This is a genomic window from Fodinicola feengrottensis (assembly GCF_039530045.1).
GTDB classification, from domain to species: domain Bacteria; phylum Actinomycetota; class Actinomycetes; order Mycobacteriales; family HKI-0501; genus Fodinicola; species Fodinicola feengrottensis.
Genome location: NZ_BAAANY010000003.1, coordinates 56,992 through 114,662, shown reverse-complemented (window position 1 = coordinate 114,662; position 57,671 = coordinate 56,992). Strand labels below are relative to the sequence as shown.

The following is a 57,671-nucleotide window of genomic DNA, read 5'->3' as shown; positions in this document are numbered from 1 at the left end:
CCAGACGTACTGCCCCGAAAACGGCGGCAAGGTTCCCTCCAACTAGCAGTCCAAGGAAATCTGGTCAGCGCGCGTTTTCGGCGCCGGTTTGACAGTGCGGTAGACCATTTGTCGGTTCCGTCAAATAAGGTGATTCTTTGGTCGATTTCGAACCGCGGAGGGATGCTGGACGTGGTCACTGGAAGAAGCTCGCATCCCTCGACGAAGTGCCTGAGGAAAACGATGAGCATTTCCGACCCGTCAGCGGCTGGCGCGGGCGTACGAGTCGGCCTGCTGGGGCCGCTGGAAGTGAGTGTGGACGGCGTCGACCTGGAGCTGCCCTCCGGTCGGTTGGGGCCGCTGCTGGCCGCGCTGGCGCTGTCCGCCGGCCAGCCGGTGCCGGTGGACCGGCTGGCCGGCTGGCTCTGGGGCCCGGACGTGCCGGCCCACACCGGCGGCAGCCTCGCGAGCCTGGTCTCGCGGCTGCGCACCGCGCTGCGATCAGAGGCCATTCGGGCGGCCTCCAACGGATATCTGCTGGAAGTGCGGCCGGACCAGGTCGACGTGTGGCTGTTTCGCCGGCTCGTACAGGAGGCCGAACAGCTGACCGACCTCCAGGTGCGGCGAGACCGGCTGTCCGCCGCGCTGCGGCTGTGGCGCGGTCAGCCACTGACCGGCCTGCGGCCCGAACACCTCGCCAACGACGTGGGCCTCGGGCTGCTCGAGGAGCGGCTGGACGCGCTGGAGCGGCGAGTCGATATCGACCTCGCGCTCGGCGAACACCAGGGCCTGATCGTCGAGCTGCGAGAGGCGACCAGCCAGTATCCGCTGCGTGAGTCGCTGTGGCTGCGGCTGATGACCGTGCTGTCGCGTTCCGGGCGGGCCGCCGAGGCGCTGGACTGCTATGCGAGCGTACGAACGCGGCTCCGCGACGAACTCGGCGCCGACCCCGGTGAGCAGCTGCAACAGCAGTATCAGCGGCTGTTGGCCAGCGCGCCGGAGCCGGTTCCGGCGGCAGCTCCAGCGGTGATACCGGCTATCTTGGCGCGCTGGCCGGTGGCCCGCCAGTTGCCCGCTCCGCCACGGCTGTTCAGCGGCCGTGGCGCGGAGCTGGCCCGGTTGACCGAGGCGCTGGACAGCGATCGGGACGGGACCGCGATCCTGGCCATCGAGGGCATCGGCGGGATCGGCAAGACCTGGCTGGCGCTGCGCTGGGCGTACGAGCGGCTGGAGCGCTTTCCAGACGGTCAGCTCTTCGTCAACCTGCGCGGCTTCGACCCGGCGGTGCCGCCGCTGGACGCCTCGACCGCACTGCGCAGCTTCCTGATGGCACTGGGCGTGTCCAGTACGGCCATCCCGGCGGACGAGGCCGCCCAGGCCGGACTGTTCCGCAGTTTGCTGGCCGACAAGCGGATGCTGATCGTGCTGGACAACGCCCGCGACTCCGAGCAGGTGCTGCCGCTGCTGCCAGGCAGCCCGACCTGCACCGTGCTGGTCACCAGCCGGCGGCTGCTGGGTGGTCTTTCGGTCGCGCACGGATTGTCGGTGGTCAGCCTGGAAACGCTGGACGAGGACGCGGCGATCCGGCTGCTCGCGGACCATCTCGGTGAGCGGCGGATCGCCGGTGAGCCGGCCGCCGCCGCCGAGCTCGTCCAGCGATGCGCTGGCCTGCCGCTGGCGCTCGCGATCGCGGCGGCCCGGGCCGCCGCCAACGACTTCCCGCTGGCCCGGCTGGCCGGCGAGCTGCGGGACGCGTCGGCCCGGCTGGACGCGCTGGAGATCGGCGAGCTGAGCACCGACCTGCGGGCGGTCTTCCAGACCTCGATGGCCGCGCTCAGCCCCGGCGCGTACGACGTGTTCCGCTGGCTGGCGCAGGCGCCCGGACCGGACATCAGCCTGGCCGCGGCCGCGTCGCTGACGGCGCGTACGACCGAGTCACCGCGCGCCGAGCTGCGCGAACTGGAGGCCGCGCACCTGGTCAGTCAACCGGTGCCGGACCGCTATCGGATGCACGACCTGGTCCGGCTCTACGCCGCCGAACAGGCCGCCATCACGCAACCGGAGGTCGAGCGCGACGAGGGGCTGCGCCGCCTGGTCGACTTCTACCTGCACACCGCGTACGCCGGCGAACGGCTGCTCGATACCGTGCGCCCGCCGATCGCGCTGAGCCCGGCGGTGGCCGGCTGCCGGCCGCTGCCGATGCCCGACCTGGCCACCGCGCTGACCTGGCTGACCAGCGAATATGCCTGCCTGCTAGCAACCTTGCGGCGGTCCGCCGAGCGGGCTTGGGATGCTCGTACGTGGCAGCTGGCCTGGTCGCTGGGCACCTTCCAGCACCGCCGCGGCAGCCTGACGGACAGCCTCGCCAGCTGGCAGCTGGGGCTGCACGCCGCGGAGCGGCTCGGCGATCCCGCCGTCGAGTCGCAGGCGCATCGGCGGATCGGCCTGGCCTGGGCCCGGTCCGGGGCGCCGGCCAAGGCTCGGTCGCACCTGCGGCGGGCGCTGTCGCTCGCCGAACGCGCTGGCGACACGGTCGGCCGGGCCCACACGCACGCGACCTTCGCCTGGGTGCTGGCTCGGCAGGACGAGGACGTGCCGGCGCTGCTGCATGCTCGCGAGGCGCTTGTCCTGCTCCGGGAGGTCGGCAATCCGGTGATGACGGCCGAAGCGCTGAATCTGGTGGGGTGGTACAGCGCTCAGCTCGGCCGCTACGAAGAGGCTCGCCGGCATTGCGAAGCCGCGCTGAGCGGGTACGAGCGGCATCAGGACCGGGCCGGTTCGGCGTACACCTGCGACAGTCTCGGCTACATCGCGCTGCACACAGAGCGTTATGCCGACGCTGTCAGCTACTACGGACGCGCGATCGCGCTCTTCCGCGTCCTCGGCCACACATACCTGGAACCCGCCGCGTTGGACAGTCTCGGCGACGCCCACGCGGCGCTCGGCGAACCAAGGCAGGCGCAACAGGCGTGGGAACAGGCCCTGACCATGTACGAGGAGCAGCACCGCGGTCCGGAGGCCAGCGCCACCCGCCACCGGATCCTCGGGCTCGCCCAACCCACCGGCGCCGACCGGCGATAACACCGGCAACTTCGCCGATTCGGCCGGACGGACTCCCGCTTTAGCGTCGTGACCAGCGACGATACTGAGGGAGACGATCATGGGAACGATGCAGGGGCGGGTCGCGCTGGTCACCGGTGCGAGCCGTGGGATCGGAGCCGCGACCGCCCAGGCGCTGGCTGACGAGGGCGCGCGGGTCGTGCTGGCGGCGCGCGACGAGCGCGCGTTGCAGGCCGTGGCCGACCAGATCACCGCGCGCGGTGGGAGCGCCATCGTGGTGCCAACAGACGTGAGCGACCCGGACTCGGTCTGCCAGCTGGTGGCGCGCACGCTCGGCGCGTACGGGCGGCTGGACGTTGCCGTCAACAACGCGGCCGGCGGCGGGCACCGGCCGACCCCGCTCGCGGAGGTGGCGATCGCCGACTTCGACAGCGCGATCCAGGTCAGCCTGCGCGGGGTGTTCCTCGCGATGAAGTACGAGATCCCGGCGATGGTGCGCGGCGGCGGCGGCGCCATCGTCAACATGTCTTCGACCGCGGCGCACTGGGCCGTCGGCGGGCTCGCCGGTTACGTCACGGCCAAGTCCGGGCTGACCGGGCTGACCCGTACGGCCGCGCTCGACTACGCGGCGAGCGGCATCCGGGTGAACGCGCTGACGCCTGGGCCCGTACGCACCGAAAACCTCGACCGGGCCGGGCCGCGGACTCGCGAGAAGGTGGCGGCTTCGGTGCCGATGCGGCGGCTCGGGCAGCCGGCCGAGGTCGCCGCGGCGGTGGTGTGGCTGTGCGGCCCCGGCGCCGCATTCATCACCGGCACCAGCCTGTCTGTCGACGGCGGATTGCTGGCCGGGATGCCGCCGTACGAGCAGGAGCGGTGATGCCTTTCGCGACGGCGACGCTCGCGGTGGCCGCGTTCGGGATGATCGCGATCGCCAGTGTCGGCGGCTATCAGGCGATTTACGTTTTCCCGACGTACTTTTCGGCGCCGCCTGCCTCTCTTCGCCGATACCAGGCGGACACCTCGTGGAAGTTCTGGCTCCCGCTGCACGCGATCACTTTCGTCGCGCTCGTCCTCGCGACGATCGGAAATCTTGGCACTGGCCGCGCTGGTTTCGTCCTCGCCGCCGTCGTTTGCTACCTGGCTGCCTGGATCGCCACTCTTATCTGGTTCATTCCCGGTGTTGTCGCCTTTAACAAAGTCGACGTCGACGGTCCTGATTCGCCGGAACTGAAGGAAAAAGGTCGCCGTTGGCTGCGCGATTCGACCGCTCGGCTGGTGCTTTTGCTGGCTGCCGCCGTACTGCTGGTCATCGCGCTGCCTGGTTAGCTGTTTGGGCTGCCGGTAGGAAAACCGGCAGCCCAAACTGGGTTCGAAGCGCAGGACACTAGTGAACGATGACAGCGGTCGCGCTGATTGTCTGGGTGTGTAGTATCGCGATGCCGGTCACGGTCACTTTCTCGCCTACCCGCAGCCGGGCGTGCCGGCCGGTCGGGGTAGCGATCCTGGTTTTGTTCGTGACGACAACGTGTACGAGCCCGCGAGTGGTGCGCAGGGTCACCATCTCACGGTTCCGGCCGATCTTGATGCCGACGATGACCCCGTTGATCGATGCCGTATGCGGTTTCGGTTTGGTGGGCGCACTGGCGTACGACGGCGAAACCACGGCCGCGGAACTGGCCGTCGCCGTTACGCCGGTGAAACCCGCCACGCCTACCGCCACCGCGGCGATGGCTCCGAGAGTGGCCACATGTCGTTTCATTGAGGCGAAACTCCTTTCGGGAAATGGTTCGATCAGCGGCCTTGGAGGCCGCTCGCCGACCATACGGCAAAACCTACAAACGCGACATATGCGACACGCATCGAAATCCGGCCGGAGATTAAACAATTACTGAAGGAATCGTCGACGGTAAAACTTTGGACCATGTTTCCTGGTGATAGCTGGGTTTTCCTGACCGTACGGTTGCCGGTTGGATCGTTTTCGCTAAAGTGTCGATTCACCGGGAACCAGTTACGGGCATCAGTCGTCAGAGAGACATGGCATTTGGCTACCGCCTTCGGCAGAGACCGGGACATGGTGAGCTTCCGGACAACAAAGGAGTTGGGCGGAGTTGACGATCTATGGAACGCCCCGCGGTGGCCGGCCCTCGGGTGGGGGTAAGAAGCGGCTGCCGCGATGGGCGCGGGTGTGTCTTGTGGTCGGCATCGTCGTCGTGGTGGTCGGTGGCGGCGCGGCCTATGCGGTCAACGCGATCGCTGACCACTACGCCAATCAGGTGCACAAGAACAACTTCCTCGCTGGCGTGCCTCAGGACGAGCGAGCCAGCGCCCCACCATCGGGCGCGCCGATCGCCGGGCCGATGAACATTCTGGTGCTTGGCTCGGACAACGCGGACAACGCGCGGGCGAAGAGTCAGGGAGTGGACGGGCAACGGTCCGATTCGATCATCCTGTTCCACATCGACACCACATTCGACCACGTCTACGCTTTCTCGATTGAGCGCGATTCGTACGTAAGCGTCCCCGCCGCCGGATCATGGGACGGCGGAAAAACCAAAATCAACGCCGCCCTGCAGTACGGTGGTCCCGCGCTCACCGTACGTACCGTCCAGGACCTGCTCGGCATCAAGATCAACCACGTCGTGGTGGTCAGTTTCAGCGCTTTGATCAAGGCGGTCGACGCGGTCGGTGGAGTGGACGTCTACGTCGACAAGACGACGTACGACGACCAGTTTCACCTGACCTGGACCAAAGGCTGGCATCACCTGACTGGCCAACAGGCCGAGTTCTACGTACGACAGCGGCACGGCCTCGCCGACGGCGACTATGACCGGATGAAGCGCCAGCAGCAGCTGATCCACGCCTTGGTGAAACAGGCCGGCACGGCTGGCGTCCTCAGTAATCCGTACAAACTCAGCGACCTTCTGCAAGCCGTGACGTCCTCACTGACCGTCGACACAGGAATGCCGGTGAAAGACCTCGCCTTCGCCGCTCGTGGCCTGACGATGAACTCGATCACTTTCTCCACACTGCCCACCAATGGAACCCTGGTGATGGGCGGCGTGGACTACGAGCGGGTGAATCCGGACGCGACGGCCGCGTTGGGGACCGCCCTGAACAGTGACAACTTCGCCAGCTACCTCAAGCGGTATCCAGCCAACGACGCGTCCCACGGACTGTAAGTTCGCCGTGGTGGGGGGGCCCTAGTGCTGACGCCAGCAGCGATGGGCCAGCTCGGCGAGTTGGCGGGCGGTGCCGTGGAAAGTGTCCAGGTCGACCTTGTTGGTCGCGCTGGTCGGCACGCCGTCGACGGCGCCGATGGTGTATTGCCAGAAGGTGTAGTCGGGGAATCCTGGAGCCAGCCGCGGCGGGGTCCGACTGTAGTCGACCGTCCACAGTCGATAGTGGCCGAGCGCGGTGGTGCCGCCCAGGCAGCTGTTCACGAACGACTGCTGGGTGTAGATCATCGGCCGGACGCCGGACAGCAGTTGGACCGTACGAAGGAAAGTCAGCACGTTGTCGACGGTGGTGCCGGGTGGGCAGCCGCCGTTGGCGGCCCATTCCACGTCGGCGACCGGGGGCAACTCACCGGGGGCAAAGCCGCTGTAGCCGGCCGAATGGAAAGTCTTGACGAAGAATTCCGCCTGTTCCTTCGGGTCGAACTCGCCGCGGTAGAAATGGTACGGCGCCACGTCGAGCCCGGCGGCGGCCGCTTCGTGAATGTCGGTGGCGAAGGCGGGGTTCAGGTAGGCCGTACGCTCGGTCGCCTTGATGAAAGCGAAAGACTTGCCGGCCGCGGCCACCTTCGTCCAGTCGATGGGCGCTTCGCCCGGATGGTCCCAGTGCGAGACATCCAGGCCCATCGGTCCGTCGCCCGGATCGGTCGCGGCCGGCGCCAGCTCAGAACGCGCCTCCGGGCCGAGCACCTGGTGGTGGCTGTCGGTGTCGGACGGTGAGTCCGCGAACACCGGTGGTGCGACCGTGAAGGTCGCCAGCACCGCTGCCGCGACCGCGATGGCCGATCGAATCCGCACGGTGCCGCCTTTCTCGTCAAAGAGGTGGGGACAGCCTTCCCGCTGTCCCCGTCCCGGAATCTACGCAACGAGATCGACTCGCACCGGAAAATGACCGAGTCTTCCCGAAAGGGCGACCGCGCGGTCAGCCGTGGCCCACGTCATCGCGGTTCGCCAGCACCGCCAGCTGGTACGAGGTGCCGCAGATAGGCCGTACGCTCGGTTGCCTTGATGAAAGCGAAAGACCGACCGCTCGCGACTGTGAGCCAGGTTACAGAGCTGCCGCCCGTACGCCCCGGCGGAAAAGCGTGTCCCGCGCTTCCCGCAGCGCGATCGCCATCGCGCCATGCAATGCGGCTTGTTCTCTCAGCATCGACGTTTCTATCCGGGCGGTCAGTGGCAGCAACGCGGCGGTGGTTTCCCTGACTGGCCGCAGCAAAGCCGGGTTGGACCCGATTCCGCCGCCGAGCACGACCACCGCCGGGTCAAGCATCGCGCACACCGACGCAATCGCGGTGCCCACCTTGAGCGCCTCGGACTGCACGATCTCCCGGGCGGCCGGCTCTGTTTCGGTGCGGGAGAACAACTCTTCGACCGTACGCGGCTGCTCGCCTATCCAGTCCTCCCGCGCCTGCGCCGCCGCCATCACGCCGGCCGCTCCGACCTCGTCCTCGAACGCGCCATGCATGCGGTGCCGGTGATCGAAAGGATCGCCGGTGAAGGGCAGATAGCAGATCTCGCCGGCGGCCCCATGCGCGCCGCGCACCAGCTCGTCGGACAGCACGATGCCCATTCCGACGCCGGCGCCGATGGAAATGAACACGAAATCGCTGACCCCGGTGGCCAGCCCGCGCCATTTCTCGCCGATCGCGGAAAGATTGATGTTGTTGTCCACCAAAAGCGGCACTTCGTAGCGGTCCCGAATCAGGGCCAGCGGATCGTACGCGCCATCGGGACTGATGTTGTATGCCAACGAAGTCACCCGCCTGGTGACCGGATCGACGACCCCTGGAGTGGAAACGCCGAGCGCCAGCAGTTGGCCGTGGGTGGCGCCGGCCGTACGCACCGCGTCGCGGACCATGTCGTAAACCTGCCGGGCCACCGCGCGGGTGCTGTTGGTGTCGGTCCGCTGTTCCAGCTCGGCGAGTTTCTCGCCGTAGATGTCGACCGCGCCGACCCGGATGTTGCTGCCGCCGATGTCGACGCCGACCACGAACCCGGCCGCGTCGTCCACGGCGTACGACACCGGAGACCGGCCCGGCTTGCCGGCGCGTACGCCCATCGGCCGGACCAGCCGCGCCTGCATCAGCCGGCGCACCGCCTCGGACACCGTGGGTTTGGACAGGCCGGTGTGCTCGGCGATCTCCGGCCGGGTGATCGGCCCGTCCCGGAAGATCGCCTCCAGCACCGCCTGATCGCTCAGCTCGCGGAGCAGATTGAGCTGCGATCGGCCGGGCGTGCCGGGCTGCTGGTCTGGTTGAGACATGCCGTGTTACCCCCTTTCGACAGGAAGGTTACCGATCAAATTGGCACTGCGCACCCCCTTGACCATACGTACTGTGCGCTAATACAGTCCTCATTTATTCGGAGCCTTAACGAATGGGGCCGACCCGCACCGGGCCGGCCAGGCGTGGAGGACGGCATGGCAGCGCGGCCCGAGAACTTGTTTGACGCGACCCGGCTCAGCCGGCGCGGGTTTCTGACCGCCGCGGTCGGCGTTGGTGCCGGGGCCGCGCTCGCGGCCTGCGGTGGCGGCGGCTCGGGCAGCGGCACGACGACGATCCGGGCGCTGCACCAGCAGCAGGCCGGTTACAGCGCGTCCGACATCCAGGGCATGACCACCGCGTTCATGAAGGCGAACCCGACCATCAAGGTGGAGAACACCCTGGTCGCGTACGAGGCGCTGCACGACAAGATCGTCGCGGCCGCGCCGGCCGGCACGTACGACGTGGTGCTGATGGACTGCATCTGGCCGGCCGAGTTCGCCAAAAAGCACGTGGTCGCGGACATCAGCGACAAAGTGAAGGCGCTGTCCGGGCTGAGCGGGATTTTCCCTGGAGCCATTCAAACGGCTCAGTACGAGGGCAAGTATTACGGCATGCCGTGGCTGCTGGACACCAAATACCTGTTCTACAACACCGAAATGCTGCAGAAGGCCGGCATCAAGCCGGAGCAGCTGGCCACCTGGGACGGCGTCAAGTCCGCCGCGCAGGCATTGAAGGCCAAGAACATCGTCAAATACCCGCTCATCGGCAGTTGGGCGCAGGCTGAGGCGGTCGTCTGTGACTACGCCGCTCTGGTTGGCGCCTTTGGCGGCAGTTTCCTCGATGCCGCTGGAAAACCTGCCTTCACGTCCGGCGGGGGGCTGCAGGCACTGCAGTTCATGCGTGACCTGATTTCCAGTGGCCTGGCCAATCCGGCCTCCGCCGAGTCGATCGAGGACGACGTCGTCAAGACGTTCTCGCAGGGCAATGCGGCGATCGCCCTCAACTGGACTTTCATGTACGGGCAGGCAAACGATCCGAAGGCGAGCAAGGTCGCCGGCAAGGTCGGCATGCTGCGCACGCCGGCCGGTCCCGGCGGCAAGGCGCCTGGCGTCAACGGCGCGTCCGCGCTCGCGATCACTTCCGGCAGTCAGCATCAGGACGCCGCCTGGGAGTACGTGAAATACCTGACCAGCCAGAGCGTGCAGGATAAGTTCGCGACCAGCTCGCTGCCGATTTGGAAAGCTTCGTACGACGAGCCCGCGGTGCAGAAGGCCGGCACGCCGGCGGTCGTCTCGGTCGCCAAAACCCAGCTGCAGGACATGATTCTTCGGCCGCAGGTGCCGAACTACAACGCGGCCTCGCAGCAGTTGCAGGTCGACATCCAGAAGGCGCTGCTGGGCCACCAGGACCCGGCCGCCGCCCTGACCGAAGCCGCCCATGCCTTCACGGCTTCGAACTGAACCGCCGGTGGGCGGCGCGGTGGCTGCGCCTGCGCCGTCCGCCGGTACCCAGAAACGTTCCTGGCTGGTTCGTACGAGAGAGCCACGGTTCGCCGCGGCCCTGCTGATTCCCAGTGTCATCGTCGTTTTCGGCATCGTGCTCTACCCGATCCTGCGGACCCTTTACACCTCGTTCTTCACTGTGGACACCCCTTTTCCGGGCACTTATCCGTTTGTCGGACTGGAAAACTACGGCAAGATCATCACCGATCCGGCGGTCTGGGCGGCGATCGGCCGGACCGCCTATTTCACGTTGCTGTCCACCGCGCTGGAAATCGGCCTGGGCATCGGGTTGGCGTTGCTGCTGAACGCCAAACTGCGATTGCGGTGGCTTTTCCGGGCCATCGTGGTGTTGCCGTGGGCACTGCCGACGGTCGTCAACGCGCAGATGTGGCGGTTCATTCTCAACTCGCAGTACGGCGCGCTCAACGCCCTTTTGACGCAGCTGCACATCATCGGCTCGTACCAGTCCTGGCTGGGCAGCCCCTTCCTGGCGCTGAACATGGTCACCATGGCGGACGTCTGGAAGAACACGTCCCTGGTGGCCTTCTTTTTGCTGGCTGGCCTGCAGACAATTTCCAGCGACCTGCACGAGGCGGCCGTCGTCGACGGCGCGTCACCGTGGCAGCGGTTCTGGCGGATCACTATGCCACTGCTCAAATCGTCGATCCTGGTCGTGCTGGTGTTGCGTACGATCGAGGCCTTCAAGGTCTTCGACATCATCTACATCATGACCCGCGGTGGTCCGGCCAACGGCACCCAGAGCATCGCCTATTTCACATACGTACGAGCCTTCTCCGACGAGAACTTCGGCTATGGCTCGGCGCTGGCTTACCTGATCGTGATCGTCATCCTTGTCCTGGCGGCGTTCTACATCCGCGCCCTACGCAGCTCGGCGGCCAACGAGATATGAGTGTCTTAACGCCCTCGCGGCGATATAGTGTTTTTGTCCACGTGATGGCGATCGCCGTCTGCGTGGTCATTCTGGCGCCCTTTGGCTGGCTGTTGATCGCCAGCATCGCCAACGACAACGACCTGCTCGCGGTCCCGCTGCACTGGATTCCGCAGCACCCGACCTTCGATCGCTACGTGCAGATTTTCACCGCACAGGGAGACAACGTCTTCGCGGGCTTTCGGTCGTCGTTCTTCAACAGTCTGATCGTGGCCACCTCGACCGTGCTGATTTCCACCACGGTCGGGGTTTTCGGCGCGTACGCCTTCGCCCGGCTGCGATTTCGCGGCCGGCGCGCGGTGCTGATGTTCTTCCTCTCCACGTACATGGTGCCGCCGATCGCCCTGGTGATCCCGATGTATCTGGTGATGGTGCAGCTGCACCTGCTGGACACCGTCTTTGGACTGATCGTCGTCTACAGCTCCTTCGCCACCCCGTTTGTCCTTTGGATCATGGGAAACTACTTCCAGTCGATCCCGTTCGAGCTGGAGGAGGCGGCCCGGATCGACGGTTGCAGCCGGATGGGTGCGCTGTTCCGGGTCATCCTGCCGCTGGCCCGGCCGGGCTTGCTGGCGATGATGCTCTTCGCCTTCCTGATCGCGTGGGACGAGTTCCTCTACGCGCTGATCTTCACCTCAACGGCGGCGTCCAAGACCATCCCAGTGGCGATTTCCGAATTCACCGGGCGATACACCACAAACTTCGGCCTGCAGGCGGCCGGTGGCGTGCTCGCGGCGCTGCCGCCGGTGATCATCGCGGCGATTTTCCAGAGGCAGATCGTCGGCGGACTGTCCGGCGGGGCGGTGAAGGGATGACCGTCAGCGTTATCGGCGCGGTTCAGCTGGATGTGATCACCGCCCCGGTGGGGGAGTTACCGGCGCCGGGGGCCGCCCAGTTCGTTGACACGATGGCGATGCGGGTCGGCGGCGCCGGCGCGAATGCCGCCCTCGCGATGGTCGAGCTCGGGCTGGACACCCGACTTTTCGGCTGTGTGGGGGAAGATTTCGTCGGTCGTTGGCTGTTGGAGGAGATCGGCGGGCTGGCCGCCGATACGGTGGTGGTGCCCGGCCAGTCCACCGGCGTCACGATCGCCTGCGAGAAGCCCGGCCGGGATCGTTCTTTCCTGACTTTGCTCGGAGTCTGCGCGACCTACGACTTCTCGATGATCCCGGCGGACGCGCTGACATCGTCAAGCGTGCTCGTGTGCGACTACTTCTGTGCGCCCGCCCTGCGTGGTGAACCTACCCGGAAGCTGTTGGAAGGAGCCAAAGCCGGCGGGGCGCAGACGTTTTTCGACACCGCCTGGGATCCGGACGGATTCGGCCCGCAGGCCCGCGCCGAGGTGCATGAGCTGCTGCCACTGGTCGACGTATTTGTCCCCAATGAGAGTGAAGCGTGCGCGCTGGTCGACGACCGCGACCCGTATAGTGCCGCTCGTACGCTGCAGGAAATCTCCGGCGGGTGGGTGGTCGTCAAACTCGGCGCCGACGGCTGCCACGCGGCCGGACCGGACGGTGTCACCTTTGCCGAAGCAGCACCGAAAGTGGTGGTCGCCGACACCACGGGGGCCGGCGACACTTTCAATGCTGGATTGGTGGGAGCCCTCGCGCATGGCGAGTCACTCCCGGCCGCAATGCGCGCGGCCACCAGGTTCGCCTCGACGGTAGTGTCCCGCCCGTCCGGCGAGCGTTATGTCTCCCGCTAAACCCAGTCGTTACTTGAGTTGACAGTTATCAAGGAGGAGCAATGTCAGCACGTAGGCCCCGCTTGGTGGCCGTACTGGCAAGCGTCTTACTCGCCGCGGGCATGCTGCCCGCCACCGCGTGGGCCGGCCCGGCCGACACCCTGCACGGCACGGCTCAGGGCACGACCGACCTGACCAAGGGCTGGGCGGTGCAAACCTCCGCGGTGGCCACCGCGACCGGTGACAAGATCTCCGACCCGGGCTACTCCACCGCTGGCTGGCTGCCGATTTCGCGGCCGGAGACCGAGATGGCCGCGTTGCTGGAGAACGGCCGCTATCCGAATGTCTTCTATTCCAACAATCTCGCCTCGGTGCCAACCGCGCAGTTCACCGTCAACTGGTGGTATAGGAACCAGCTGACCGTGCACCCGCGGCCGGGCCAGCACACGTATCTCATCATGAACGGCATCTCCGGCCGGGCGAACTTGTGGCTCAACGGCACCAAACTCGCCGACGAGGCGCAACTTCAGGGCGCGTACTCGCGGATAGAGTACGACATCACGTCGTACGTCCATGATGGCGCGAACGCGATCGCGCTGGACATCTACAAAAACGACGCGAACAAGTATCTGACGTCCAACACGGTGGACTGGAACCCGAAGGCACCGGACGGCCAGACCGGTCTGCAGTTCGCACCGCAGTTGGCGCAGGACGGCGCTATTTCGCTGCGAGACACGCATGTCCTGCAGAACAATGCCAAAGACCTCAGTACGTCCGACCTGACGGTCAAGGCGGATCTGCGGAACAACACCACGACAGACCAGTCGGCGACTTTCGCCGGCTGCATTTCTCGTGGTGCGACACGGATTCCGTTCAGCAAGACCGTCACGGTGCCGGCCGGCAAAACAGTCACGGTGTCGGTGAGCCGGCAGGATGCCCCCGGCCTGCACGTGGTGCATCCGGCGATCTGGTGGCCAGCGCAAATGGGCGACCAGCCGCTTTATCACTTGTCCGCCACCGCGGTCGTTCAGGGCCAGCGCTCGGACGCCTACACCGATGACTTCGGCATCCGTACGGTCACGTCGTACCTGACCAAAGTGGTGCCCGGAAAGACCCTGCTGCCGTCCGGCTCGCGGCAGTTCGTCATCAACGGCGTGCCGCTGGTGATCCGTGGCGGCGGTTGGTCGCCAGACATGTTTCTGCGCTACTCCTCGAAAAACATCGCCGACCAGCTCGCGTACATCCGCAACCTTGGGCTGAACACCCTGCGGTTCGAGGGAAACTTCCCGCCGGACGACATGTTCCAGCAGATGGACCGCGCCGGCATCCTGGCGCTGACTGGCTGGCAGTGCTGCAATCGTTGGGAGGATCTTTCCAAGACCTGGGACGCGAACATGAAGGCCAACGCGGCCAACCAAGCGTCGAACGTGGCCGCGGAACTGCGGGACCACCCCAGCGTTTTCACGTTCTACCAGGGCAGCGACAACGAGCCGGACCCGGCGAAGGAGTCGATCTACCTGACCGCCTTCACCGCCGCCGACTGGCAGACCCCGCAGGTTTCCTCGGCGGAGTACAAATCCTCCGCGCAGCTGGGAAGCTCCGGTTCCAAGGAAGGCCCGTACAACTACGTGCCGCCGAACTACTGGTGGGCCACCGGCTCCAAAACCGCGCCGACCAACGACGACACCTTCACCAACGCGGGCAGCGCCTACGGCCTCGACACTGAGACCAGCGCCGGAAACACCATCCCCACCACCAGTTCCCTCAACCGCTTCCTGCCCACCGCGGACCAGAACAAGATCTGGGACCTCAGCTCGACCGCCGGCAGCGGGAGCGGACCGGACATCTATCACGTCTATACGTACAACAACTACACAAAGGCCGGCCGGCTCGGCCAGTACAACACCCCGCTCTACAACCGGTACGGTCCATGGACCGACCTCGCCTCGTACCAGAAAGAAGCGCAGGTCGGCGAGTACGAGGTCACTCGGGCCCAGTTCGAGGCATATCTCGGACATTCCAAGGATGCCGCGAACCCGAGCACCGGGGTCATTTACTGGATGATGAACAAGGCGTGGCCGTCCCTGCAGTGGAGCATCTATGGCGACGACTTCGACCAGTCCGGCGTCTATTTCGGAGCCAAGAAGTCTGGTGAGCCGGTGCACATCATGTATTCGTACGACGACGGCTCGATTCAGGTCGCCAACCTGACGAACGTCAAGCAGCCCGGTTTGAAGGCCACCGCGAAGTTCATCGACCTCAACGGGAAAATCGCCGGCACCAGCCAGGCGTCGGTTCCGTCGCTTTCCAGCCAGGACGTCAAAACCGTGCTGTCGACGAAGGCGCCGGCCGGGATTTCCAAGACGTACTTCCTGGAGCTCACCCTCTCCCGCGGTGCGAGCGTCGTCAGCCGAAACGTCTACTGGCTGTCCACCAAGGCGGACAGCATCGACTGGAACAAGACGCTGGGCGAAGGTTTCGGGGCCACGTACAACGCGAACGGCTATGCGGACCTGACCGGGCTGCAGAGCCTCGGAAAGGCCACCGTGCAGGCGACCTCGCACACGACCGTTCGCGATGGCCACGCGGTGACCACCGTGACCGTCCGCAACGTGAGTGGCCAGAAAACTCCGGCTTTCTTCACCCGGGCCGATGTTCTGCGTGGCACCCTCGGCGGCCAGCCGCTTTCCGGTGACAACCAGGTGCTCCCGATTCAGTGGAGCGACAACGACATCACCCTCTGGCCCGGCCAGAGCCAGACTCTGACGGCCACTTATCGGCTGTCGGACCTGAAGGGCGCGAGCCCAGTGGTGAGCCTGTCCGGTTGGAACGTGGCGAGCCAGACGGTGTCCGCTCGGTAGCAATCGCTCGTACGGTCGCCCGCGTCGCAGATTACTCTGCGGCGCGGCCGATCTTTTGTTGTGGTTTGGCGAGCGGGAACCGTTGTGATAGAGCAGGCAATCCGGCCGTCGAACGTCACCTTCGCGGTGGGGGGTGTTGCCGGGCTCGGTCGATGAAGGCGGCGAACCCATCCAAGTGGCGCTGCAGGCCGAATTCGAAGAGGGCGGCGAGGTCCGCGCTCTCGCCGCGACCGATGCGCATTTTGCTGAGAGTGGGGAAGTTTCCGTTGGAGATGACCTCCCGGGCGAGGGAGTCGTACGCGGCCCAGCGTTTTTCGCTGGTGATGCCGGAGTTCTGTTCGATTTCAAGCTCCATCCCGCGGCCTAGGGCGACGCCGCCGACGAAGCCGTTCAGGCTTCCTACCGCGCGGAGCATTTCCAGGTGGGTCAGACCGAGGTTGTCCAGTCCGGCGAGTTGCCATTCGACCTGGGCCATGGCACTGGGCAGCACCGGTGGCCTCGCCAGGGAGGTCATGGCCGGCGCGGCCACCCAGGGGTGGCGTCCGTACGTACGCCAGTGCAGGCGGGCGACGGTTTCCAGGCGGGCTCGCCAGCCGGCTGGGGCTGGGTCGGGGAGCGACTCGACAGCGAAGACCGCTTCGGCCATCAGCCGGACGAGCTCCTCTTTGCTGGGAACGTAGTGATAAAGGGTCATCGCCCCGACATCCATCGCGGCCGCGACGCGGCGCATGGACAGGGCGGCGAGGCCCTCGGCGTCGGCCATCGTGATGGCGGCGGTGACGATCGTGTCCTTGCTGAGTGCGGTCGGGTCCGCCTTTCGGGGCTTTTTCGCATGCAAAGCGCGGACAACCGTGCCGATACCCGGTCGAGCCTCCACCAGATCCTGCTGCCGGAGGGTGGTGAGCACCTTGGTGGCGGTGGCCATCGCGACCTGCCAGTCGCGGGCGATCTGCCGGGTCGACGGCACTCGTTCGCCGGGAGCCAGCGCGCCGGATTCGATCCGGCCGCGGATCTCGTCGGCGATCAGTTGATAGCGCGGATCGGGCATCGCCACCGTCTTCCCTCCTAGTGCACTAGTGCACCTGAGGTGAAACTTAGCAGATCTCTACGGTCGTGCGCCTCTATGTCTGGTGACCATCCCTCCTGCGCCGGTGCGCTAGTGCACTAGCTCGGAGGTGGGGGCCACTATGATGCTTTAGTCGGTACAGTAGAGTAATACTTTCGTCTCTGGGAGGTGTGGCCGTCAATTGGTACGCTGTACGAACACTTCGCCGTACGGCGTATGAGTGACATACGAGGGAAGGACCAGTCATGGCAACATCCACCGGACAGGCAGTGGCCGCCGAGACCGCGCGGCGGCCCGCAACGCCTTGGTGGCGTCGGCCGTGGGTGGTGCCGTTGATGTTGATCGCGCTGCTCTTCTTGGCGTTTTCCTTGCCGCCGTACACAACACTCAATCCCCAGCTGTCCAGAGTGCCGTCGTCCTTCCCGCTGCACTACCCGTTCCTGGTGGCCCACATCGGGTTCGCGTCGGTCGCGATGCTGACCGCCTGCCTGCAAATCTGGCCGTGGTTTCGCCAGCGGTATCCGATCGTGCACCGCAGAATTGGTCGCGTGTACGTCTTCGCCGGGGTGCTGCCGGCCGGGGTGTGCGGTCTGATCATCGGCGCGGCGAGCCCGTACGGGCCGCCGGCGGCGGCCAGTGACGTGATGCTTGCGGTGCTGTGGCTGACATTTACCGCGGTGGGGTTCCGGATGGCCCGCAAGCGCCGGTTCGCCGACCACCGACGGTGGATGATTCGCAGTTTCGCGCTGACTTTCTCGATTATCACGAACCGGATCTGGGGCATCATCTTCGCGATCGCCTTGCCATCGCCCTCACCAGCCGAGATCGCTCCGCTGGGAGCCTGGCTGGGCTGGACGACAATGTTGTTGCTGGCCGAATGGTGGCTGGTCGAGCGCGGTGTCGGCAAGCGCCGGGCCCGTCGTGCGGCGGCCGCCGCGTCCTGAGGCATCCCGGCCGCGGATCAGATTCGGTACGCCTGCAGAGACTCCGGTGCGAACAGCTCGGCCGGCTCGAAGAGGCGACCGGCCAGTCCCTGCTCGTACGAATAGCGCAGGAAGGTGCGCAGCGTCGTGTCGTTCGCTTTCAGTCCGTACGGCCAAAAATCCCGGCCCATCACCGACTGGGTCTGCTCGACCGCGGCATACAGCCAGGGCAGCATATAGCGGTTTGCCGCGGTCTCGCCAAGTTTTTGCTGGACGTTGTGCTTGGCGTCGACGAAAGCCTGGAAGAGCGAGCGGGCCAGCCAGCGATGACTCTGGTAGAGATCACGCCGAAGCACGATCACATGCATGATCGGGAAGATGCCGGTCCGGGTGAAGTATTCCTCCTCGGCTGCTCGCGGGTCCGCGAGCAGCCGGCGGATCGAGATGTCACCGTCCAACATGGACTGTGGGGTTCGCGGGCTGTAGATCGCGTCAAGTTCCCCGCTCAGCAACAGATCGGTGAGCGTTTGGTCCGCCGGCACCGGTTCCACGTCGACGCCGGCTGGCAAACTCAGCTGGATTTTCTCCACCCGGCCACTCTGCTGCAGGCCTCCGGTGCGATAGCGCACCGACTCGACCGGCACCTGGTGGAACTCGGCCAGGATGCCGCGAATCCACACCGCGGCGGTGACCTGGTATTCCGGGATGCCAACGGTTTTGCCGGCCAGCTCCGACAGCTCACGTAACGGGCTCTGCGCTCGTACGTAGATGCCGTTGTGCCGGAAGGCACGGGACGGGAAAATCGGGATGGCCACAAACGGAGAATCGTTGCCGGACAACGACAGCACGTAGGACGAGAGTGACATCTCGGCCGCGTCGAACTCCTGGTAGCGGGCCATCCGGAAGAAGGTTTCCTCGACCGGCAGGGCCAGATAGGTCAGGTCGACGCCCTCCGGCCGGATCCGGCCGTCGGCCAGCGCCTGAGTACGGTCGTAGTCCCAGCACGCAATCGTGATCGGCACCCGTACGCTCATGCTGCCTCCCGTTCCTGCCGGCCCGCCGCGGCGTGCTGGTCTGTCGATCCTGCGACAACTCCGATATATACGTATCGGCCGTAGTATGTGCAGCAGCATCCGCGCCGTGCGGACGACGAAGGGAGGTGCGTGCCGTGTCGCTTCGGCACGCCTTGCTTGCCCTGCTGGAAGCCGAGCCGATGAGCGGCTACAGCCTGGCCAAGTTCTTCGACCAGTCGGTGGCTTACGTCTGGCACGCACCGCATTCGCAGATCTATCCGGAGCTGCGGCGAATGGAGCAGGCCGGGATGATCACCGGGCGCTCCGAGGCGCGCGGCACTTTCGCCACCAAGCGGATCTATTCGTTGACCGATGACGGCCGCGCGGAGTTGGCGCGGTGGGTCGAGGAACTCTCTCCGCTGCCGCGCGAAAGAGACGCCGCCTACCTGAAGAGCAGCTATTTTGAATACGGTGACTATGCCAGCGCGCGCAAGCATTTCGAGGCTCACCGGGCTCATCACGAAGAGCAGCGGCGGCGCTGGGAGGCGCACGTCAAGCAGCTGGAGAACCGGGACACCGACCTGCTCCGGATTCGGCTCGCGCAGGCGCCGGAACACCTGCGAAAGCAAGTCGTGGCTTACAAAGTGCACGTCTACCACGGGCTGATCGAGCGGGCCAAACAGGAAGTCCGCTGGGCGCTCGCGGGCCTTCGGATGGTGGACGAGCTGGAAGCCGAGACGGTCGCGGCGCGACCCGCACCGGCTGGTACGCCCCGCAAAGCGGTGGAGCGGACGAAATCGGCGGGCCCGCCGACCCGGGTCAGCCGGCGGCATGAGCCGCCGCGCCGCTGATCCTGGACCTGACGGCCAGTGAGCCGCCGATGGCGAGCGCGAGCAGGCTGGCGCCGCAGCAAACCCAGAAGCTGACCAGAAAACCGGTCTCGGTGGGAGCGCCGCCGGCGCCGCCGAAGGCGCTCAGCAGCAGGCCGACGATGTCGCTGCCGAAGGAGTTTCCCACCGCGTACGCGACAATGGAGATCCCCAGCGCGACCCCGGACTCGGACGCCGGCACCGCGCCGACAATGAGGATCTGGGTGGTGGCGAGCGCGATCGCGGTGCCCATCGAATAAACGCCCTGTGCGGTCAAAACGGCGATCGGGGCGCCGGCGAGCACCGCGAAGGCCACAAATGACAGGGCATTGAGGCCGACGCCCACACACGCGGACACCGCCATGCTGCCGCGCCTGGTCAGCCGCTGGAGCAACATTATCCCCACGATGGCGCCGATTGTCTGCGGGACCGCGAACCACGCGGTCTGCAGGATCGTGAATCCGTAGCCGAAACCGGCCACCGCCGGCTGGGTCTGCGCCAGCCTGGTGACCGCGGAGAGCGAGCCGTAGACACCGAAGGCGATGAGGAATGTCATGAGATACGGCACTCTCACGTGCGGCTTCAGAATGTCGCTCAGCCGGATCAGCGGATTCTTCGCCCGCCCGGCCGAAACCAGCCAGAGCAGCAACAACACGACCCCGGCCACCAGCAATGCGACCACTCGCGGCGATCCCCAGCCCCAGGTGGGTCCTTTGCTGAGGCCGAGCAGAATGCCGACCAGCGAGAGCGCCAGCAGTACCGCGCCGGTCAGGTCCAGCCGGCCGGCCGCCCGATGCCGGGAATCTCGTACGAGCCAACCGGTCGCAGCCATCCCGATGACGACCGTGATAATTCCGATGACGAAAAAGGACCGCCAGGCGGTGGGGTGAATGCCGACCAGCGCGCCCAACAGGATGCCGCCGCCGATCCCGACCCCGTTGCCGGCGTGGATCGCGCCGATCGTGAGCTGCGCGCGCTTTTTCGGCATGGTGTCGCTGGCAATCGCCTCCGGGAGCGCCAGCATCGGGAACTGCGCTCCCATTAACACCCTGCCGAGGATCAGCAGCGGGAAGCTGGTCGCGAAACAGTCGATCAGGCAGCCGGCGAGCACCAGCGCGAGAGACACCATAATCATTGGTTTCTTGCCGTAAAGATCGGCGAGCCGGCTGATCACCGCCAGCGCCACCGCGCCGGCCAACAGCGACGAGGTCACCAGCCAGGAGGTATCGGCGACACCGAGGTGCAGTTGTTTGCCAATGGTGGGTAACAACGGCACTATTCCGACTTGCAGGAGTTGCAGCGTGAAGCCGAGATAGGTGAGGGTGACCACCGCCGCGCGACCGTTCACCGCCGTGCCCCGGGTGTCGCCAGCCGGATCGACCGCTGCTTCCGTCATCTGTCTTGCCCTTCCGGAGCCGATCTGTGCCACCAGATATCCGTACGGCATGACCCAAACACAGCAAGGCTGGCACTGTGTGGGGTTTACCGGAAGTTTAACCCGCCCTGCTCCGGGAAGCGGTTGTTTATGTCAGCACATACGTATATCTTGGTATCTGCGCCGGACCGGGCCCCCGACCGGCCCGGCGCACTTTCGTTCCCCTGTCGGGAACTTCCCTGTTCAGTAGGCACTCTCTGTCGCTGGCCTGCGCGTTGACCGCCGACGCGCGCGGGACGATCAGCTGGGACGCGACTTGGTCGCGTCCTTCTTTGTGCCCGAGGGCAGCGAAATCTCGCCCGCGTGACGAGACATTGTCGCTGGTGGCGTGGATGTCGCCCGGGACGCGGCGAATATCGGGATGTCGGCGTTGGAACGTGCTTTCGGGTCCGTACGAGGGAGCGGCCGAAGCGGTTGGGTGGGATCTGGATCCATCTCCGCAAGGTGCCCCAAAAATGGAACAGGACCCATCGGGCGTGGCGGTGGTCATAGGCGGCCGCCTTGACAGTGCCGAAACGGCTGTGGTTGCCTGCGAAGGTTCGTCGATGACCAGGGAGGAAGCCGGTGCGACTCCGGCGCGGTCCCGCCACTGTCAGCCGGGTGCGAGCCCGGTGAGCCAGGAACTCCGGTCGTCGATCCCTTCGTCCTGGGGCGCGGACACCCCGAGGAAGGTTTCGCGATGGCCGCGTCCCGGTGGACGCTCCCGGTCGGCCTGCTCGCGGGGACCCTGTTGGACCTGGCCCTCGCCGATCCCCGGCGCGGCCATCCGGTAGCCGCGTTTGGGCAGGTCGCGGCCGCACTGGAGCGGCGAGTGTGGGCGGACAGCCGGCGCAGCGGAGCCGTCTACGGTGGGGCCTTGGTGAGCGCTGCGGGGCTCACTGGCGTCGTCCTCGCGCGTACGGCCCGCACACCGCTGCCGGCGATCGCGATGACCGCGGCCGGCACCTGGGCAGTGTTGGGTGGCACGTCGTTGGCGCGTGAGGGCGCCCGGATGCGGGCCCTGCTGGCCGCCGACGACCTGGCTGGTGCGCGTACGCGCCTTAGCCACCTCTGCGGTCGGGACGCGGCCGGTCTCGGGGTGGCCGAGCTCAGTCGGGCGACGGTCGAGTCGATCGCGGAGAACACCTCCGACGCGGTGGTGGCGCCGCTGTTCTGGGGTGCGGTGGCGGGGGTGCCGGGGCTGCTGGCTTATCGAGCGATTAACACGCTGGACGCGATGATTGGTCACCATAACGAGCGATATGAGCGTTTCGGTTGGGCCGTTGCGAAACTCGACGATCTGGTGAACTGGGTGCCGGCCCGGTTGACCGGGTTTTTGGCCGCTGCCCTCGCGGGTTCCGTTGACGGCAGCCCGCGTGCCGCGGTGACCGCGATGATCCGGGACGGCGGCCGGCACCCGAGCCCAAACGCGGGCCAGTGCGAAGCGGCTTTCGCGGGTGCCTTGGGCGTCCGGCTCGGGGGCGTGAACCGGTACGGCGACCGGGTGGAAATTCGTGGTGTGCTGGGAGATGGGCGCGAACCGACGGTCCAGGACATTGGCCGGGCAGTGCGGCTGTCCCGTCTGGTGGGAGTCGCCGCTGCCATTCTTTTCGCGATGGCCCGCAAGGTCGCGACGTGAGTGGCGCTCTGCTGGTCGCCGGGACCACCTCAGACGCGGGCAAGAGCATCGTCACGGCCGGACTGTGTCGATGGTTGGCCCGCCAGGGCGTGAAAGTCGCGCCTTTCAAAGCCCAGAACATGTCGCTGAATTCCATGGTCACCCGCGATGGCGCCGAAATCGGCCGGGCGCAGGCCGCGCAGGCGGCGGCCGCCCGGATCGAACCGGAAGCGGTGATGAACCCGGTTCTGCTCAAACCCGGCAGCGATCGGCATAGTCAGGTGATCCTGCTCGGCCATCCGATCGCCGAGGTCAGCGCGCTTTCGTACCGGCAGCTAAAAACCCGCCTCCGGGAAGCGGCGCTGGAGTCGCTTAGCGACCTGCGTTCGCGTTACGACGTGGTGATCTGTGAAGGCGCCGGCTCGCCCGCCGAGATCAACCTGCGGGACACCGACATCGCGAACATGGGCTTGGCGCGCGCCGCGGGGCTGCCTGTCCTGGTGGTGGGAGATATCGACCGGGGTGGCGTTTTCGCTGCCATGTTTGGCACTCTGGCGCTGCTGGAGCCGGCGGACCAGGCGTTGCTGGCTGGTTTCGTGGTCAACAAGTTCCGCGGTGACGCTCGGCTGCTCGGACCGGGTCTGGACTCGCTGCGCCGGTTGACTGGGCGGCCGGTGCTCGGTGTGCTGCCGTGGGTACCCGGCCTTTGGCTGGACGCCGAGGATTCGCTCGCCCTGACTGCCGAGCGGCCAGCGGTGGCGCCGCCGGTCGGCGAGGATGTGCTGCGCGTCGCGGTGGTCCGCTTTCCGCGCGTCTCGAATTTCACCGACGTGGACCCGCTGGTCGCCGAGCCGGGCGTGGTGCTGCGGTTTGTCACCCGGCCGGAGGAACTTTCCGATGCGGATCTGGTGATCCTGCCAGGCACCCGTGCCACCGTCGCGGATCTGGCCTGGCTAAGGGAAAACGGGCTCGCCGATGCGATCGTACGACGGGCCGCCCAGCGACGGCCGGTCCTCGGGATCTGCGGTGGCTACCAGATGTTGGCGGGCTCGATCGACGACGAGGTGGAAAGCCGGCAGGGAATCGTGCCCGGCCTCGGCCTGCTGCCCACCACTGTCCACTTTGGACCAGAAAAGGTGCTCGGCCGTCCTTCGGGGCAGGCGTACGGGCAACCGGTGCACGCGTACGAGATTCGGCACGGCCGGGTTTCGGTGGCAGGCGGCGAGGCTTTCCTTGATGGGTGTTCAGCCGGCACGGTCTGCGGGACCAGTTGGCACGGCGTCTTGGAAAACGACGGTTTCCGGCGAGCCTTCCTGGCCGAGACCGCCGCGCAGGCCGGCCGGCGCTTTGTACCAGGTGAGGTTTGTTTCGCCGATATACGCCAACGATGGCTCGATCTGGTGGGCGATCTGATTGCCGACCACCTGGACACCGCCGCGGTGATGCGGCTGATCTCGGACGGCCCACCGGCTGGTCTGCCGTTCGTACCACCGGGACCACCCGCATGAGGAGCGCAGTGACTGCCCCCATTTTCCCGCTCAGCGCCGTCGTCGGCATGGACGACCTACGGTTGGCGTTGGTGCTCAACGCGGTCTCCCCCGCGATCGGTGGAGTGTTGGTACGCGGCGAAAAAGGCACCGCCAAGTCCACCGCCGTGCGGGCTCTCGCCGCGGTGTTGCCCGCGGTGGAGGTGGTCAGCGGCTGCCGTTTCAGCTGTGACCCGGCCGATATCGACCCGGACTGTCCGGACGGCCCACACGATTTCGCCGGTCCGCGGGAAAGCCGGCCGGCCAGACTGGTCGAGTTGCCGGTCGGCGCAAGCGAGGACAGGCTGGTGGGAGCACTTGACATCGAGCGTGCGCTGGCCGAGGGCGTGAAGGCGTACGAGCCGGGGCTGCTGGCCGCCGCCCATCGCGGCCTGCTCTATGTCGATGAGGTGAACCTGCTCGGCGACCATCTGGTGGACCTTTTGTTGGACGCGGCCGCACTTGGCATGTCCTATGTGGAGCGTGAAGGTGTCTCGATCCGGCACCGCTCGCGGTTCTTGCTGGTCGGCACGATGAATCCGGAGGAGGGTGAGCTCCGGCCGCAGCTGCTCGACCGGTTCGGGCTGACCGTCGAGGTGGCCGCCCCGCGAGAGGTGGACGCCCGCGCCGAAGTAGTTCGCCGACGACTGTCGTTCGATGCTGATCCAACTTCTTTCGCTGCCGGGTTTTCGGCCGCCGAAAGCGAATTGGCGTCTCGCATTCTGACCGCTCGGGAACTTCTCGCTCAGGTGGCACTTCCGGACGCGGTCCTGCGCCAGATCGCATCGGTGTGTGCCTCATTCGAAGTCGACGGGCTGCGAGCGGACATCGTCATCGCTCGTACGGCCGTCGCACACACCGCCTGGGAAGGGCGGAGCGTGGTCGATGGAGATGACGTACGAATGGCCGCCCGGTTGGCGTTGCCGCACCGGCGCCGGCGAAATCCGTTCGACGCTCCCGGTCTGGATGAGGAGCAACTCGACAACGCGCTCGATGATCATTCGAACGACGATGATCCCCACGATGACGGTCCGGGTGGGGCGCCGGCACCGCAGGACAGTCCCGCGCCGGCAGACTCCAGCTCCCCGACTGATTCCGGCTCTGCGCCCGAGCGGCCGATGCCAGCGCCGGGCGAGTCTTTTGCCGCCCCTACCGACACTTTCCGGACCCGCCGGCTGGAGGTGCCAGGGGTGGGCAGCGGCGCCGCCGGTCGACGTTCCCGGGCGAAGACGGATGTCGGCCGGGTGACCGGATCCAGCCGGCCGACCGGCAAAGCCGGCCGTCTGCACCTCGTCTCGACGATGATTGCCGCCGCACCGCAGCAAAAAGCTCGCGGCCGTACGAGTGCCGGCTTGATTCTGCGCCGCCAGGATCTGCGCCTTGCCCGCCGAGAGGGGCGCGAGTCCAACCTCGTCCTGTTTGTGGTGGACGCCAGCGGCTCGATGGCTGCCCGGTCCCGGATGGGTGCGGTCAAGGGGGCGGTGCTTTCGTTGCTGCTAGACGCGTACCAGCGCCGGGACAAGGTCGGTCTGGTGACTTTTCGCGGTGACAGCGCTGAACTCGCGCTGCCGCCCACGTCCTCCGTGGACACCGCGGCCGCACGTCTGACTGTTTTGCGGACCGGCGGGCGTACGCCGCTGGCCGCCGGTTTGTTGCGGGCACGGGAAGTCCTGCGGGTCGAGCGCCTGCGTGATCCCCGGCGGCGGGCGTTGATGGTGGTCGTCACCGACGGCCGGGCGACCCGGCGCGGTGGTGGCGACCTCGAAGACGCCTATCGTACGGCCGCATTGTTGGCCGCCGAGGGGACCGCGGCCGTGGTGGTCGACTGCGAAAGTGGGCCAGTTCGGCTGGGATTGGCTGGGAAACTCGCCATGGCGCTGGGCGGACCGGCGGTGCGGTTGGAGGAACTGGCCGCGGACACCCTCGCGGCTTCGGTTCGTACGTTCACTGGAGCAGCCTGATGCCACAGGGAAAACCGACCGATGTGCCCGAAGACGGCCTCACCACTCGACAACGCCGAAACCGGCCGCTGCTGATCGTCCACACCGGACCGATGCGGGGCAAGTCCACCGCGGCCTTCGGCATGGCGTTGCGGGCGTGGAACCAGGGATGGTCGATCGGGGTCTTCCAGTTTGTCAAGAGCGCCAAATGGAAGGTCGGCGAAGAAGCGGCTTTTCGAGCGCTGGGAAGGCTGCATGAGCAGACTGGCGAGGGCGGCGCGGTCGGCTGGCACAAGATGGGCGAGGGCTGGTCGTGGATTCAACGACCTGGGAGGCAGGACGACCACGCGGCCAGTGCGGCCGAGGGCTGGGCACAGATCAAACGCGATCTGGCCGCCCAGACGTACGACTTCTATGTGCTGGACGAGTTCACCTATCCGATGAAATGGGGCTGGGTCGAAGTCGACGAGGTGGTGACCACCTTGCGGGAGCGGCCCGGTCACCAGCATGTCGTGATCACCGGCCGGGACGCGGCCGGGCCGCTGATCGACACGGCCGACATGGTCGTCGAGATGACCAAGGTAAAACACCCGATGGACAGTGGGCAGAAGGGGCAGCGGGGGATCGAATGGTGAGCATTCCCCGGCTGGTGGTCGCCGCGCCCGCTTCGGGGCATGGCAAGACAACCGTGGCTACTGGCCTGATGGCGGCTCTGTCATCGCGTGGTTTTACCGTGTCGCCGCACAAGATCGGGCCGGACTACATCGACCCGGGTTACCACGCGCTGGCCGCCGGGCGCCCCGGCCGGAACCTGGATCCAGTGTTGTGCGGCGAAAACCTGATCGAACCGCTTTTCTTGCATGGCGCCGCCGGCGCGGATATCGCTGTCATCGAGGGCGTAATGGGCCTCTACGACGGCCGCGGGACCACCGCTTTTGGCTCAACCGCACATGTGTCGGCGCTTTTGGACGCTCCTGTGCTTTTTGTCGTCGACGCGGCAGCGCAGGGCCGGTCGGTGGCCGCTCTGGTCGCTGGATTTCGCTCGTACGACCGGAAACTGCGCATCGGTGGAGTCGTCTTGAATCGGGTCGGCTCAGACCGGCACGAAGAGATATTGAGAGCCGCGTTGGAAGAACTGGACATGCCGGTGCTCGGCGCGCTGCGCCGGGACGACGCGGTGGCGGCACCCTCGCGGCACCTTGGTCTGGTCCCGGCCGCCGAGCGCGCCGACGCGGCGGTGTCCACTGTGGACCGACTGGGTGCCGCGATCGCCGCGGCGGTGGATCTGGAAGCGGTGGTCGCGTTGGCTCGTACGGCTGGACCTCTTGGCGGCAGCCCGTGGGTGCCGACACCGCACTCCTCGCCTACCCGGCCGGTGGTGGCGATCGCGGCGGGTCCGGCTTTCACCTTCTCGTACGCGGAAACCGCCGAGTTGCTCGCTGCCGCCGGTGCCGAGGTGGTCCCTTTCGACCCACTGCACGACTCGCACCTTCCTGAGCGTACGGCCGCGGTGGTGATCGGCGGTGGCTTTCCGGAGATGCACGCCCAAGCGTTGTCCGCTAACGAGATATTGCGCAAGGAGGTCGCGGCGCTGGCTGCCGCCGGCGGCCCAATCGCGGCCGAATGCGCGGGATTGCTTTATCTGGCCCGGGAACTTGACGGTCACCCGATGTGCGCGGTGCTGGACGCGGCCGGCCAGATGACACCAAAACTGTCGCTCGGCTACCGAGATGCGAGCGCGCCGGCCGATTCCGTGCTGCTCGCGGCCGGCACCGCGGTGACCGGTCACGAGTTTCACCGTACGGTGGTGGAACCTCGGTCCGGACCGGTGGCAGCCTGGTCGATGGACGGTGCCGCCGAAGGCTTCGCCGGTGGTTCTGTGCACGCCTCCTACTTGCACTTGCATTGGGCCGGAAAGCCCGAGATCGCCCAGCGTTTCGTGGCGGCGGCCCGATGACCGCCGTGGTGGTTGGCCTCGGATGCCGGCCGGGTGTCAGCCGGGACGAGATTGTCGGGCTGATCGCAGCCGCACTGGCCGAGGCCGGCCTGTCGGCCACCGCGGTGGCCCAAATGTCCACAGTGGACTCGCGAGTCGCCGAGCCGGGCGTGGTGGCCGCCGCGGCTGGCCTGGGCATCGCACTGGTCAGCTATCCGGCCGAGCAGTTGGACGTCGTCGAGGTGCCGCATCCCAGCCCGCTGGTCCGGCACGCGGTTGGCACGGCCAGCGTGGCCGAGGCCGCCGCGCTGGCCGGCGGTGGCGAACTTCTCTTGCCCAAAAGGAAATCCGCGTTGGCCACGGTCGCCCTCGCCAGCCTCCCAGCGCAGGTCGATCTCACGCATCACGGTGATGCCGAGGTCGCAGACGGGCTGGTTGACCTGGCGGTGAACGTACGCGCGGATGCTCCGCCGGCGTGGTTGCGGTCCGTTCTGGTCTCCGCGCTGGACGATATTTCCAGCTATCCAAGGACATCCGAAGCGCGCGCCGCGGTGGCCGCACGACATGGGCGAAGGCCTGAGCAGGTGCTGCTGACAGCCGGCGCGGCGGAGGCTTTCGTGCTGCTGGCCCGTACCACCACGGCCCGCCGGATCGTGGTGGTACACCCCCAGTTCACCGAGCCGGAAGCGGCCCTGCGGGCGGCCGGCCATCAAGTAGAGCGGGTGATTCTGGATCCCTCGCGCGGATTCCGGCTCGATCCGGCGGCGATCCCGGATGACGCTGACCTGGTGGTGATAGGCAACCCGACGAATCCCACCTCTGTCCTGCATCCGGCGGATTCGCTGCTGCGGCTGGCCAAGCCGGGTCGAATGCTGGTGGTCGACGAGGCTTTCGCGGACACCGTGCCGGGCGAGCCGGAGTCAGTGGCCGGGCTTGGGCTGCCAGGATTGGTGGTTGTCCGTAGCCTGACCAAAACGTGGGGTCTTGCCGGGTTGCGGGTCGGCTATCTGCTGGCGCCGGCCGAAGTGGTGTCCACTGTGGAGCAAGCTCAGCCGCGGTGGTCGGTTTCCACCCTGGCGGCCGCGGCGGCCGTCGCCTGTTCGACTCCGCAGGCTCTCGCTGAGGCGAACCAGGCCGCGGTTTTGTTGGCCGATCACCGCTCGTACCTGCTCGAGAAGTTGCTGGCGCTGCCAGGGATAACGGTGCCGGTCGAGCCCGTCTCTTCCTTTGTGTTGGCGCGGGTTGCCGGCGGTTTGCGGGTATGGGAGCGATTGCGCGAGCGTGGGTTCGCGGTCCGTCGCGGCGACACTTTTCCCGGTCTTGGCAAGGATTGGCTGCGGATCGCCGTTCGCGATCCAGCCACGACCGATGCTTTTGTGAACATTCTGGCGGAGGTGCTGTGAGCTCGGTGCTGGACGAAACCCTGGCCGCGATTCGGCCGGTCGACCCGGCCGCGGTGCGGGCGGCCCAGGAGCGCCACGGCAGGTTGACCAAACCGCCGGGTTCGTTGGGAGCGTTGGAAGATCTGTCCGTACGGTTGGCGGGCCTCGCGGGAGTGTGTCCGCCGCCGCTGCCGGAGCCGGCCGCGGTCGCTGTTTTCGCTGGTGACCATGGCGTTCACGCCCAGCGGGTGTCGCCGTGGCCGCAGGAGGTGACCGCGCAGATGGTGGCCAATTTCCTGGCTGGCGGGGCGGTGGTGAACGCGATGGCCCGGCAGGTGGGCGCAGACGTTGTCGTCGTGGACGTCGGTGTCGCGGCCGAGGTGCCAGCCGGACCTGGTCTGGTGTCCCGAAATGTGCGGCGGGGCACCGCTGACCTGACCGCGGGCCCAGCGATGGCGCGCGCGGATGCCTTACGCGCGATGGAAATTGGCATCGAAGTCGCAAATGACCTGATAGCGGCCGGAAATCGCTGCCTGCTGACCGGTGATATGGGGATCGCCAACACCACCGCGTCGGCGGCCCTGATCGCCGCCTTCACGCACGCGGACCCGGTGGCGGTCACCGGCCGGGGCACCGGCATCGACGATGACATGCACCGCAGGAAAATCGAGGTCGTCCGGCGAGCGCTTGCTTTGCACCTGCCCGATCCGGCCGATCCGATCGGCGTGCTGGCCGCCGTCGGCGGGCTGGAGCACGCGGCGCTGGCCGGCTTTATGTTGGGTGCCGCGGCGCGGAAGGTGCCGGTGATCCTGGACGGCGTGATCGCGTGTTCGGCGGCCCTGGCGGCGAAAGCGTTGGCGCCGGACTCGGTGGCGGCGATGGTGGCTGGACACCGCTCGGTCGAGCCGGGCGCCGCGATCGCCCTGGACGCGTTGGGATTGCGGCCGTTGGTGGATCTCGACCTGCGCCTCGGCGAGGGCTCCGGTGCCACCCTCGCGTTGCCGTTGGTGCAGAGCGCGGTCCGCGTCTTGCGTGAGGTGGCGACATTCGACAGCGCGGGCGTCACGGACCAGACGCCGACCGCCGTTTCTGTTGCTGAGCCGGCAAACGATGAGCCGCGTACGAGCAGGTCCCGGGTGCTGGTGCTGGGCGGCGCCCGGTCCGGCAAGTCGGCAGCGGCCGAAGGTCTGCTGTCCACTGTGGACACTGTCGACTACGTCGCGCCCGGGCCGGTACCGACGGCCGCCGATCCGGAGTGGGCCGACCGGGTGGCTGGCCACCGCGAACGCCGGCCGAGGTCGTGGCGTACGCACGAAACCCGTGACCTGGTGCCGTTGTTGGCCTTGGACACAGACGTGCCCTTGATGATCGACTGCTTGTCCACCTGGTTAAGCGGGGTCATGGACGACTGCGGTGTGTGGGCGGAGATTCCGGGCGCCGACGCGGAACTAGCCGAGCGGATCGACTCCTTGGTGAGCGCCTGGCGCAAAACTGACCGACAGGTGGTGGTGGTCAGCAACGAGGTCGGCTCCGGCGTCGTACCGGCAACCGTGGCCGGCCGCCGATTCCGGGACGAACTTGGGCGCGTCAACGCGCGGATCGCCGCCGTAAGTGATCAGGTGGTGCTCATGACGGCAGGGATTCCCACGAGGCTGAGGTGAGTCGTACCCGCCGTGCGGTCGTTTCGCTGCTGCTGGCCTTGACAATGTTTACGATCATGCCGGTGCCGGTCACCTCGACGCTGCGCGCCGACCGTACCGCGGCCCGGCCGGCGATCGTGTGGCTGCCGATGATCGGCGTGTTGCTCGGTGCGGTCGCCGCCGTTGTTCTTTACGGCGTCCACACCTTGGCCATCGGCCCGGTGGGGGACTATTTGGCCGCCACGTTGGCGATTTCGGTGCTGGCGATGGCTACCCGCTGCCTGCATCTGGACGGCTTGGCCGACACCGCCGACGGCCTGGGGTCGCGGGCCGCGCCGGCTCGCGCGCTGGCCATCATGCGGCGCTCGGACATCGGCCCTTTTGGCGTGGTGACGCTCCTTCTCGTCATCATGGTGCAGATTTCCGCGCTGGCACAGTGCATGCACCTGGACGTGACCTTCGGGATGCGGGCGATTGTGTTGGCCACCGTCACCGGCCGGCTGGCAGTCGTGATGGCCTGCGCCCGGCACGTACCGTCGGCCCGCCCGGACGGTTTCGGTGCTTTGGTCGCCGCTGGCCTCAGCCGGCTCACCGGCTGGGGCTGGTCCGTGCTGACGCTCGGGTTGGCTTGGCTCGTCGCAAACGCGACCGGTGGCTTTCGGGAAGCCATTCTCGATGTCTGTGCTGTGCTGGCAGGACTTGTCGCCGCGGTCGTCCTTCGTACGATCGCGGTTCGTCGCTTCGGCGGCGTCACCGGCGACGTTTTCGGCTCCTTGCTGGAAACCGCTACCACCACAGTGCTGGTCGTGCTGGCACTGGGCGGCTGACCAGCAGCACTGCAAGAACTGTTCAAGGTTCTCTCATGCTCGGCCAGGAATCCTCGGAGACGCCTCTCTCAGAGAGAGCGTCGAGAACGAGGAGGACTTGCATGCGAACACGGGAAAACTGAGTACTAGGGGTCCGATCGCTGGGCGTACGTCCCCATCACGGACGCCCAGCGATTCCATAACGGCTGCCGGTAATGACGGCCAGGTCGGCCATGGTGCCGGCCAGTTGCGCCCGTACGACGGCAAGAGCGTTTTCCAGTTCGCCGCGTCGATTCCACCGGCTCTCGTGGTCGACCGGATCAGATGTCCTTGTTCTGCTCTGCTCGTAAGACTTGAGCGTTGGATGCCAGTAGGTCAGCAGCGGTCGAAGCCTTAAGTGCAGCACGACCAGCATTCTGACAACGGCGGCGGCGGTCGGCGAAGCGTCCGCCAGGAGGCGCCGGACAAAGAGAAAAAGACCATACAAAGCCGCCAATGCGCCGCGCAAATGGCCGCTGCCTACTTCCCTGATTCGGTACGCGAGCTCAACTTGTAGCCGCCAGGCGATCGCACGTTCCGCTGCGCTGACGGAAAGTCCGCTCGGTGCCGATCCCGGGGGCGGCCCGGGTCGAAGATCGACCAGGACGCCGAGATGGGCATAGCGTCGGTCGCGGGTGGTGATAATCGTACGCGCCAATGGATGCGGACCCAGGCCAGCGGTGACGACCGAGTCGTCGAGCCCTGGGCGGACACCGTCCAGGACCCACAATGACCTGGCGGCGCGGTTGTGCAGTTCGGCAGCGATAGCAGTGGCGGCGTTTTGCGGCACCTGGTGGCCAACCAACGCCTCGGCTATCGCGGACAGCTGCCGCCTGATGGCTGGCAGTGGATCGTCGCCACTGCCGTCGAGCCAGAAGATGCCGTCCGGGAATGCCGCTCCGAAGCGGTGTGCGTACTCGGTAACGAGAACGGTTTTTCCTACCCCGGCTGGACCGACGACAACCGCGATCGGCTGGTTCGGCTCACTCGTCAACGCGGCGTCGAATGGGTGTAGAGCCGAATGCAGATCCCAAAGTTCGGTGATTCGCTCGACACTTCGGATCGGCCGCGGACGAGCAGGAACTGGCAGCCAGAGTGGTGCCGCGAGCGGCTCGATCTGACCGATCTCAGTGCCGATTGTCCGTACGTGGGCGGATATCTGACTCGCCAGCTGCTCGAGGTCGCGACGCGATTTCGGTGCTCGCGCGTGCCGCGCATCGCGGAGTTGGAGCGGATCAATATGGTCGCGACCGGGCTCCGGATTGACCACCAACACCCGTCGGGTCGGATCGCCTTCCTGTTGTCCGGCGAGAAAGGCAGCGGTCAGCTCGTACTGGCATGCCCGCCGACGTGGGTAGTTGGCCGAAAAATAAGTTAACAGGACCTTGGAACGACCCAGTGCGAGCAGAATGCTGCGGGAAATCCCCTGAAAGGGCTGGATGTCATGGTCGTCCCAGAAGACCCGCAAACCGTGTCCCTGCAACGCATCCGCGAGCGTACGGGCCGGTGCCGCGTCGTCTCCGCGGCTGTAGCTGAGGAACACGTCCCACCCGGCTGCGTCCGCATCCCGCCCGTCCATCGCCTCCGCCGTTTCGTTGACTCTTGGACGACCGTACCCGTCCGCGCATGCGTGAGCGGAGCAAGGCGCTTACGATGACCACCGTGTCCAATGCGCTGGCCGCCGAGCAGCGAGTCGCGTGGGAGCTGCATGTCGAGCTCGCCACCCGGGTCGTGGTTGTCTCGTTGCCGGCCGGCGAGGGGCTGCTGACCGAGGCACTGAGCAGCGTCGAAGTGATGGCTACCCGGTGCCGGGAGATTCTCGGACGGCATCGCCCCGATCCCGATCCAGGCAGCCTCAACTTCCAGATCGAGGCGATCGCCGACCAGATTCTGCTGGGTGTGGTGGACCCGCTGGTGTCCCGGTGGAAAATGCGTCTGAGTACGTGGATTGAGTCCAGGCCGGCTGGCGTGAGCATGACCGCACGCGAACGCGGGTGGCCTGACGCAACCACCTTCCGAGCCGACCTTGCTGAGGTTTCGGTGCGCCTGCGGCCGTTGGTGGACCGGCTGGCGGAGTTGGCAAACGCCGCCTCGCTGCTCTTTCCGGAATCGAGCGAGGGGTAGATATGCGTCGGCGACGAAACTGGCGAGGCGCCGCCCGCCCGCGAAAAATCGATGTCAACCTGACTGTCCCGTTTATCGGTGGCATAACGGGAACGTGGGTGCCAGCCAAAGCTGAGGCCGAGGCGGCCTGGGAGTTGTACACCGAGCTGATAAGCCGAGTCTCCGTCGTGCCGTTGCCGCCGGACCAGGGGTTGCTCAGAGACGCGTTGACCAGTCTCTACTCGCTTTTTGACACCACCAGGGGAATTCTGCGCAAGTACGGGCCCGACCTGGCACCGCGACACCGTCAGGATGACATCACGTTCGGCCGAGTCGCGTTCGGCGTTCTGAACACGGCATTGCGCCTGTTCATGACTAAATGGCATCCAGAGCTGAAGGACTGGGAGTTCGGCCGGCCGGCCGGGGTGGGACCGCTTGCCCACGAGCGGGCCTGGGCGCGTGCCGGCGAGCTGCGCGCCGAGCTCGAGGAAGTTCGGGTCGCCTTGCTCGAGCTGGCGAAACTCCTTGCCGACGTGGCCAATGTCGCGTACTTCTTTCCGGAACCCCCAACACCTCCTGATCCCGAAAATCGTCGGGGGGGGGGATAGCTGAATCTCTCTCACCACATGTCGCTGGATCTGCGACACTGAGGCGATGGAGGAACGGCGCACAGCCCGTCCCCGGTGGGTTTTGTGGCGGGTGGACGACAACGGGAACCAGGTCGAGGTCGCGCGGTACGACACCAAAGAGGCAGCGCAGGCGCGGATCGATGAGTTTGAGCGGCACCGGCACAAACAGCATTATTGGGTAGAGCCGGCCGACTGATCGTCGGTGTCTGCACACTCTGGAATCCGCAGCGGCAAATGGCCTTCCCAGCAGCGCTTTGAGCGCGAACCCGTGGAAGGATGGCTTCATGACTCGGTCGTACGAACGGGTGGCCCTGGTGACAGGCAGCTCGCGCGGGCTGGGAGCGGCCATTGCCCGGCGACTGGCCACAGACGGATTCGCGGTCGCGGTGAATGGACTACGAGGCGACCCTCAACTCTCCGATGTGGTCTGTGGTATCCGGGAGAGCGGTGGCACCGCCGAGTACTTTCCGGCTGACGTTACCGATCCGTCACAGGTCGCCGGCCTGGTGGCGGCTATCTCGGACGTGCTGGGTCCGATCGACGTGCTGGTGCTCAACGCGACCGGTCCACAGCCGGAGGCCGAGCTTGCCGACGTGACCTGGCGACAGCATCTCGCCCAGCTGGATTTCTTCGTGAAGAGCCCGATTCTGCTCGGTGCCGAGGTGCTGCCCGGCATGCGACAGCGTCGCCACGGCCGGATCGTACAGATCGACTCGGAGGTCGCGCACCGGCCACCGCCAGGGCGTTCCGCTTATGCCACCGCAAAAAACGCGCAGATCGGCCTGACCCTGAGCTGGGCTCGCGAGCTTGCGCCGGGCGGCATCACGGTTAATACCGTGGCGCCCGGCTTCATTCCGGTCGAGCGGCACGCGGACGTGCCCGACGACAATCGGAACGCCTATTTGGCGACGGTGCCGGTGGGCCGGATGGGTACGCCGTCGGACATCGCCCACGTGGTGAGTTTCCTCGCGTCCGACGGTGCGGGCTTCGTGACCGGGCAACGCATCGTCGTTGATGGCGGCCGGTCACTAGGATGACTCAGCAGCACGCGGCCGCTCGACGTCGTCCGTCCGATGCTTCCCGGGCCGCTTCGAGGCCCGTACGCGCCCAGGTCAGGCCAGGAAAAATGTGTTGGTAGCGCCGCCAGGGCGAGAGGTGCAGCCGTGGCCGGTGCTGCAGTTCACACTGCCGCCGCCAGTGACCTTGACGAAGATAAGGCTTCCGACGCAGCAAAGGATGCCGAGAACCACGACGGCGACCGCGATACCGATCAGGATTTTAGCGGTAGAACCCGACCGCTGCGGCGGTGGTGGGTACGGAGAATAGGACATGAGCGGAATGCTATCCGACCCGTACCATCACGGGGCGGGTGGGCAACAAACGAAATGAGCGCCCTTGCGATGGGAAGGGCGCTCATTTCGTGAGGAAAATCGTCAGCCGACCGGCGGCGCCGTCACATTCACCGGCGTGCCGAACTCGTAATACTGCACACTGTCATCGCTGACGATGTCCGCGCCCCGCGCATTCGCGTCATAGTGGAATTTGAGTTGGACGAGCCGGCCCGAATCGTCCAGCCAGAGCTCGATCGGGAAGCTGCTGGTGCCGCCGCTCTTGATCTTTTCCAGGAGCTTGTTCACTCCACCGGGAGAGTTCTGAATGGCCTTGGAGATGTCCGCGGTGACCTTGTAGCCGGTCGCTGACGCGCCGTGAATGGTCGTGGTGCCGGCCGAAGCGACTTCCCCGGTGATTCCCTTCAGGAAACCCAGATAGTCGACCTGGTCGTTGCCGCCGGTGGAAGTGGCCTGGGTCGGGTCCACCTTCGTCCACTTGCCGTTGTCGTTCTGGACATACACAACGCCGCCTACCGAGATGATATGAACGTTGGTGCCCTTGCCGGTCAGTGTCGTTTCGCCGAGCGGCGGGTTGAACTGGACCATGCCCGCAGCGGTCAGATCGATCTGGTTCCCGCTGATCTTGGTGCTCAGGGCGGCGGTGAACTTCGCCGTACCGGCCTTGAGAGTGGCGTCGTACGCGGCTGCGATCTTGTCGGCCGGCGTCAGTGCCACTGGCGCCTTCGGCTGGTTGTTCGGCGCGCTGTTCGCCTTCGTTGCGGTGGGTCCGCAGGCTCCCAGCGCCAGTGCTGCGGCGGCGGCCAGAACGGCCACGACTGCCTTGCGGTGCATCGGCGAAGTCCTTTCAATGGTTAGGCATAGAACAAGCACCACCTTAGAGTGGTACAGGCCCCACCAAACAGGAGAATTGCCCCATCGATGCCGTCCGGCGCCCGAAAGGGCAAATTCACCGTATGATTGGCACTCCCAAATCGACTGGACCGACTGATTTGCACATGTCGTGGCAGGAGCTTTCCAGGCTGCAACAAAGCGAACAGAGCGTACCTGAGTGGTACGGACAGGTAACCATGTCCGGTCGCTCGAATTCGTTCCCGCATGAGACGCAGGTCATCAGATGGTCGGAAAGCGTGCCGCCCTCGAAAAGCGGTGGTTCCAGCTTGTCCTCGCGCGCGAGGTAGAAGCGGCCCTTGGTGAGGACGGCCAGCAAAGGTGACAGCACGAAGGCGAGTCCGATCGCGATGAACGGTGAGAAAGCCCGTGCCGCTGGACCGAAAACGTTGAAGAAGGCCAAAATCGACACCAGTGAGGCGATCAGCATAGAGCCGAACCCGACCGGATTGAAATTGTGCAGGTGAGCCCGCTTGAACTCGATGTAGGAAGGGCTCAGCTTCAATGGCTTGTTGATCACCAGGTCGGCGGTCACCGCACCGATCCACGCGATCGCCACGTTGGAATAGAACCCCAACACGGTGTTGAGGAATCCGAAGACACCGAACTCCATCAGGGCCAGCGCGATGCCCACGTTGAGAAAGAGCCAGACCACCCGGCCCGGATGTTTGTGCAGGATTCGGGAAAAGAAGTTCGACCAGGACAACGATCCGGAGTACGCGTTGGTAACGTTGATCTTGATCTGAGACAACACCACGAAAAACGCGGCTACCCCGAGTGCGATCGCCGGCATGAAGCCGCCGAAGCCGCCGAGGAACTGCTCGATCGGCTCACCGGCCCGTACCAGGCCCACCCGGTCCGCCACATAGAACGCGAGGAACGCGCCGCCCAACTGTTTGAACGCGCCGAGAATCACCCAGCCAGGCCCGGCGGCCAGCACGGCCGTCCACCAGCGGCGAGAGTTTTTCGGTGTCTTTTCGGGCATGAACCTCAGGTAGTCGACTTGCTCACCGATCTGCGCGATCAGCGAGAGCGCGACTCCGGCGCCCAGTCCGACACCGATCATGCTGAATCCCGCACCGGTGGGTGAGTCGCCGGCGAAATGCGTCCACTCCACGTACTTGTGCGGATCCATGATGCCAACCGCGACGAACGGCGCGAACATCAGCACCAGCCAAATCGGCTGGGTCCAGACTTGCAGCTTGGACAACGCGGTCATGCCGAAGATCACCAGCGGAATAACCACCAGAGCGGCGACCAGGTATCCCACCGCGAGCGGGATGTGCAGCGCCAGCTGGAAAGCCTGCGCCATGATCGAGCCCTCGAGTGCGAAGAAGATAAAGGTGAAACTCGCGTAGATGATCGACGTCAAGGTCGACCCGAGATAGCCGAAGCCGGCCCCCCGCGTCAGCAAGTCCATGTCGATCCCGTAGCGGGCCGAATAGTACGAGATGGGGATGCCGGTCAGAAAGATCACCAGTGCCGCGACCAGAACCGCCACCACCGCGTTGGTGAAACCATGGGTGATCACGATCGAACCGCCGATCGCGAAGTCGGCCAGATAGGCGATGCCGCCGAGTGCGGTGGTTGCCACGACGTACGGTGACCACTTGCGGAACGACCGTGGCGCGTACCGCAGCGAGTAGTCCTCCAGCGTGCTGTTGCTGGTCCACTTGTTGTACGTGCGGGTGGTGCCGGTGGGCGCCTCGGCTCTGATTTTCACGGTTTCGGACATCGGTCCACCTCATGCGGAGTGGGCATCGGAGATCGGCGTCCAGCATTTCCGCTGGCTGTTGAGTCGGTGTTTCCGGCTTGTTTATGACCTGGTTTCCGAGGTAAACAGCATGTTTCCGGGCCGATCTTGCAGTCGGTCCGGCGGAGGCTCACTATGGTGGCGTACGCACGGACACCGGAGGATGACATGCCGCAACCGCAGGGCGATGAGCTGGAGAAGGTCAGGGCGCGCCGGAACGAGCTGCGAGCCGAGTATTTGCGGCCGGCCGCGCAGCGCCCGGCGACCGTTGTCCAGGGGGTCCACCACCTCGCTCTGATCTGCAAGGATGTGGAAGCGACGATCAAGTTCTACCAGGAGTTCCTGGGCTTCCCGCTGGTCGAGCTGGTGGAGAACCGGGACTACGCTGGGTCGAGCCATTTTTTCTTCGATATCGGCAACCGAAACCTGCTCGGATTCTTCGACTTTCCCGGCCACGATCATCCGGAATTCAGTGAGACCATCGGTGCGGTGCAGCACCTCGCTCTGTCCACGTCGCCGCAGAATTTCGCCGCCATCAAGGCCAAACTCGACGCGGCTGGAGTGGACTATCTGGGCCCGGACCGCGGCATCCAGGACAGTGTCTACATCCGCGACCCGAACGGCATCGGCCTGGAGTTCTACGAGCAGGAGCTGGGCTTCTTCGACGGCCACAAACTCCTAGGCTCCTAGCGGAGCTGGTGCATCTCAGGCGACGAAAGTGGTCATGAGGTATTGGCGACCAAGGTCGTCGAGGTGAGGGCACTCACTCAAGTTCCGAACTCGTCATCGTCAGCTCAGTCAACTCGTCGCCATCGTCGCCGCCTACCGCATACACCCGGACCGGTATCGCCAACAACTCGTCGATGAACTGGTCCCAGTAGTCGGCGTTGAGCTTTTCCTGCACGGCTACGACCGCATCAAGCAGCGCATCGAGTTTGCTGTCGAAGTCGATCTTGAGATAGCCCTCGTTTTCCTCTGTGAGCAGACCCAGGCGCACCCAGTCGTCGCCGGGCGTGTAGCTGAACTCAAGGTCGGCATCGTCGTTTTCGAAGGCGAAGTCCGGCCAGTCGAGATTCTCTGCTGACTCCTCACGTGACCAGCCTGCCGCCTTCAAGCGGTCGGTGATCTGGCGCCGCGGATCACCTTCAACGCTCTGCTCGGCCATCGTTAGCCCTCTCCCACCTTCGTCTCGACTTCCTTGGCATCCGCATTGATTTTGTCGATTATCGGCTGCAGCTTCCTAGCCTTGCGTTCGATAGTAGCGCGCTCTTGATCGTCGAGTGGAACCCCCTCGTAGTGCTTCTCCAAGATCTTTTCGAGGCTGAGGACGCTAAGGGTAAATCCTCCCGCGCGGAGCTCTTTCAGAGCGTCTATCGAGATCTCCTTTTGTTTATTCTTGTCCTGCAGTGACTTCTGCACCGGCTTTCCACTCGTTGGATCCTTCAGCTTCTCGCCGGTCACCGGGTCTCGTGCCTCCTGCTCGCCGTGGTAAAGACCCAGGATGTCGAGGTGTATGGACGTGTTCGTTTCCGCGGCGAGTTTGGCGAGGATGTTCTTGCAATTGGGACAGGGGCTCTTGAGGATCTGTATCGACAATGTATTGCGCGCCGCGGTGGGCAGCCTGCCGCTTGCCAGCCCGTCCCGGATGAGCCTGTCCAGAGCGTCCTCGGCGTGTCTGACCTGGCTTTTCAGCCTCGGCAACGCTATCGAGTTCCATGACGCTGTCAGGGATGTGTGCTGTACGGTCCGTCGTACGCCGAGTCGCCTTGCCTCTCTCTGTTCGGCTATCGCTTTTTCTTCCGGTGACAGGTCGGCGGCTTTCTCGATGGCCTTCGACTCGGCTACCCGAATTCCGACCTTGAAGTCCTCATGGACGAACTTCGTTGCCAGTTTCTCTGGAGAAGCGCTGACGTAGGCCGCGAACTCACCGGCCTTGCCGCTGGACTTAATAGTAATGGACCGCAGTCCCAGGGACTTGTTGGCCTGGTAGACGGCCTCTGCTTTGCTTTTGACAGCGGAGGCACTGGAGAATGTTGGGCCGATAGCCGCCTTGAGCTCGTTGCCTGCCTTGGCCTTGACCGCTGTCGGACTGAGCTTGCCGCCGGCTGCCTCCGCCGCCTGTGGATCTGCTTTGGTCTTGCTCTTTCCGGTGAACTTGTCCTTGATTCTGCCGCCGGTGGCCTTCATCTTGGACCAGATCTTCTTGCCGAAGCCGACGATCTTGTCGACCACGAAGTCGACGGCCTTCATGACCGGTTTGGACAGGGATTGGAAGAACGACTTGACCTTGTCGGCGATCCCGCCAACTCCGAGGATGGCTGCGAGCGCACCAATCAAGACCGGGATGGACTTGGCGAGGGCGGACTCGATGAGAGCTGGTACGCCGCCGGCACCGCCGCCGGCGATGGCGATGACGGCGTCCAGGACAGAGCCGACGAACTCGATGATCTGGGCGCCGCGTTCGACGATGAACGTGACGATGTCGATGATCATCTTGCACGCCTTGACAAAGGCTGACGCCGGGTTGAGCAGCGAGATGATCCAGGTGATGCCGGCCATCAGGACGGTCGGGATCAGGTATTCGCTGATCTTGGAGAACAGATTCTCCTTGAGGTCGCCGACCTTTTCCTTGATCTCCTCCCAGATGCCGCCAATGCCCTCGGACTGCAGTTTCTGTGCTACCGGTACGGACTTCTCGACGGCATCCATCGCCTTCGCGGGGACGCCCCGGGTGATGATCCGGGCTTTGATGGCATCCCAGGTCAGGCCAAGCATCGAGGCGATCATCTTGACGATGCCGCGCAGGTCGAACTTGTCCGGCAACTCGATGCCGGCCTCGGCCATCGAGCCCAGCAACCAACTGACGAGCCCCTTTTTCAGGTGGTCACCGATGTTCGACATGAAGTTCTTCAGGCCGGCACCGACCGCGGACACCAGGTTTCCGAGGAAGCCGATTGGGTCCTTGATGATCGCCATCACCGCGCTCGCGGCTTTGGCCAGTACGCCCAGAAGAAGGTCTTTGAGCTTCAGAATGGTGTCAATGACGCCCTTGACAGCGCCGATGGCCTTGTCGATCAGGCCCTTGTTCTTCTCCTTTTCGGAGGAAATCTCCTCGTCGACGGACTTCAGGGCTTCGTTGTACTTGCTGGCCAGGGTGTTGACCAACTCGCTGCCCTTGGCGTCGACCGACTCGGTCAGCTCGTCGAACTTGGACGAGAAGCCGCCGGCCGCCTCCTTGCCGATCGCCTGCAGGTCCTTCGGGAGTTTGGTGACTTCGGCCTGCAGATCGGTACGGCCGGTGGCGATCCGCGCTTTCGCCCGGTTCAGCTCGCTGCCGATCAGGTCGGCGACGCCGGAGATGACCCGCTGCATGCTGGCCACATAACCTTGTCGGGCCTGCACGAAGATTTGGTTGGCCTCGTCCGGCAGGCCGGAGAACTTGTCTTTTACCCACCGAAGTTTGCCGCGCCAACCGGAATAGCGCTTGTCCTTGTATTCGTCCATCTTCCGCTTGTGCTCAGCGGTGAACGCGTCCCGGGCGGCCTTCTCGTCGCGGGTGAACTTCTCGTCGACCTGTTTGTCCAGATTGGACAGAATGCCTTCGACCTCGGTTTTCGTGGTGTCGAAGACTTTCTGTAGTTTCGCGGTAACCTGGGCCCGCTGCAACTCATCCTTGCTCTTGGCGCCCTCTTTCGCGGTGGCGACCTGGGCGCCGGCCACCTTGCGGTCGTTCGCGAGGGCGGTCATCGCGGTCGCGCCGCTCTGGCCGGCCTCGGCTTTGGCACCGGCCAGCGTCTTGTCCTCGGCTGCCCGTACGACTCCAGGTGCCGTCTCGGAGTGCTGTTCGCCTTCTTTCTTCGCGTCCAACGCGCCTTTGAACTCGGGTTCGTTGGACTTGCCGAGCTGTTCTTCGGTGACGCCGGCCTGGGCCATTTCGTCGTTGACCTGGGCCGGGCCGGCAGAGAAGTCGGTGGCCAAGGCGGGTGCCTTGTCCGGCACGGCGTTGGCTGGGTTCGGTACGCCCGGGGTGGGGGGAGGCTGGTCCGGTTTTAGCGGTGTGACCGGTTTCTCGACGGCTTTCGAGGTGTCCGGCGCGGCTTTCGTGGTGGTCTCGATCTGGCCGGCGGACGCCTTCTTGCCGTCGCTGACCTTGCCCTGAACCTGCCCTTTGACCGCGTCAGCCTTGCCGGAGCTGCCGAATTCGTCGGCTTCCTCGAGATTCTTCGGTGCCTGCGCGGCGATCGCGTCGTTGACCGCCTTGATGAACGCGGCTTTGTCGAAATCGCCGGGTTTGGCGGCGTTCATCTTCTCCGCGTTGGCGGTTTTGCCTTGCGCTTCCTTGTCGTCCTGCGGCGGCTTCGCCGCGGCTTGCGAAGCCGCCGCCTCCGATTGGGGCGGCGAGTGCTTCGCCATGTTCTGCTGCTTGCCCTTGATGTCCGCTTTCAGCGCGGAAAACTTCGGGTCGGCCTGCGGTCCCGCGCGATGGGCCGGCGCCGCCGTGGTCCCGGGCGCCAGACGCTGCACGGAAGGCCCCTCGACCGGCACCGAGACAGCCGCGGAGCCCGCGACGATGGACGAGGGCACGGCGGCTGTCGGGGCGGAGACAGCTGGTGCGGGAGTGGCCGCGGCGGGTTTCCTGGCTGCCGCCGCCGCTGCTGTCGTACGAGTCGAAGCCGGCCGACGGGTAGCCAGCATTCGGGAGACGGCCCGGTTGCCGGCGCTGCCCTGCAGCCGTTGCAACGCGGCCGGGCTGAGGGGGCGACTGGGGGGAGATCCGGGCGATTGGGCGGATTCTGCCTCTTCGGTCGTTTTCGTTGCGGCGCCACGTGGAACCGGCTGTCTGTGTTTTTCCCGGTCGTCCGCCGGTGCTCGCACCGCACACCCCCACGCCAAGGAGTTATCGCTTCGGTCCGATCGTGTCATGTTTCGGCAAGCCCCGGGGCGGGCAACGGGGCATCCACCTTGCCCCATCGGGCAGGTCGGGTGTATGTCAGGTGCGGAGGACGCTGACAGCAAAATGTCAGCGGGCTGAAAGCCTGGTCGCCTAAGCTCGTGCCAGAACGGACTCACGGGAGGATGGTTGGTTTACGGGGGCTGGATCGCTGGAGCGGTGGTCGTGCTGGCAGCGGTCGCGACGGCGGCGATCGTACGAACACGGCGGCGACTGGTGGTTGTCTCTGTCGACGGCGCCAGTATGTCGCCGACCCTGGAATCAGGGGATCGGGTGTTGGTTCGCCGTCGCCAACTGGATGACGTACGAGTCGGTGACATCGTTGTGTTGCAGTCGCCGGCCGAATTGGTGAACGTGCTGGATTCCACCTCGGTCTGGAATATCAAGCGAGTAGTCGCGCTGCCTGGTGACGACGTGCCAGTCGGGACCGTGCCGGCCGGCAACCCTGCTGTGGTGCCGGCCGGGAAATTGGTCGTGATCGGCGACGGGGCGATCAGCAGCGATTCGCGGCAATGGGGTTTCTATGCCGGTGATCGCCTGCTCGGCGTGATGATCCGCCAGATGTCAGCCCGCTGACCTGCCGTTTATTCTTTTGTCATGCCATAAGCCTTCCAATTGTCACCTGTGATCTCGGCAATAATAGCAATTGTAGCGCTATGTGCGTCCATCTATGGACTTTTGAAAGGAAAGTAGTTAGCGTCCGACTCTCGTGGCCCGATCGTCGGTGCCGCGGCGGAAGGAGAAATTCGATGGTGAAAGTCATGAACAGGATCGGTGACCGGCTGCTGCAGCGGTTTGTTCCCAAGACAGAAGCCAAAGCTGGCGCATATTATGCCTGCTACTGCGAGGATTTCGTGAACACCTGGGTTTACAAGTACTGCGACGGTAACGGGTGTACGTCCTGCGTGTACCACTCGAATGTGAACTGTCTCGTCTAGTAGTCCGCGTCCGAGGTGGGCCGGCTCGGTCGCGGATCGGCCTGCCTCGGCCATTTTTTGTTCGTACGAAAGAGAGAGTCCTGATGCCCGTACTGATCGCCGCGGTCGTCCTGCTCGGTGTGCTCTGCCTGGTCGGTCTGCTGTTGATTTTCGCCATCCTGCGCCGGCTGCGCGAACAAGGGGCGGAGCTGGAAAACCTGCGCAAAGTCCTGGGCATGGGGATCACTGACTACGACGTGACCGAGTTGGTTGGCCGCAAGATTCCGGAAATCGGCGGCCGGACGCCGGCCCTGGTCGGATTTTTCTCCGTCGGCTGTGACTCCTGCCATGAGCAGGCACCGAAGTTCGCCGAACAGGCCAGCGGCCAGCACTGCGTCGCCATCGTCACTGGTACGGGTGCGGAGCGGGATCCACTGCTGCGGCAGTTGGGCGACGCCGCGGTGCTCACCGGCCCGGACGGCGCGGAGGTGGCCCGCGGTCTGGGTATCCGGGCATACCCCACCTTCTTGCGGGTGGACACCGATGGTGTGATCGTACGCGCGCAGACTGAGGCGGCCGGACTGTCGGAGCGGATCTCCGCGTGACGTTTGCCTTACCTGACAAACAAGTACGGCCGAAAGGTGGCAAAGGCCGGCAGGCCGCCGCGATGGCCAGGCTGTGCTGGGCGGCCGGCTGGCCACTGCTGGTGGGCGCCCTGGCGACGAACCTGATCAGCGGACTGTTGCCTACCGCCACCGCGTGGCTGACCAAGCTCGTCGTCGATGGGATTGTCTCCGGTCGGCCCCAGGTCGCGCTGCTGGGCGTCGCGGGCGGGTTGGCCACCGTCGGGATTGCCACCGGAGTGCTGCCGCAATTGGTCACTTACCTGCAAAGTGAGTTGCGCCGCCGGATCGACCGGACCATGCAGGACCGACTTTTCAGTGCGGTCAACCGATTTCACGGGCTGGCCCGGTTCGAGAGTCCGGCGGTAGCGGACAAGCTGCAGATGGCAGCGCATGTCAACGGTACGGCCATGATGCCGGCACTGACCGGCATGTTCACTGCCGGCCGCAGTGCGGTCACCGTCGCCAGCATGCTGGTGACGCTCTGGATTCTCAGCCCGGTGATGGCCCTTGTGGTGACCGCCGCGGGAGTTCCGGCGCTGCTGGCGCGGCTGGCGCTGTCCCGGCGGCGGAGCCGGATGGTCGCGGATTTTGCTGCCACCGCACGGCGCCAGTCGCTCTACAGCTCGTTGATCACGGACGTACGAGCCGCCAAGGAGGTGCGTCTGCTGGGCCTGGGCGACTTCCTCAAGGGACGACTTTTTGGAGAGTTGCGGGCAACCCAGACGGCCGAGCGTGGACTGGATCGACGAGGAGCGCTGATACAGTCAGGACTTTCGGGGCTGGGTGCGATAGTCGCCGGCGCTGGGCTCGTCTGGGCTGTCCATTCGGCGGCGACCGGTGGTCTCAGCCTTGGTGACGTCACGGCTTTCGTGGCCGCGGTCGCCGGCACTCAGGGCGCGATGGCCGGGCTGGTCGACAGCCTGGCGATTGGGCACGAAGCACTTCTGTTTTTCGAGTATCACGCGGATATCGTCTCGCTTCCCGACGACCTGCCGGTCACCACGAGCGGGGAGTTGCCGGTGCTGCGCCAGGGCATCGAACTCAGAGACGTCTGGTTTCGGTACGACGAAAGCCTTCCCTGGGTGTTGCGGGGCGTCAACCTGACGATTCCGTACGGGACGGCGGTGGCGATCGTCGGCCTCAATGGCGCCGGCAAGAGCACGCTGGTGAAACTTCTGTGCCGTTTCTACGATCCGACCCACGGCTCGATTCGCTGGGACGGGGTGGACATCCGCGAAGTGCCACCGGCGCGGCTGCGGGAACGGATGGGTGTCCTTTTCCAGGACTACATGTCGTACGACTTGACCGCGGCGGAGAACATTGGGATCGGTGACCTGCCGGCGCTGGCCGATCGCGATCGGATCCGCGTCGCTGCTGAGAAAGCCGGGGTAGCGGGGCCGGTCAGGGCGTTGCCGGCCGGTTACGACACCATGCTGAGCCGTACGTTCGCCGGCCACGACGGCCCCGGCGTGATGTTTTCCGGCGGCCAGTGGCAACGGCTCGCGCTGGCCCGAACGTTGCTCCGAGACGGCCGCGACCTGCTCATCCTGGACGAACCCAGTTCCGGCCTGGATGCCAGGGCGGAGCACGAAATCCACCACCGGCTGCGCCAACACCGCTCCGGTCGTACCAGCGTGCTGGTGTCGCACCGCCTTGGCGCGGTGCGGGAAGCCGACGAGATTGTCGTGCTGTCCGACGGAAAGATCGCGGAATCGGGCACCCACGACGAGCTGATTGCCAGCAATGGCCAGTATGCAGAGCTTTTCGCCGTTCAGGCCCGCGGCTACCAGTCGTCCCTCAGGTGACGCTCGGCCGGTTAAGGTCGGGCGGTGGACAGTCGGGAAGTGTTGAGCCGGCCGGCGCCGCCGCCGGATCTGACCGTGTCGTACGGGCCGCATCCGGATCACGTGGCGGACGTGCGGCTGCCGGCCGGTGAGGCTGGGCCGCTGGTGTTGCTGTGGCACGGTGGTTTCTGGCGGTCCGCGTACGACCGCTCGTACACCGGCCCGATGGCGGCGGACCTCGCGAGCCGCGGCTATGCGGTCGCGAGCCTGGAATACCGGCGGACCGGCGCGGACGGCGGTTGGCCGGCGACTTTCGACGATGTCGCGGCCTCGATCGAGGCGGTGCCGGCCCTCATCGCGGCCGCCGCGCCCGGCCGCGCCGACCTGAACCGGATCGTCTACGCCGGCCATTCGGCTGGCGGCCACCTCGCCGTGTGGGCGGCACTGCGGTCCCGGCCCACAGGCGTGCTGGCGCTCGCGCCGGTCATCGACCTGGCCGGCGCGTACGAACAGGACCTGGACGGCGGCGCGGTGGATGCCCTGCTCGGCGGCGGTCCCGACGAGGTGCCGGATCGGTACGCGGTTGCTGACACCGCCAACCTCGCCGCGCCCGAGGCGCCGGTGTGGGTGATCCACGGCGACGAGGACGACCGGGTGCCGATCGAGATGTCCCGTGCGTACGCGCGCGCCACCGGCTGCCGGCTGACAGAGCTGCCCGGCGCCGGCCACTTCGGCGTCGTCGACCCTCTCTCGACCGTCTGGCCAGCGGTGTTGACCGCCCTCGAGGTCTTACTAGCAGGCCGCACGAGGAAGGATGTTCCTCGCCTGCGACAAGGTCGACGCGGGTGAGGAACATCGGCGACCGGGTTCGCGTTCGGAGCCGTCGGCAACCACCTCAAGTGCTCCTGGAATGCGCAACTCGTACGCCGGCGCCGCGCCGGCCGGTCCGTGCTCTACTACCGCACGCCGGACGGCGATCGTCTGATATGTGCGACCAATCGCTGAAATTCCGCTGACCAGGGGGAGAAGAAAACGGGCTGATGTGGGTACCGTCAGCTCGGAGGTGGTCCGGCATGCTCAAGCGCAGCCGCATGGTTGCTGTCGCCGTGGGGATGGCAATGGTGTTTACCATGCTGCCGGGGGCACCCGGGATGGGCGCGGCGCGGGCGACGGCGTCGCCCGCCGCGACCGGGATTGACCGGGCCGCGCTCGGGCACGACGGACAGAGCGATGTCTACCGAGTGCCGGCCGGTACGGTCGCGCCGGGCAGCGCGGCGACGGTCAGGTTTCGTACGGCCGCTGACAATGTCGACGCCGTCACCCTGCGGCTGACCGAGCAGTCCACTCAATCGCAGCAGCTGGTTCCGATGCGGCGCGCGGCGCGCTCGGTTTCCTGCTATGACAGCACACTCGTGGGTCAGCGCTGTGATTTCTGGGAAACCGTGGTCAAACCAACCGATCTCGGCGCGTACGGTTACCGGTTCGTCGTACAGCGTGGGCAGCAGACCGCGTATTACGCTGACCAGCCCGCCCAGTTTGGCGCGATGGGCGCCAGCACGGACGGCGATGTCGCGCAGGATTACCGAATTCACGTGGTGCGGCCGGACTTTCCGGTGGTGGGGGCCATGAAAGACGGCGTGATGTATCAGATCATGCCGGACCGGTTCGACAATGGCGACCCCAGCAACGATGTTTCGCTGACACGGTCGCGATACGACTATCCGGCTCCGCCGAACGCGACTCCCTCGCAGATCGCCTTGGCCCAGGCGGCCCAGACCACCCACCGGACGTGGAACCAGCTGCCCGCGGGCGGCTGCCGCGATCACGTCGACGAGCCGTGCACCGAGCAGGCCCTCGGCCGGGACTACTTCGGTGGCGATCTGCAAGGCATCGCCGCGAAAATTCCGTACCTGCACGGGTTGGGCGCCAGTATCCTCTACCTGACGCCGATCTTCGCGAGCAAATCCAATCACGCTTACGACGTCGAGGATTTCACCCGCATCGACCCGGCGTTCGGGGGTGCGGCGGGGCTGCGGCAGCTGCTGCAGCGGGCGCATCGGAGCGGCATCAAGGTGATCCTGGACGTGCCGTTCGATCCGTCCTCATCGGACAGTCCGTATTTCGACCGCTACCACCACTATCCCAACGACGGCGCTTGCGAGAGCGTCACTTCGCCGTACCGGTCGTGGTTTACTTTCACCGACCTGCCGGTCGGCGAGACCGGACCTTGTGCCGGCAGCAAGCCGGGCCTTTTCGCCTCGTACGAGGAATGGGGCAATGTAGCCGAGGCGTTGCCGCTGTTCCGCAAGCACGATCCTGGCAACCCGGCCGCCGTTTTCGCACCGGTCGCTGACTACTTCTACAACGGCCCGCAGTCCATCGCGCGGCGCTGGCTGGACTTCGGCGCGGACGGTTTCCGGCTGGACTCGATGCAGGATGAGTCTTTCCCCACCGCGTATTGGCAACAGTTCCGTACGGTGGTGAAAGACGCCAAGCCGGGTGCGCCGCTGGTCGCTGAGGGCTGGCACTTCGCGGACAACATGAAACTCACCAACGGCGACCAGGCTGACACCCCGATGGGCTATCGGTTCCGGGCCGCGGTGTTGTCGCTGATGGGCGCGGTCGGCGACGACAAGTCATTCCCAGGCGACGACAATCCAACCGTACCGGTGTCGCAGTTCGCCGCCGCCATGCAGTCCATTCGGCAGGACTATCCGGACGCCACCTACCGGACTTTCATGAACCTTCTCGACTCGCATGACACCGCGCGGATCCGCTGGATGCTGACTCCCGGCAAGTACAACAGCGCCGATCGCGAGGCGAATCCGGCCCATGTCGCGGCCGGCCTCGCCGCCGAAAAGGTGGCCGCCACGATCCAGTTCACGGTGCCCGGGATGCCGAGCGTCTACTACGGTGACGAGGTCGGCGTGACCGGCTCCGACGACCCCGACAACCGACGAACCTTTCCCTGGACTGGTACGAGCAACTGCTCGGCGGCCACCTCGTACTGTGCCGGCGGCGACCGCGATCTCCTGTCGTTCTATACGCATCTCGCCTCGTTGCGGAAAACCCATCCGGTCCTTCGTGACGGCGACGCGCATTTCCTGTTGACCGACGACACCGCGCAGACCCTCGGCTATGCCATGCGTAGCCCAGACGATCTCGCATTGGTGCTGGTCAACCGCAGCTCCAGTATGCGGACTTTGCGCGTACCACTGGGATCTGTGGCGCGTGACGGTATCGCCCTAGCGCCCGCCTTCGGCGCCGGTGCGCAGGCGGTGACCAGCGCCGCTGGCGTGGTGACCGCGTCCGTGCCACCGATGACCGCGCAAGTTCTGGTCGCCACGCCAGGTCAGGACCTGACGCCTCCGCCAGCGCCGCAGCGGGTGAGTGGCAGCCCGGCCGCGGCCGGCCGGGTTTCGCTGCGGTGGTCGACCGTAACAGGTGCGAGCCGGTACGAGGTGTGGCGCAGTCCGCTTTCTGGTGGCGGCTACGAACGGGTCGGAGTCGTTGCCGGTCCGTCCTTTGTGGACACTCCGGATTCCCGGGCCCATTACGTTGTTCGCGCGGTCGACGCAGCGGGCAATATCGGGGCCCAGTCTGCGGAAACAGCCGTCACACCGTCGAGGCCGATCACCGCGGCGACCTTGACCTCGGCGACCCAGGTCGACCGCGAGGTCGGTGTCGACCCCACGACGGTCACCGCCGACGTGACAGCACCGTCGATTGGTGATCCAACCGCGATCAGAGCCGAGGTCGGCCTGGCGACGGCTGGCGGATCGTACGACTGGAGGCCGATGAGCGGGGCGGCTGGGCTGCACTTCAGTGGTGGCCTCCGCCCTGAGAGTGCCGGCTCGTACGACTTCCAGGCCCGTTTTTCCAGCGATGGCGGCCATCATTGGACGTACACGGCTCGCGGCACACTGGTGGCGAAACCGAGCACCGGCACGACACCACCGGCGGCGCCGGCCGTCACGATGGACTGGTCCGCCTCGACGCTGAGCCTGCAGTGGCCGAGCGACCCGGATGCCGCCGAATATCGGGTCTATCGCAGCGATCGTCCCGATCCGGTCGCCACCTTGCCGGGTTCGGCGTCGTCTTATGTGGATCCGCTCGTGTCGCCCGGCAAGACTTATTCGTACCAGGTGCGGGCGTTTGACAGCCACCTCCATGGCTCCGCGTTGTCGGCGCGGGTTAGTCACCGTGTGGAGCCAAAAATCGTGACGACCACCTTTCGAGTCAAGGTGCCGTCCGGCTCGACTGTCTACCTCGCCGGTGCCACCACTAGCTTGCCGGCTGGTGCTTCGGACCCACTTTGCCTCTGGTGCGGTGGAAACGCCACCACCCGGATGCACGAGAGTTCACCCGGAATCTGGGAGCTGACCGTACAGATCCCCGATCACGCTGGCATTCAGTGGAAATACACCCGCGGGAACTGGAACACCGTCGAGGTCCGCGCCAACAACCGTACGGCCACTGTCACCGCTTCCCCAGGCGGCCAGTCGCTCCTGATCGACAACACCGGCCCGCCGTCCGACGCTGGCGCCGGCGGCAGCGTCACCAGCTGGGCCGATCAGCCCGGCTGATCCACCGGAAATCCGCTCCGGCGTGCCGCTTGCGCCAATGTTCTGTCATACGTGACGAAGGAAGTCAGCGCTGGTCCGATTTCTTGGGCGCAGACAAGGTGAATCGCGTCGAGCGAGCCGACATATGGATCGTCCGCATACATCCCGGCGCTGATAAAGGTGTCCGTGTCGACGGTGACTCGGTCGATATGGTCGAGAAGGTCAGCCGCGGCGGCCAGCCGCTCGTCCAGAACCTCCGGATCGACCCGGAGGTTGCGCTGGGTGTCGTAGCAGGATCGCCGGACGACCCGGATCACCTCGGTCACCGCGAGATCCGACGTGACCACCTCGTCCTGCCGATCTGCCAGGTAAGCCTGAAGTGCCGCCGTCTCCTTCTCCGTGATCACGAGTTTCACCAGCGCGCAGGAGTCGACATAGATCACGTCCGCTCCTGCTCGCGCAGGTCCAACAGCAGCTCGGACAGTGTCGGCCCGCTGCCGGTCGCCGGCAGCGGTGACCACCGGCCGAGCCCCCGAGGCTGGCCGGGACGAAGCTTGCCGGCGGCGATCATCTCGGCCCGGCGACGTTCACTGGGCGTCAGTGGCACCAGCCAGGCGACCGGCAGTCCGTTGCTGGTGACCGGCACCGGGTGCTCGAGGCGCTCCACCTGGTCAGCCGTGAGTTTTCCCAGCTCACGCATCGTGAGTGCGGCGATCTCGCGGTGCTCCTCGGCGGGCATCCGCCGGTGTTGGCTGGCGCCCTGGGTCGGGTCCGCGGAGTGGGCTGGAACGGTCATGCCCCACACTTTAGCACGGCGCCCGACACTTACCGAAGATGTCGGGCAGGTGCCTATCTTGTCCGACTGGGGGTGGGGCTCGGGGCGGAGACGGGGAGATGAAGGGTGGTTTCGATGAGGTCGTAGCCGAGGTCCGGGCGGATGCCGTCGGGGTTGGTGATGTCGGCGTCGGAATACCAGGACTGGTCGGCTTCGGGGTGCGGGCCGACCACGCCCACCCGGCCACGGCCGTACGTGGTGGCGAGGGCGGCTGTGGTGTTGTTGGGGTAGGTGGCCAAAACTGTAGCCGAGGCGCCGGTTCTCAGTTGAAAGACCGGGCCGTCCTGGAAATACATGTGCCTGCTCTGGCCGCGCCAGCGGACCGTGACAATCGTGTCGTCGGTGGTTTTGACGGTGGCCTGGGCAGTGTCGGTATACGAGTTGGTGTCGCCGGGAATCAAGGCAAAACCAGGAGTGGCGCCGGCGAGGTAGCCGCCGAGGCAGAAGCCCAGGTACGTGCCACCGCCGCGCACCCAGTCCTGGATGATGGCGGCGTATTTCCGCATTTTTCGCCAGGCCGGGTCGAGGCTGCCGCCGCCGGGTTGAGCGTAGACCACCGCGGTGGCCAAGGTCGCGGCCGAAAGTGTTTCGTCACCGTCCGGACCGACGAACTTGGTCCGGAAATGGCTGGGGGAGTTCTGCAACAGGGTCGCCACCGACTCCGCGCAACCCGAGCAAGCGGCCGGCCCGCGATAGACCAGGGCCAGCGGGCGCGGTGGCGGCGGTGGCGGAGTGGAACAAGCGGCCAGTGCGAAAACGAGCAGGGTGGCCGCAAACAGGCGAAAACAAGCCGCCCTATTTCGCATTCTCGTCTTCTTGGGTGAAGATGTCGAGCAGCCAGTCTGAGGTGATAGCCGGGAATTCCATGGTTGTTTCCTCGGCCGTCGTGATCGCGGTGGTGAACCGCAACGCCGGCAGCTCCATGGTGGTTTCCGCCGGGGAAACCGAGTACGGGAGCGAAAACTCCATCGTCGGATCGTCCGTCGCGGCCACTTGGGCCGGAACTCGGCGGACGATCTGCGGTGCCGGCCTGGCCGGACTGACCGCAATGGGGTCCGCGTTGTCCACCGGCTCGGCGGGGCGTGGGATGGCCGGGCTGACCGGGGCGACGGGCAGCGGTTTGGGTTTGTGCCGGGTCTTGGTCGCCACCCAGGACCGGGATCGACCGGAGACTCCGGCGACGAGGGTCTCCAGCGGGCCTTTTCCAGCCGTGGCCTTCCAAGCGAGACCAATCAGCAGCACCGCGATGACCTGCAGGGTGTAGCCGACCTCGGCCGAATAGATGTCGTAGTCGGAGTTCAGGAACCAGATGTGCGCGCAGTAGAGCGTCAGTGTCATCCCACCGGCAGCGGCCAGCGGTGCCTGCAAGGTGGTGATCACTGGCCGCAGATAGCGCCAACTTATGTGGCCTAACAACAACATCAGGCCCAGCAGGGCGATGGCCGAACCGGTGGTTCCGACCATGTCCGGGGTGGTGCCGGTGTGTGGGGCGTCGACAGCGAGCCACCACCAGGTGGAAGTTGGTACGGTCCCGTCGCCGCCGAGGGTGAGCAGTTCCGAGGTTTCTGGCGCGGTCAGGATGCTGCTGGGCTGTGCGATCCAGATCTGCGCGAGCCCGCCGTAGTGGTTGAGCAGCAGCCACGACGCGTACGCGGCCCCACCGGCTAGCACGATTCCGGTTCCCAGCAACGAAATCGCCACCCGCAGCCGGCTGAGGGTGAGCCGCCCGATAGCGATGCCGGCGCAAGCGTACGCCAACCACGACAGCGCCGGATACTCACCGGTGATCGTCAGCTCGCCGAGGACCCCGATGGGGTTCTGGATGATGTCAATGAATTCGGGGTTGTCCAGGGTAGGCACCGGAAGATGCGGCAGCCATAGATGCGTGAGGATGGGGACGCCGGCGGCGACCGCCACACCTATCGCGGCGATCAGCCAGCCGGGCAGGAAAACCAGTGGGATCGCGAGGAGAAAAAGCACAGCATAGTACGGAAGGATGACCGCCGCGAGTTTCGCGTCGGCGTATCCCATGAAGAGCCCGATCGCGCCGATGGCCAAGGCTCGTACGGCAAGGCCGGTGATAACCGGCAGCCCAGAGCGGAATTGGACTCGCCTGCGGCCGGTCATGAAAGCGATGCCGACGCCGGCCAGTACGGCGAAAGTCGCGGCCGCCCGGCCACCGAAGATCGCGAAGGACGCGGTGGGCGAACCGTCGGCATTGGACTCGTAGAGCGAATGGACGGCCATCATGCCCAGCAGCGCGATACCTCGGGCAGCGTCCACCCCGAGCAGCCGGCTTTTGGTGCGTACCGAAGCGGTCATTGGCTCATCACCGTGGAAACCAGGTCCTGCCCGAGGTCCAGGCCGAGTGGCCGGGGGACCCGCAGGCCCGCGTCGGTGAACCAGTCGCGAGTGGCCTCCGGATGTGGTCCGACAACTCCGACGCGACCGGCGCCGAACGGCGTCACGGACGCGGCGACCGTGCCGTTCTGGTACGTGGCAAGGACAGTCGCCGACCGTCGCTTGATGTCGAAATGCGGGCCGTCCTGAAAGAACAGCGTCCTTTTCTCGTTGCGCCACAAAACATCGACGACCGTGTTGCCGTCGAAGTCGATCGTGGCGTCGTCGGTCTCGATGTACTGGTCGGTGTCGCCGGGCAGCAGGTCGAAGCCAGGGGTCGCGCCGGCGAGATAACCACCGAGGCAGAACCCGAGGTAGCCGCCACCGCCGCGGACGAAGTCGCGGATGTGCGAACGATGTTCGCGCAGATGTTTGTACGCGCGTTTCAACGTGCCGCCGCCGGGCTGGGCGTACAGCCGCGCACCGGACAGGGCATCCGCGGTCAACTCGTGGTCCTTCGGCCCGACATAACGGATCCGGAACTGGTACGGGCAGGATGCCAGCAGTGAATGAACTGCTTCCGGGCAGCCCGGCAGGCTGGCCGGGCCCCGGTAGACGAGCGCGACCGGCTGTTCCCTCGACTCGTCGGAGGAAGAGCCGAAAAGGTTGCTGAGAGCTCGACGGGCGGCGTCGAACGGCTGCGCGGACATCATCACAACCTTACAACTGGGGATTATCGAGAGTCAGCGCGGTGCAGCGGATCCCGCCACCACCTTTTCTCAGCTCGGTCGTGTCCAACTCGACCACGGTGAGGCCACGGTCGCGTAGCTCACCGGCCAGCCGCGGCGCGCCGGCGGTCATCGTCACCGTGCTGCCGTCACTGATCAGATTCAACGCGAAACCGCGTGCCTCGTCCAGTGAAACCTCGATCAGGTCCAGCCCGAGTCCCTCCAGGGTTTGCCTGCTGAGCTCGTCAAATGCTTCGGGGCAGTACGCGAGGGTGTGTGGACTTTCGATGACAGCCAAGGCAAGGTCGAGGTCGTACCACTGGGCGCTGACCGTACGCAACCCAATGACCTGATATCCCAGGTGATCGGCGAGCACCGCCAGCATTCGCCGGTCCGTTCGTTGCCCGTAGCCGGTCAACAGAAAGTCGCCGCACGCCAATGCGTCGCCCTGGCCACTGAAATCGTAAGGCGCGTCGAGGACCTGAAATCCACGGCTTTTCAGCCAGGCCCGGTGGTACGGCGTTTCGCCCTGCCGCTGGGGCGGCAGCTTCGCCAGCACAGCCTGGTCGCCGCGGACCACGGCGGCATTGGCCGTATAGACCATGTCCGGGCAGTCCGGCTCGGACGCCACATACTCGATTTTGCGGCCGGCGGCCAAATGCGCGGACACGATCGCCTGGTGCTCGGCGACGGCGGCCGACTTGTCCGGCTGCGCACCCGTGTGCATGTAGGGATTGATCTCGTACGCGATGCGGAAGTAGTGCGGATCGCTGACCAGCAGAGTCTTGTTCATCAGTGGAGTGCTTTCGTTGCGGTTTCAGGGGTGTCGCGGTGATGCCGGCCGCGCCGCTGCGCGGCGATGGCGTCGAAGTCCAGCGCGGAGGCCTCGGTGGCGCCCTGTGCCGGGATGCCGTGCCAGCGGGTGCCGGGCGTGAGATGCTCGCCCTTCATCAGCAACGACAGCGATCCCAGCGTCACGTCGTTGTCCACGACAGCGTCGTAGAGCACGATCGTCCGGGTGCCGACGCTCGCCCCGCTCTTGATGGTGACCGTGGACATTTTCATGACCCGGTCCTCGAAAAGGTGCGTCTGCAGCGAAACATCGGTGCCGATGGTGGCATCGTCGCCGATGTCGACCAGGTCGAATTCGGTCAGGTAAGTGGTGCCGATCCAGGTCCGGCGGCCGATTTTCGCGCCAAACCAACGCAACACCGGGGGCAGGAACGGAGTGCCGACCAGCACGGCCAGCCCGGCTGGCACGGCGGCGGCCTCGAACAGCCCGGTGACGAACTCGCTGCGGCGCACCCACGGGCTCCACAGCGGTTCCACCCGCGGCTCGTACGCGCCGATCACGTTTCGCTTGATCCCGACGCAGTAGAGGATGACCGCGAGGCTGGCCAGGATCGCCAGCAGCGGCGAGACCATGGCCGGCAGCGGGAGGTCGTTTCCACGGGCGAAGGTGGAAAGTGCCAGCAGGAAGACGTAGAAACTCAGGCCCAGCACCGAAGCCGGCAGGGTGGCCCGGAAGAACTCGATACCCAGGCGCTGCAACACCAGCCGGCGGTTGGGCCGGAAGGTCTGCTGCTCGGAGAAGGAGCCACTGTCCTGCCGCAGCGGCAGGTGCATTGCCGGGGAGCCGAGCCAGGAGGTGCCTTCCGGCACGTTTTCGTCCGGTGGCACGGTTCCGACACCGACCAGCGAGCCGCTGCCAAGGGTGCTGCCGGCCGGTACGAAGGCGGCGTTGCCGACAAATGCCCGGCTTCCCACCGACGTGGGCAGGAAGGCCACTCGGCCGTTGGCGAAGGTGGCGGCGCCCACGCTGGCCATGTCGGCCACGAAGCTCTCGGTGCCCAGCACCAGCAGGTCGGGGTCCAGGTGGGCGGCGGTGGAGACCTCGGCGCGCCGGCCGACCTGGGCGCCGAGCATCCGCAGCCATGGCACGGTGTAAAGCGTCGCATAAAGCGAGTTGGTGAAGGTCAGGCTGAATTCCAGCAGTTTGTCAGCGATCCACTTGCGTACGCCCAAACCGGACCGGGAGTGATAGATGCCGACCGGGGTGTTTGGCAGCACCATTCGCTTGCCGACCGCGACCACACCGCACACGGTGAGGACGAAAACCGGGCCGGCCAGGATGGTCGCGATCACGCCGGCGAGCACGCCCATGGTGAGCAGCGCCCACCACACCAGTGCGACGCCGGGCACGATGGTGGCGATCGCGCCGACTTCCAGGCCAGCCAGCCCGAACACCGCGGCGATCAGGTGATGAAGCCGCCAGCCACGGGTTTCGGTCTGGCCGCGCATCATCATTTCCACCACGAGGTCGAGTTCGGCCGCCGGCTTGGCTGGTGAACCGGACCAGCGCTGTCCGATCGGCACCCGCTCGCCTTCGCCGATCACTGACTGCTGGGCCAGGCAGGCACCCGCGTCGATGGTGCTGCCCGGCTCCAGAACGGTGTTCGCGCCAACGAAGGCGCCCGGCCCGATGGTGATGGGCGC

The 57,671-nt window shown here is 65.8% G+C and carries 48 protein-coding genes and 1 riboswitch (2 of these 49 only partly in view); of the genes, 30 read left to right on the top strand and 18 right to left on the bottom strand.

What is annotated here, in order from left to right; translation table 11 throughout:
• From ABD301_RS05000 to ABD301_RS04985, 4 genes are all read left to right on the top strand, one after another.
• Nucleotides 1–46, top strand: partial view of a DUF732 domain-containing protein gene (locus tag ABD301_RS05000; RefSeq protein WP_344307583.1) — the final stretch only. 569 nt of this gene lie to the left of the window's left edge; only the last 46 of its 615 coding nucleotides appear in the window; its start codon lies off the left edge, out of view; its stop codon occupies nt 44–46.
• Between the two features lie 176 nt (nt 47–222).
• Nucleotides 223–3,060, top strand: a complete 2,838-nt coding sequence (locus ABD301_RS04995) for an AfsR/SARP family transcriptional regulator (protein ID WP_344307581.1) — start codon at nt 223–225, stop codon at nt 3,058–3,060.
• A gap of 79 nt (nt 3,061–3,139) precedes the next feature.
• Nucleotides 3,140–3,916, top strand: a complete 777-nt coding sequence (locus ABD301_RS04990; protein WP_344307579.1) for an SDR family NAD(P)-dependent oxidoreductase — start codon at nt 3,140–3,142, stop codon at nt 3,914–3,916.
• The gene (locus ABD301_RS04985; protein ID WP_163569842.1) at nt 3,916–4,365 is read left to right on the top strand and encodes a hypothetical protein; all 450 of its coding nucleotides are present in this window, start codon (nt 3,916–3,918) and stop codon (nt 4,363–4,365) included. Before ABD301_RS04990 ends, ABD301_RS04985 begins: the two co-directional genes overlap by 1 nt.
• A 58-nt stretch (nt 4,366–4,423) precedes the next feature.
• On the opposite strand, the gene ABD301_RS04980 is transcribed toward ABD301_RS04985, so the two are convergent.
• Nucleotides 4,424–4,798 (bottom strand): hypothetical protein, encoded by a 375-nt coding sequence (locus tag ABD301_RS04980; RefSeq protein WP_279581324.1) that lies wholly within the window; start codon nt 4,796–4,798, stop codon nt 4,424–4,426.
• Between the two features lie 349 nt (nt 4,799–5,147).
• Between ABD301_RS04980 and ABD301_RS04975 the strand changes: the two genes are divergently transcribed.
• Nucleotides 5,148–6,218, top strand: coding sequence for an LCP family protein (locus ABD301_RS04975; protein ID WP_344307573.1), 1,071 nt, complete (start codon nt 5,148–5,150; stop codon nt 6,216–6,218).
• Between the two features lie 21 nt (nt 6,219–6,239).
• On the opposite strand, the gene ABD301_RS04970 is transcribed toward ABD301_RS04975, so the two are convergent.
• Both ABD301_RS04970 and ABD301_RS04965 read right to left on the bottom strand, forming a co-directional pair.
• Entirely contained in the window at nt 6,240–7,070 is an 831-nt protein-coding gene (locus ABD301_RS04970; RefSeq protein ID WP_344307571.1) for a glycoside hydrolase family 25 protein, read from the bottom strand.
• 250 nt (nt 7,071–7,320) lie between these two features.
• Nucleotides 7,321–8,535 (bottom strand): ROK family transcriptional regulator, encoded by a 1,215-nt coding sequence (locus ABD301_RS04965; protein WP_344307569.1) that lies wholly within the window; start codon nt 8,533–8,535, stop codon nt 7,321–7,323.
• Between the two features lie 156 nt (nt 8,536–8,691).
• Between ABD301_RS04965 and ABD301_RS04960 the strand changes: the two genes are divergently transcribed.
• Genes ABD301_RS04960 through ABD301_RS04940 form a run of 5 tightly spaced genes read left to right on the top strand, consistent with a single transcriptional unit; the run spans nt 8,692 to nt 15,532 of the window.
• The gene (locus ABD301_RS04960) at nt 8,692–9,996 is read left to right on the top strand and encodes an extracellular solute-binding protein (RefSeq protein ID WP_344307568.1); all 1,305 of its coding nucleotides are present in this window, start codon (nt 8,692–8,694) and stop codon (nt 9,994–9,996) included.
• A gap of 19 nt (nt 9,997–10,015) precedes the next feature.
• A complete protein-coding gene (locus ABD301_RS04955; protein WP_344307567.1) occupies nt 10,016–10,948 on the top strand; it encodes a carbohydrate ABC transporter permease in 933 nt (310 codons plus the stop codon).
• A 44-nt stretch (nt 10,949–10,992) separates the two neighbouring features.
• Nucleotides 10,993–11,802, top strand: a complete 810-nt coding sequence (locus ABD301_RS04950) for a carbohydrate ABC transporter permease (protein WP_344307566.1) — start codon at nt 10,993–10,995, stop codon at nt 11,800–11,802.
• Entirely contained in the window at nt 11,799–12,692 is an 894-nt protein-coding gene (locus ABD301_RS04945) for a carbohydrate kinase family protein (RefSeq protein WP_344307564.1), read from the top strand. Before ABD301_RS04950 ends, ABD301_RS04945 begins: the two co-directional genes overlap by 4 nt.
• 41 nt (nt 12,693–12,733) lie before the next feature.
• On the top strand, nt 12,734–15,532 hold the full coding sequence (locus tag ABD301_RS04940; protein ID WP_344307562.1) for a glycoside hydrolase family 2 protein: 2,799 nt from the start codon (nt 12,734–12,736) through the stop codon (nt 15,530–15,532).
• A 115-nt stretch (nt 15,533–15,647) separates the two neighbouring features.
• Here ABD301_RS04940 and ABD301_RS04935 read toward each other — a convergent pair whose 3' ends face one another.
• Nucleotides 15,648–16,580 (bottom strand): TetR/AcrR family transcriptional regulator C-terminal domain-containing protein, encoded by a 933-nt coding sequence (locus ABD301_RS04935; protein ID WP_344307770.1) that lies wholly within the window; start codon nt 16,578–16,580, stop codon nt 15,648–15,650.
• A 263-nt stretch (nt 16,581–16,843) separates the two neighbouring features.
• Between ABD301_RS04935 and ABD301_RS04930 the strand changes: the two genes are divergently transcribed.
• Nucleotides 16,844–17,542, top strand: coding sequence for a DUF2306 domain-containing protein (locus ABD301_RS04930; protein WP_163569856.1), 699 nt, complete (start codon nt 16,844–16,846; stop codon nt 17,540–17,542).
• A gap of 17 nt (nt 17,543–17,559) precedes the next feature.
• On the opposite strand, the gene ABD301_RS04925 is transcribed toward ABD301_RS04930, so the two are convergent.
• Complete coding sequence (locus ABD301_RS04925) at nt 17,560–18,555, bottom strand: substrate-binding domain-containing protein (RefSeq protein WP_344307560.1); 996 nt, start codon at nt 18,553–18,555, stop codon at nt 17,560–17,562.
• A 134-nt stretch (nt 18,556–18,689) separates the two neighbouring features.
• Here ABD301_RS04925 and ABD301_RS04920 point away from each other — a divergent pair, with 134 nt between their 5' ends.
• Complete coding sequence (locus ABD301_RS04920) at nt 18,690–19,385, top strand: PadR family transcriptional regulator (protein WP_344307558.1); 696 nt, start codon at nt 18,690–18,692, stop codon at nt 19,383–19,385.
• Here ABD301_RS04920 and ABD301_RS04915 read toward each other — a convergent pair.
• Nucleotides 19,354–20,799 (bottom strand): MFS transporter, encoded by a 1,446-nt coding sequence (locus tag ABD301_RS04915; protein ID WP_344307556.1) that lies wholly within the window; start codon nt 20,797–20,799, stop codon nt 19,354–19,356. The genes ABD301_RS04920 and ABD301_RS04915 overlap by 32 nt on opposite strands.
• A gap of 565 nt (nt 20,800–21,364) precedes the next feature.
• Nucleotides 21,365–21,486: riboswitch (cobalamin riboswitch) on the top strand.
• A 31-nt stretch (nt 21,487–21,517) separates the two neighbouring features.
• Here ABD301_RS04915 and ABD301_RS04910 point away from each other — a divergent pair.
• The 8 genes from ABD301_RS04910 to ABD301_RS04875 are packed head-to-tail and all read left to right on the top strand — an operon-like array spanning nt 21,518 to nt 31,686.
• Nucleotides 21,518–22,456: a cobalamin biosynthesis protein gene (locus tag ABD301_RS04910; protein WP_163569859.1), complete on the top strand. Its 939-nt coding sequence runs from the start codon at nt 21,518–21,520 to the stop codon at nt 22,454–22,456.
• Nucleotides 22,453–23,943, top strand: a complete 1,491-nt coding sequence (locus ABD301_RS04905; RefSeq protein WP_344307554.1) for a cobyric acid synthase — start codon at nt 22,453–22,455, stop codon at nt 23,941–23,943. The genes ABD301_RS04910 and ABD301_RS04905 overlap by 4 nt, the downstream gene beginning before the upstream one ends.
• A complete protein-coding gene (locus ABD301_RS04900; RefSeq protein WP_425551886.1) occupies nt 23,940–25,922 on the top strand; it encodes a putative cobaltochelatase in 1,983 nt (660 codons plus the stop codon). Before ABD301_RS04905 ends, ABD301_RS04900 begins: the two co-directional genes overlap by 4 nt.
• A complete protein-coding gene (gene cobO, locus ABD301_RS04895; protein ID WP_163569860.1) occupies nt 25,922–26,536 on the top strand; it encodes a cob(I)yrinic acid a,c-diamide adenosyltransferase in 615 nt (204 codons plus the stop codon). Before ABD301_RS04900 ends, cobO begins: the two co-directional genes overlap by 1 nt.
• The gene (locus ABD301_RS04890) at nt 26,530–27,858 is read left to right on the top strand and encodes a cobyrinic acid a,c-diamide synthase CobB (protein ID WP_344307549.1); all 1,329 of its coding nucleotides are present in this window, start codon (nt 26,530–26,532) and stop codon (nt 27,856–27,858) included. Before cobO ends, ABD301_RS04890 begins: the two co-directional genes overlap by 7 nt.
• On the top strand, nt 27,855–29,240 hold the full coding sequence (cobC, locus tag ABD301_RS04885; protein ID WP_344307547.1) for an Rv2231c family histidinol phosphate aminotransferase CobC: 1,386 nt from the start codon (nt 27,855–27,857) through the stop codon (nt 29,238–29,240). Before ABD301_RS04890 ends, cobC begins: the two co-directional genes overlap by 4 nt.
• The gene (cobT, locus tag ABD301_RS04880; protein WP_344307545.1) at nt 29,237–30,880 is read left to right on the top strand and encodes a nicotinate-nucleotide--dimethylbenzimidazole phosphoribosyltransferase; all 1,644 of its coding nucleotides are present in this window, start codon (nt 29,237–29,239) and stop codon (nt 30,878–30,880) included. Before cobC ends, cobT begins: the two co-directional genes overlap by 4 nt.
• Nucleotides 30,877–31,686, top strand: a complete 810-nt coding sequence (locus tag ABD301_RS04875; protein ID WP_344307543.1) for an adenosylcobinamide-GDP ribazoletransferase — start codon at nt 30,877–30,879, stop codon at nt 31,684–31,686. Before cobT ends, ABD301_RS04875 begins: the two co-directional genes overlap by 4 nt.
• Nucleotides 31,687–31,843: 157 nt before the next feature.
• Here ABD301_RS04875 and ABD301_RS04870 read toward each other — a convergent pair whose 3' ends face one another.
• A complete protein-coding gene (locus tag ABD301_RS04870; RefSeq protein ID WP_344307541.1) occupies nt 31,844–33,283 on the bottom strand; it encodes a toll/interleukin-1 receptor domain-containing protein in 1,440 nt (479 codons plus the stop codon).
• Nucleotides 33,284–33,357: 74 nt separating this feature from the next.
• Here ABD301_RS04870 and ABD301_RS04865 point away from each other — a divergent pair, with 74 nt between their 5' ends.
• The 4 genes from ABD301_RS04865 (at nt 33,358) to ABD301_RS04850 (ending at nt 35,473) form a co-directional block, all read left to right on the top strand.
• The gene (locus ABD301_RS04865) at nt 33,358–33,828 is read left to right on the top strand and encodes a hypothetical protein (protein WP_163569864.1); all 471 of its coding nucleotides are present in this window, start codon (nt 33,358–33,360) and stop codon (nt 33,826–33,828) included.
• Between the two features lie 98 nt (nt 33,829–33,926).
• Nucleotides 33,927–34,415 carry a hypothetical protein gene (locus tag ABD301_RS04860; protein ID WP_344307538.1) on the top strand — a complete coding sequence of 163 codons (489 nt, stop codon included), beginning with the start codon at nt 33,927–33,929 and terminating at the stop codon, nt 34,413–34,415.
• 46 nt (nt 34,416–34,461) lie between these two features.
• On the top strand, nt 34,462–34,632 hold the full coding sequence (locus tag ABD301_RS04855; protein WP_344307536.1) for a hypothetical protein: 171 nt from the start codon (nt 34,462–34,464) through the stop codon (nt 34,630–34,632).
• Between the two features lie 88 nt (nt 34,633–34,720).
• Nucleotides 34,721–35,473 (top strand): SDR family NAD(P)-dependent oxidoreductase, encoded by a 753-nt coding sequence (locus ABD301_RS04850; protein ID WP_344307533.1) that lies wholly within the window; start codon nt 34,721–34,723, stop codon nt 35,471–35,473.
• Nucleotides 35,474–35,869: 396 nt separating this feature from the next.
• On the opposite strand, the gene ABD301_RS04845 is transcribed toward ABD301_RS04850, so the two are convergent.
• Nucleotides 35,870–36,619 carry an SCO4651 family lipoprotein gene (locus tag ABD301_RS04845; RefSeq protein ID WP_163569865.1) on the bottom strand — a complete coding sequence of 250 codons (750 nt, stop codon included), beginning with the start codon at nt 36,617–36,619 and terminating at the stop codon, nt 35,870–35,872.
• A 115-nt stretch (nt 36,620–36,734) separates the two neighbouring features.
• On the bottom strand, nt 36,735–38,411 hold the full coding sequence (locus ABD301_RS04840; protein ID WP_344307531.1) for a purine-cytosine permease family protein: 1,677 nt from the start codon (nt 38,409–38,411) through the stop codon (nt 36,735–36,737).
• 186 nt (nt 38,412–38,597) lie between these two features.
• Between ABD301_RS04840 and ABD301_RS04835 the strand changes: the two genes are divergently transcribed.
• Nucleotides 38,598–39,119 carry a VOC family protein gene (locus ABD301_RS04835; protein WP_344307529.1) on the top strand — a complete coding sequence of 174 codons (522 nt, stop codon included), beginning with the start codon at nt 38,598–38,600 and terminating at the stop codon, nt 39,117–39,119.
• 73 nt (nt 39,120–39,192) lie between these two features.
• Here the strand turns inward: ABD301_RS04835 and ABD301_RS04830 are convergent, their stop codons facing one another.
• A complete protein-coding gene (locus tag ABD301_RS04830) occupies nt 39,193–39,594 on the bottom strand; it encodes a hypothetical protein (RefSeq protein WP_344307527.1) in 402 nt (133 codons plus the stop codon).
• Between the two features lie 2 nt (nt 39,595–39,596).
• Nucleotides 39,597–43,169 carry a phage tail protein gene (locus ABD301_RS04825; protein ID WP_344307525.1) on the bottom strand — a complete coding sequence of 1,191 codons (3,573 nt, stop codon included), beginning with the start codon at nt 43,167–43,169 and terminating at the stop codon, nt 39,597–39,599.
• 340 nt (nt 43,170–43,509) lie between these two features.
• On the opposite strand from ABD301_RS04825, the gene lepB reads away from it, so the two are divergent.
• From lepB to ABD301_RS04800, 5 genes are all read left to right on the top strand, one after another.
• Complete coding sequence (gene lepB / locus ABD301_RS04820; protein ID WP_344307523.1) at nt 43,510–43,956, top strand: signal peptidase I; 447 nt, start codon at nt 43,510–43,512, stop codon at nt 43,954–43,956.
• Between the two features lie 445 nt (nt 43,957–44,401).
• The gene (locus ABD301_RS04815) at nt 44,402–44,902 is read left to right on the top strand and encodes a thioredoxin domain-containing protein (protein ID WP_163573171.1); all 501 of its coding nucleotides are present in this window, start codon (nt 44,402–44,404) and stop codon (nt 44,900–44,902) included.
• Entirely contained in the window at nt 44,899–46,728 is a 1,830-nt protein-coding gene (locus tag ABD301_RS04810) for an ABC transporter ATP-binding protein (RefSeq protein WP_344307521.1), read from the top strand. The genes ABD301_RS04815 and ABD301_RS04810 overlap by 4 nt, the downstream gene beginning before the upstream one ends.
• Before the next feature lie 24 nt (nt 46,729–46,752).
• On the top strand, nt 46,753–47,556 hold the full coding sequence (locus tag ABD301_RS04805; RefSeq protein ID WP_344307519.1) for an alpha/beta hydrolase family protein: 804 nt from the start codon (nt 46,753–46,755) through the stop codon (nt 47,554–47,556).
• Nucleotides 47,557–47,837: 281 nt separating this feature from the next.
• Nucleotides 47,838–51,293, top strand: a complete 3,456-nt coding sequence (locus tag ABD301_RS04800) for an alpha-amylase family glycosyl hydrolase (protein WP_344307517.1) — start codon at nt 47,838–47,840, stop codon at nt 51,291–51,293.
• Here the strand turns inward: ABD301_RS04800 and ABD301_RS04795 are convergent.
• The 7 genes in view from ABD301_RS04795 to ABD301_RS04765 are tightly spaced (at most 53 nt apart) and all read right to left on the bottom strand, a layout consistent with a single transcriptional unit that may run on beyond the window.
• Complete coding sequence (locus tag ABD301_RS04795; RefSeq protein WP_344307515.1) at nt 51,281–51,715, bottom strand: type II toxin-antitoxin system VapC family toxin; 435 nt, start codon at nt 51,713–51,715, stop codon at nt 51,281–51,283. The genes ABD301_RS04800 and ABD301_RS04795 overlap by 13 nt on opposite strands.
• Nucleotides 51,712–52,068 (bottom strand): hypothetical protein, encoded by a 357-nt coding sequence (locus ABD301_RS04790; RefSeq protein ID WP_163573168.1) that lies wholly within the window; start codon nt 52,066–52,068, stop codon nt 51,712–51,714. Before ABD301_RS04790 ends, ABD301_RS04795 begins: the two co-directional genes overlap by 4 nt.
• A 53-nt stretch (nt 52,069–52,121) precedes the next feature.
• Complete coding sequence (locus tag ABD301_RS04785) at nt 52,122–52,913, bottom strand: BPL-N domain-containing protein (RefSeq protein ID WP_344307513.1); 792 nt, start codon at nt 52,911–52,913, stop codon at nt 52,122–52,124.
• Complete coding sequence (locus ABD301_RS04780; RefSeq protein WP_344307511.1) at nt 52,903–54,429, bottom strand: heparan-alpha-glucosaminide N-acetyltransferase domain-containing protein; 1,527 nt, start codon at nt 54,427–54,429, stop codon at nt 52,903–52,905. Before ABD301_RS04780 ends, ABD301_RS04785 begins: the two co-directional genes overlap by 11 nt.
• A complete protein-coding gene (locus ABD301_RS04775; protein WP_344307509.1) occupies nt 54,426–55,157 on the bottom strand; it encodes a BPL-N domain-containing protein in 732 nt (243 codons plus the stop codon). Before ABD301_RS04775 ends, ABD301_RS04780 begins: the two co-directional genes overlap by 4 nt.
• A 10-nt stretch (nt 55,158–55,167) precedes the next feature.
• Complete coding sequence (locus ABD301_RS04770; protein WP_163573165.1) at nt 55,168–55,968, bottom strand: dimethylarginine dimethylaminohydrolase family protein; 801 nt, start codon at nt 55,966–55,968, stop codon at nt 55,168–55,170.
• Nucleotides 55,968–57,671, bottom strand: partial view of a Pls/PosA family non-ribosomal peptide synthetase gene (locus tag ABD301_RS04765; RefSeq protein WP_344307768.1) — the 3' end only. Its footprint extends 2,385 nt past the window's final position; 1,704 of the gene's 4,089 nt are visible here — the last part of the coding sequence; its start codon lies off the right edge, out of view; its stop codon occupies nt 55,968–55,970. Before ABD301_RS04765 ends, ABD301_RS04770 begins: the two co-directional genes overlap by 1 nt.

Coding starts and splice junctions, on each gene's coding strand:
- ABD301_RS04800 (WP_344307517.1), top strand. CDS start 47,838: ATGCTGCCGGGGGCACCCGGGATGGGCGCGGCGCGGGCGACGGCGTCG.
- cobC (WP_344307547.1), top strand. CDS start 27,855: ATGACCGCCGTGGTGGTTGGCCTCGGATGCCGGCCGGGTGTCAGCCGG.
- ABD301_RS04980 (WP_279581324.1), bottom strand. CDS start 4,798: ATGAAACGACATGTGGCCACTCTCGGAGCCATCGCCGCGGTGGCGGTA.
- ABD301_RS04785 (WP_344307513.1), bottom strand. CDS start 52,913: ATGCGAAATAGGGCGGCTTGTTTTCGCCTGTTTGCGGCCACCCTGCTC.
- ABD301_RS04815 (WP_163573171.1), top strand. CDS start 44,402: ATGCCCGTACTGATCGCCGCGGTCGTCCTGCTCGGTGTGCTCTGCCTG.
- cobO (WP_163569860.1), top strand. CDS start 25,922: ATGCCACAGGGAAAACCGACCGATGTGCCCGAAGACGGCCTCACCACT.
- ABD301_RS04930 (WP_163569856.1), top strand. CDS start 16,844: ATGGCAACATCCACCGGACAGGCAGTGGCCGCCGAGACCGCGCGGCGG.
- ABD301_RS04865 (WP_163569864.1), top strand. CDS start 33,358: ATGACCACCGTGTCCAATGCGCTGGCCGCCGAGCAGCGAGTCGCGTGG.
- ABD301_RS04945 (WP_344307564.1), top strand. CDS start 11,799: ATGACCGTCAGCGTTATCGGCGCGGTTCAGCTGGATGTGATCACCGCC.
- ABD301_RS04995 (WP_344307581.1), top strand. CDS start 223: ATGAGCATTTCCGACCCGTCAGCGGCTGGCGCGGGCGTACGAGTCGGC.
- ABD301_RS04960 (WP_344307568.1), top strand. CDS start 8,692: ATGGCAGCGCGGCCCGAGAACTTGTTTGACGCGACCCGGCTCAGCCGG.
- ABD301_RS04910 (WP_163569859.1), top strand. CDS start 21,518: ATGGCCGCGTCCCGGTGGACGCTCCCGGTCGGCCTGCTCGCGGGGACC.
- ABD301_RS04900 (WP_425551886.1), top strand. CDS start 23,940: ATGAGGAGCGCAGTGACTGCCCCCATTTTCCCGCTCAGCGCCGTCGTC.
- ABD301_RS04835 (WP_344307529.1), top strand. CDS start 38,598: ATGCCGCAACCGCAGGGCGATGAGCTGGAGAAGGTCAGGGCGCGCCGG.
- ABD301_RS04925 (WP_344307560.1), bottom strand. CDS start 18,555: ATGAGCGTACGGGTGCCGATCACGATTGCGTGCTGGGACTACGACCGT.
- ABD301_RS04915 (WP_344307556.1), bottom strand. CDS start 20,799: ATGACGGAAGCAGCGGTCGATCCGGCTGGCGACACCCGGGGCACGGCG.
- ABD301_RS04855 (WP_344307536.1), top strand. CDS start 34,462: ATGGAGGAACGGCGCACAGCCCGTCCCCGGTGGGTTTTGTGGCGGGTG.
- ABD301_RS04770 (WP_163573165.1), bottom strand. CDS start 55,968: ATGAACAAGACTCTGCTGGTCAGCGATCCGCACTACTTCCGCATCGCG.
- ABD301_RS04775 (WP_344307509.1), bottom strand. CDS start 55,157: ATGTCCGCGCAGCCGTTCGACGCCGCCCGTCGAGCTCTCAGCAACCTT.
- ABD301_RS04950 (WP_344307566.1), top strand. CDS start 10,993: ATGGCGATCGCCGTCTGCGTGGTCATTCTGGCGCCCTTTGGCTGGCTG.
- ABD301_RS04840 (WP_344307531.1), bottom strand. CDS start 38,411: ATGTCCGAAACCGTGAAAATCAGAGCCGAGGCGCCCACCGGCACCACC.
- ABD301_RS04780 (WP_344307511.1), bottom strand. CDS start 54,429: ATGACCGCTTCGGTACGCACCAAAAGCCGGCTGCTCGGGGTGGACGCT.
- ABD301_RS04845 (WP_163569865.1), bottom strand. CDS start 36,619: ATGCACCGCAAGGCAGTCGTGGCCGTTCTGGCCGCCGCCGCAGCACTG.
- ABD301_RS04850 (WP_344307533.1), top strand. CDS start 34,721: ATGACTCGGTCGTACGAACGGGTGGCCCTGGTGACAGGCAGCTCGCGC.
- ABD301_RS04870 (WP_344307541.1), bottom strand. CDS start 33,283: ATGGACGGGCGGGATGCGGACGCAGCCGGGTGGGACGTGTTCCTCAGC.
- ABD301_RS04935 (WP_344307770.1), bottom strand. CDS start 16,580: ATGCCCGATCCGCGCTATCAACTGATCGCCGACGAGATCCGCGGCCGG.
- ABD301_RS04830 (WP_344307527.1), bottom strand. CDS start 39,594: ATGGCCGAGCAGAGCGTTGAAGGTGATCCGCGGCGCCAGATCACCGAC.
- ABD301_RS04940 (WP_344307562.1), top strand. CDS start 12,734: ATGTCAGCACGTAGGCCCCGCTTGGTGGCCGTACTGGCAAGCGTCTTA.
- ABD301_RS04990 (WP_344307579.1), top strand. CDS start 3,140: ATGGGAACGATGCAGGGGCGGGTCGCGCTGGTCACCGGTGCGAGCCGT.
- ABD301_RS04965 (WP_344307569.1), bottom strand. CDS start 8,535: ATGTCTCAACCAGACCAGCAGCCCGGCACGCCCGGCCGATCGCAGCTC.
- ABD301_RS04790 (WP_163573168.1), bottom strand. CDS start 52,068: ATGACCGTTCCAGCCCACTCCGCGGACCCGACCCAGGGCGCCAGCCAA.
- ABD301_RS04890 (WP_344307549.1), top strand. CDS start 26,530: ATGGTGAGCATTCCCCGGCTGGTGGTCGCCGCGCCCGCTTCGGGGCAT.
- ABD301_RS04985 (WP_163569842.1), top strand. CDS start 3,916: ATGCCTTTCGCGACGGCGACGCTCGCGGTGGCCGCGTTCGGGATGATC.